A 48,244-nucleotide genomic window follows, 5' to 3' on the forward strand; every position below is an offset into this window, starting at 1 on the left:
GCCGTCGGCGCCGAAGCCGAGGCCGCCGACCATGACCGGCGTGCCCGCCGCCTGGACGGCGGTGATCGCGGCGTGCGCCAGCGGCAGGCGGGTGGGCAGCGCGGCCGACAGGCACACCGCGTCGGCCCCGGTGCGGTGGACCTGGCCGATCAGGTGCGCGGTGGGCACCTGCGCGCCGAGGTAGCCGACCTGCCAGCCGCGCAGCCGCAACGTCTCGGCGAGCAGGCGCGCGGGCAGGGCGTGCCACTCCTTGTCCACGCAGGCGACCGTGATCCGGCCGAGGAACTCGGCGGGACGGTCGGCGGGCAGCGCGGCGATGACGCGGTCGTTGATGGCGGTGGCGGCGTGCTCGTCGGCGACGCTCATGCGGTTGGCGGCCCACTCGGCGCCCACCCTGTGCTGGACGGCGCCGATCACCTCCAGCAGCACGGTCTCCGCGTCCAGCCCGGCGTCCAGGGCGTTGGTGACGACGTCGAGAGCGGAGTACTCGTCGGCCGCGCGGGCGGCCGTCCACAACTTGCCCGCCCATTCGGCGGCCCGCTCGTCGCGCTCGGGCGAGGCGAGGCGGGCGCCGACGCGGTGCGGCGCGGGAGTGGTCGTCATGCGGTGTACCTGCCCGGGGTCGTCCCGTCCACGGCGCTCAGGTGCGCGCCGCGCGGCGCGGTGATGGCCAGGGCGGCGATGTCGTCGTGGTCGCCGTCGCCGATCCACTGGTCGACGAGCATCTGCACGCGCTCGACGACGGCCTCGGCGGGCAACCCGGCGCACTCGGCGAGGGCGCGCCGCAGGCGCTGCTCCCCGAACATGGTGTCGCCCAGCGGCCCGCCCCTGGCCTCGGTGACGCCGTCGGTGTACAGCAGGCACGTCTCACCCGGCACGAGCCGCACCTCGGCGGTCCGGGACACGATCGACGGCATCACGCCGATCAGGGAGCCGCCGGTGTCGGCCTCCTCGACGGTGCCGTCCCGCCGCACGATCAGCGGCGGCGGGTGCCCGGCGGAGGTCAGCCGCAGCAGCACGTCGCGGTCGTCGCGGCGGACCGACGCCAGCACGAGCGTCACGAAGCGGGCGTGGTGGCTGTTGCACAGGGCGTTGTTCAGCAGCCGCAACATCTGGCCGTGGTCGCCGCCCATCGGCAGCAGGGCGTGCAGCGTGTTGCGGATCTTGCCGGTGAGCACCGCCGCCTCCAGGCCCTTGCCCGCCACGTCGCCCAGCACGGCCAGGGCGTCGGGGCAGTCCTCGCTCGGCGGGTGCACGTCGTAGAAGTCGCCGCCGACGCGGTCGGTGTCGACGCTGGCCCGGTACCCCCCGGCGAACTCCACCCCCTCGGTCTGCCGCAGGACGGGCGGCAGCAGGTCCCGCATGAGGGTGTCGGTCACCGCGTTCTGCTCGGCGTACAACCGGGCGGCCGACATCGCCGCCCCGGCCCGCGCGGCGAACAGCCCGGCGAACGTCTCCTCGGTCTCGCTGAACGCCGCCCGGGGCGCGCGGCGCAGCAGCACCAGCGCGCCGGCTGGCACCCCGTGGCCCGGCAGCGGCGTGATCACCAGCGAGCCGACCTCCCCGAACCCGTCGGGGATGAGCCAGCCGGGCGCGGCGGCGGGGTCGATCCAGCGCGAGGGCACCGGCGGGAACCCGCGCAGCGCCTCCGCCAGGCCCGGCACGCTCTGCACGGCGCCGGAGACGGTGCCGCGGGTCAGCCGGCCCTCGGCGTCGCAGCTGACCATCGGCGGCTTCCGCGTCGTGGTCGGCGCGATGACCAGCGCGGCGTCGGCCAGGTGCGCGGCGGCCAGCCGCGCGGTGATCTCCATGCAGCGGTCGAGGTTCAGCGACGCCAGCAGGGCGCTGGACGCCTCGGTGAGGAACCGGGTGCGCTCGCGCTCGGCCTCCAACTCCGCGACGGCCGCGCGGTGGGCGGTCTCCTCCACCAGCCACCACGCCGTTCCCCCGCCGGGCAGGACGGACGGGTGCGCCGCGAAGAAGCCCTCCCCCACGGTGCCGCGCACGGGATCGGCGTCCGGGGTGCGGGGCGCGTCGGCGAGCCAGCCGGGCGAGGACAGGGCTTCGCCGACGCGCACCTCCGGCAGGAGGGCGAGGGCCGCGTCGTTGAGTTCCATGACGTGACCGGCGGTGTCGGTGACCACCACCGGATAGGGAGCCGCGGCGACGCTCACCACGCAGGGGTCGCCGGTACGGGAGCTGTCCGGGGACGAAATCATGAATCGGGGCCCCTCCGGCGGGGCCGCTGCCTCTCTCATCAGACGAGGGAGAAGGTTGCCGGGACGCAACAATCCCCTACCGCAGAGTACGCCCGCAACCGTCCCGGCAGTAACGGCCGTCCCTCTCGCCCGCCTCGGGGCGCCCCTGGGTCGCGGCCCCGGCGCCGCTCCGTCCCTCTGACCGCGCAGGGGCCGCTGGTTACAATCGGAGCCGTGCCTAGCCCCCGCGTCACAGGTGTCCCGCTCGCATGTCGCGCCACTCCCGCACCACGGACCCTCCCGAACGCGCCTTTCCCTTTTCCGCGTCTTCGCTTTGCGGCTATCCCGCCTTCTATAGAATGGAACTCGGGAACTCGGGAACTCGGGAACTCGGGAACTCGGGAACTCGGGAACTCGGGAACTCGGGAACTCGGGAACTCGGGAACTCGGGAACTCGGGAACTCGGGATATAGGCGTTCCGGCGGGTCAAAGGCGGGGCGCCGGTGCGTGACGGCGTGACCGGGGAGCCGCTGAGGCAGCAGGCCGACGGCCGGAGCCTCGGCGAGCGGAGGCGTTGGGAGACCTTCCGTCCGCAGCGGACGGTGCTGGTCGTGGTCCGCACCTTCACCTCCACCGTCCGGGCCCTGGAAGCGCTGTCGGTGTTCCGGCTCGACGTCCGGGTCGAGATCCTTTTCGCGTTCGACGAGTCGTCGGCGTTCCACGAGGGCGTCGCGGAACTGCTGGCACGGGCGCAGGTGCGCCTGGTCCCCTGGGATCGCGTCGCGCGGCTGCCGGTCGACCTCGTCATCACCGCCAGCGAGAACATCCGGATCCCCGAGGTGTCGGCCCCCATCGTGGTGCTGCCCCACGGGATCGGCTTCCACAAGTTCGTCGCGGACTCCGACGGCGAGGGCCGGAGGTTGTCCGGCGTCGTGCCCGCCGAACGGCTTCGTGAGCACCCCATGTGGATGGTCACCGCCCACTCCGCGCAGCGGGCGCAGCTCGCCGCCGACTACCCGGAGGCGGCGACGCGGTGCGTGCTCGTCGGGGACATCGCCTTCGACCGCGTGCGGGCGGCGGCCGGTTCGCGGGGACGGTTCCGCGAGGCGCTCGGGGTGCGGGACGGGCAGCGGCTCGTCGTCGTCTCGTCGAGCTGGGGGCCGGGGTCCCTGCTGGCCGCGCACGGCCGGTTGCCCGCCCGGCTGCTCGGCGCCCTCGCCGCCGACGAGTACCGGGTCGCGCTGGTCGCCCATCCCAACGTCTGGTACTGGCACGGTCCGCACCAGGTGGGGCTCTGGCTGGCCGACGCCTTCGCCGCCGGTCTGGTCCGCTTGCCGCCCGACCGGGGCTGGCAGGCGGCACTGGTCGCCGCCGACCTGGTCGTCGGCGATCTCGGCTCGGTGTCGTTGTACGGCGCCGCCCTGGGCCGCCCCCTGCTGCTGGCCTCGACGGAGATGCCGGTGGCCCCGGGAAGCCCCGCCGCCGCCCTCGCCACCGGCATGGCCGTGCTGGACCACGACAAGGCACTGGAGCCCCAGGTGACGGCGGCCATCGACCGTGGGGGCGACGACTCGGTCGCCGATGTCCTGTTCGAGGGGGTGGGGACGGCCGACGACCGGCTGCGCGCCCTCCTCTACCGGCTGCTCGACCTGCCCCTACCGCCGGACCGGCCGCCGCTCGTCACCGTGCCGGACCCGGCGCCGCAGACCGACGAGCCGCGCTCCTTCGAGGTCCTGTCCCGGCTGGCCGGTGACACGGTCGAGGTCCGGCGGCATCCGGCGGCCGTCGCGTGCGCGGCGGAGCCGCCGCCGGGCGGGGTGCGGCACCTGAGCGTCGGGGACGACGAGCCCGACCGGCGGCTGCCCGACAACGCCTCGGTGATCGTGCGGCGGGCGGCGGCGGCCGATCCCGCCGCCGTGGCCGCCGACCTCCTGGACGGCCATCCCCAGGCGCGGTTCGCGGCCGTCGCCTCCGCGGACGGTTGCGTCGTGGCACGGCGGGACGGCCCGCCCGTCATGGTCGAGGGGACGGCGGACCCGTCGTTGCTCGCCACCGCCGTCTACACCTGCTGGCGGGCGGGCCGGCTCGACGAAGGTCCCGCGCCGCTGGCGCTACGCGTCGGGAGCCGGGTCTTCCGGATCGTCCTGCGCTAGCTTCCGAGCGATCTCGTCCGCTTCGGGGTGGTCGACCTGCCGGTAGATCTCCAGGGCCCGCGCCAGGTGCGCGCGCCTGGCCTCGCCGTCGGTTTCCAGGTCGGCCAGCCGGAGCCGGATCCGCGCTTCGTAGTGGCTGCCCGCCAGGGCGGGGATCGCCGCCTCCAGCGTGGCCCGCGCGCCGTCGACGTCTCCCGTCTCGGCCAAGGTGAGGCCCAGGCCGACCTGGGTGCGCGCCAGCATGCGCGCGTCGCCCAGCTCCTTGAACAGGACGAGTGCCGCGTCGTAGGCGGTGCGCGCTTCGGCGTGCCGGCCCAGCGCGCGCAGGCTGTCGCCGCTGAAGGCGTCGGTGAGCGCGACGCCGCGCCGTTCACCGGCGCGCGCGTTGAGGTCGCGGGCCTTCCGGTAGGCGTCGAGCGCCGCGGCGTGGTCACCGGTCCCGGCGCGGAGCCGGGCGTCGAACTCCCACACCGACGCCTGGAGCACCGCGTCACCGGCGCGTTCGGCGAGCCGGTGCGCCGTGTCGAGTTCGGCCCGTGCGAGTTCGGGTTCGCCGCGCTCGCCGAGCGCGCGGGACATGAAGCTGCGCAGCCGGGCCTCGGCCCAGGGTTCGTCGAGCGCGCGGGCCGCGTCCGCGCCGAGACGGCCGGTGTGGATCCAGGCCGTCAGGTCGCGACGGTCTGGGTAGTAGGCGGTCAGCCCGTCGGCCAGCAACATCGCGGTGCGCAGGAAACCGGCGTCGAACGCCGCCTGCACGACCGGTGCCAGGTTGGGGCGTTCGGCGTCCAGCCAGGCGAAGGCCCGCTTCACGGGCTCGTCGCCGGTGAAAGGGTCGGGCCGGTCGCGCAGCAGGTCGGCGTGGTCGGCGATGCGGGTGCGGTCGCGCCCTTTCGCCCGGTCGGCGAACGCGATCCGCACCAGGTAGTACTGGAGAACACGTTCCAGGGCCGCTTCGCGCTGCTCGGCCGGTTCCGTCTCGGCCTGCTCCCGCGCGTGCAGCCGGATCAGGTTGTTGGGGAAGGTGTACCAGCCGTTCGGATCACCGTGCAGCATGTGGGCCTCGGTGAGCGCCGCCAGCGACGCGGCCGCGCGGTCCGGTGCGGTGTCGAGGAGCTCACCGGCCGCCTCGGGGACGATGGCGACGCCGGGGAACAGGCCCAGGCGGCGGTAGGCGAAGCGCAGTTGCTCGGGCAGCGACGTGTAGACCGTCGTGAAAGCTGCGGACACGACCTGCTTCCCTCCCAGTCTGAGTTCCTCCAGCAGCCGGCGGTCGTCCTCGACCAGACGCGCGACGAGGTGCGGCTCCCTGCCCTCCAACGCCCGCGCCACGCGCTTGGCCAGCACCAGCAGCGCCAGCGGGACGCCCTCGCACAGCCGGACGAGGGCCGGCTGCCCGGGGCCACCGGCCGTCCGCTGGAACAGCAGCGTGCTGTGCTCGTCGTCCAGCCGGTCCAGCCGGTGGAAGACCGCGTCGTCCATCGCCAACTCGGACAGGTCCGTGCCCGGGGCGGCGCTGACCAGGAGCAGGCTGTCGGGCCGGTTCGTCGCGAAGGCCGTCACCTGGGCGGGCCGGGTCGCGTTCTCGACGACCACCAGCACCGGGCCGGGACGCGCGGCCAGCGCCGCCTGGTAGCGCAGCCGCAACGACCGGCGGCTGCGCGGGGCGTGCTCGGGCGCGATGCCCAGACCGCCGAGGACGTCCACGAGCATCGCTTCGACGTTCACCGCGTCCGGGTCGGCGGCCGCGCCGAACTCCGCGCAGTCCACGTGCAGCCTGCCGCCGGTGAACCGGTCGCCGTGCAGTGCGGCGAACCGGCGGACCAGCGCTTTCTTGCCGATCCCCGGCGGTCCCTCCACCACGACGATCCGTTCGGCGGCGGCCGTTTCGTCGGGAGCGGCGGCGAATCCGGCCGATTCGACGAGTGCGGCCAGTTCCCGGTGCCGGTTCTGAAAGTCGCGGCGCGACAACGGCACCTGATTCAGCGGTTCGTTTCCCGGGCCGGAATCGGCGACGTGCAGATGCACGTCACGGCCCGCCTGAATGGCGGTCCGGATCTGGTCCGACACCAGCCGGTTCCCGGTGACGCTTTGTGGACCGTCCACACCAACTCCGCTCCGCGCGACCGCCCAGCAGACCATCCCTGAGCCGACCGTACACGGAGCCGCCGCCGCGTGGTGGCGAGGACTATCGGAAAGCGCTTCGGGCGCGAGAGTATGGAGCCTTCGTCAGGATTCCACGACTCCCCGGGGGAACCATGACCGATCCCGCGATGCTCGCCATCGCCACCGCCGCCTCGGCCGCGATGGCCGGCACCTACGCCCAGAGCATGGGCGAGGCGTCCAAGCAGGCGATGGGCGCGCTGGTCACCCGCATCAAGCAGCGGTTCCAGCGCGAGCCCGGCGAGGAGGCGCTGATCGGGCGCGTCGTCGCGCACCCCGAGGACGAGGACGCCGTGCGGGCGCTGGCCGACGCCCTGAGCCGGCTGGCCCAGGCGGACCCGCGGTTCCGGGACGAGCTGGAGGAACTGGCCGAGCGGGCCGGGGTGGAGACCGCCTCGCACGCGTCGGGCTCGGTCACCATCAACGCCGGCAGCATCGGCAAGTCGATCTCGGCGGGGCGCGACCTCACCATCGGGGACATCACCATGTAGAAGCGGATCATCCCGCCGGTAGGGTTGCCCCGTCCCCCCTCTCGCCGCGGCTCGGCGGCGACGGCAGTGCGACGGCAATCGGAGCGGCATGACACAACCGTGGGCGCGGGTCCCCCTCGGCCCGGAAGCGGCCCGCTGGCGGACCGGGGGCACCGAGCGGCTGGTCCTGGCCGTCGTCCACAACGTCACCTCCCTGACCCGGCTGCTCGACACCCTCGCCGCCGTCGAGGGCGACCCGCGGGTGCAGGTGCTGTTCACCTGGACGCGCTCCTCGCCCTTCACCCATGACGTGGAACGTTTTCTGGCCGACATCGGCGCGCTGACCATTCCTTGGGAACAGGCCGTCGCCAGCGAATTCGACCTGGCTGTCAGTGGGAGTTACGGCGGCGAGTTGGAACAATTAAAAGCGCCATTGCTGACCGTTTCCCACGGTGTGGGATATAACAAAATTCTGGCCAGGAACCAGGACCCGGGAATCTTCGGCCTTTCTCCCGACTGGTTGCTGCATGAAGGCCGCCTGATCCCCACTTCGCTGATCCTTTCCCATCCGGAACAGCTCGACCGCCTGGCACGCGACTGTCCGCAAGGTCTCCCGGCGGCCGTCATTGCAGGCGATCCCTGTTTCGACCGCATGCTCGCCGGTGTCTCCCACCGGGCGCGGTACCGTCGCTCGTTCGGTGTCCTGCCCCGCCAGAAGCTGGTCTTCGTCACCTCCACCTGGGGGCCGGACTCGCTGTTCGCCCAGCACGCGGAGCTATTACCGCGACTGCTCGCCGAGCTGCCCCTCGATGACTACCGCGTCGTGGCCGCGCTCCATCCCAACGTCTGGCACGGTCACGGCCCTTGGCAGGTGCGGGCGTGGCTCGCGCCGAGCCTGCGGGCCGGGCTGACGCTGCTGCCGCCGCGCGACGGCTGGCGCGCCGCCCTGGTGGCCACGGATCTGGTCATCGGCGACCACGGCTCGGTCACCTTCTACGGGGCCGCGCTCGACCGCCCCGTCCTGATGCCGGGCTTCCCGCACCACGCCGTCGATCCCTCCTCCCCCGTCGGGCTGCTGGGCGCGGCGGCTCCCGCGCTGGCCGCCGACCGTCCGCTGCTCCCCCAGGTCAGGCGGGCGCTGGCTGACCACCGGGCCGGGCGGTACAGCGAGATCACCCGTTCCGTCACCGCAGCGCCCGGCAAGGCCACCGCGCTGCTCAGGGCGGAGATGTACCGGTTGATGAAGCTGCCCGAGACCGGACCGCCGCCCGCCGTCCACCGGGTGCCGCTTCCCGGCCCCGAGGCGCAGGCGGAGACGGTCACGACGGTCCTGGTCGCGGCGCGCCGGGAGGGCGACGTGCTGACCGTCGAACGTTTCCCGGCCGCGCTCGGCCTGAACCGGCCGGGCTTCGCCGACGGCCGCCACGTCTGCGCCGACGAGTCAGAGCCCGAGCAGCGCCTGCTGGAACTCGCCGACATCATCCACGGCCCCGCCGCCACCGACCATGCTGCGGCCGTCCGCTGGCTCGACGACACCATGGCGAACTATCCGGGCTGCTTCGTCGCGGCGGTCCCGACCGGACCGCACGAATGCCTGGTCCAGGCTCGCGGCGGCCGTGCCGTACGTTGCGTGACCGACCAGCCCGCGCTGGCGGCGTCGCTGGTCTACGACTGGCTGGCGCAGGAACGCGGGCTGGAGACGCTTCCGGCGGACCAGACCGTGGTCGCCGGTCCCACGCGGCACCGGTTGCGGTTCGTCACGGGGAGTTGAGCGCCGCGAGCCGGTCGCGCACCCGGGCCGCGCCGGCGTCGTTCCGTGCCTCCAGGAGCGCCAGCGCCTGTTCCAGGTAGGTGACGGCCGCTCGGGAGTCGCCAGCGTGTTCGGTCACCACGCCCAAGGTCTCCAGGGCGACGATCCGCTCCTTCTCGTCGCTCTCGGTGGACAGCAGCGCCACCGCCTGGTCGAGAACGTCCCACGCCTGCTCGTAGTCCCCCGCGCGATACAGCACCTGGCCCAGGTTGATGAGCGACTTGCCCCCGTTGTAGCCGTCGTCCAACGCGGCGAACATGCGCCGGGCGCGCCGCAGCGGCCGCTCGGCCTCGGCGTGCCGCTCGACCGCGCTCAGGGCGCGTCCCAGATGCCGCCAGGCCAGCGCGCTCGCCCGGTCGTCGTCCTCCGCCGCCGACAGGTTCAGCCGCAGGTTCTCGTTGAGGAACTCGACGGCCTTCGCGGCGGCCTCGGGATCGGTCGCCGCCAGTTCCGGCAGGCGCTCCGCGCCGGACGCCTCCAGCATCAACAATCCGAGGGACTCCACGGCGGTGGCCTCGCCGCGGTGATGCCCGATCGCGCGGTCCGCGCGCAAGGCCGCCTCGAACTGCTCCACCGCCTCGGCGGTCCGCTCCATCGCGAGGTATCCGAACCCGAGCTGGCAGTGCATCCGGCCGACGAACCGGGGATCGGTCGCCTGCGGTGCGGCCGCGACGCCCGCCTGATGGATCTCGATCCAGTGGTCGTAGGCGCGGCCTTTCAGGCACCAGGCCCACTGCGCCTCGACGAGCTGGACCACCAGGTCGTTCCAGGAGCGCTCGGCCGCGAGGCGCACCGCCGCGCGCAGCGCCGCGTGGTCGTCCTCCAGGCGGCGGAACGCGGCGTCCTGCTCCAGCGCCGGATCGCCGTCCGCGAAGTCGTCGTAGACCGGGCCGAGCCGCCAACGTTTCGGCAGCAGCGCGTGATCGGCCTCGGCGGCCCTGCGCAGGTACCAGACGACGGCCTCGTGCTGGGCCGCCCGCAGTTCCTCGGCCGAGGCCAGTTCACGGACGTGCTCCAGCACCAGGTCGTGGAGGCGGTGGCGGCCGTCGGGGAGGCGTTCGAGCAGGCCGGCCGAGACGAGTTCGTCCAGCGCGTCCGCAGGTTCCCGGCCGTACAGCGCTTCGGCGAGTCCGGCGGGGACGACCTGGCCGAACAGGGCGCCGAAGCTCCGGTAGAGGGCGGCGGCGGACGGGGACAGCGTGCGATAGCCGGCATTCAGGGCAGCGAACACGTGGGAGGGGCTTCCCGGTTGGGCGGCGGGCAACCCCATCGCCTCCTGGCTCATCAGGTCCGTGGTCCGGGCGAGGCCGTCCCGGCGGGTGATCCGCCGGGCGGCCGAGCAGAGCGCCAGCGGCGAGCCCCCGGCCAGCCGCACGAGGGTCTCCAGCTCCGGCGGCGGCACCGGCGCGACCCGGTCACCGGCCATCCGCCGGACGAGCAGGCCCGCGTGCGCGTCGTCCAGCGGCTCGACCATGAGCTCGACGGCGTTGTACAGGTTCGCCGGGCAGGTCCGCGCGGTGACGAGCAGGACGCTGCCCGCGCCGCCCGGGACCAGCGGCCGCACCTGCGCGGCGACCGTGACGTTGTCGAGCAGGACGATGGCGGGCGACGCGCTGGTGAGCGTCCGGAACAGGCCGCTCAGCTCGCCGGTCCCGGCGGGCAGGGCGGCGGGGTCCTCCCCGAGCGCCCGCAGGAACCCGCCCAGCACGTCGACGGCGGTGCGCGGGCCCCCTTCGGCCATGTCGGCGTACAGGTGCGGGCCCGGGACCTCGTCGGCGACCGAGTGCACCCAGCGGGCCATCAGCTCGCTCTTGCCGATGCCGCCGGGCCCGGTGCACACCACCACCAGCGGCAGCCCGGCGTCGCGCGCGAGCCGCCACGCGTCGGTCAGGTCCCGCAGGTGGTGCTCGCGGTTCAGGAAGTAGACGCTGGGGGCGGGGACCTGCCGGGGGACCGGCCTGTCCGGGCGCGCGGCGTGCTGGTGGACGCCGCCGTTGATCGTGATGTTCTGGCCGACCAGCGCCATGTCGATCCGGTCCGCGTTCACCTCGCTGGACCGTCCACCTTCAGGAAGCCCCATCGGTCCCCCTCCGGGCCGGCACCGGCCGAGCGAACACGTCCGGAAACCATAGCGCGAGCGCCCGTGCGGGCGAAGCTCCCGAAGGCCCGCGGGGCACCGGACGAGGTTCCGGAGCACTGGCGCGGAGCGTGCCAGATCGACCATTGCGGCGGGGGATCTTTTGGGTGATCATGGACGCGTTGTCGCGGCCCACCGGTTCCCGCACGTTCGGGGAGAGGACGCATTGTCGTGATATTCGCTGTTGCGGGGCTGGTCCTGGTCGGTGTCGTCGGGGTGCTGAACCTCGCGCTCCTGCTGGTCGTGCTCCGCCGGTGGCGGCAGCTGGAGGCCGCCGGCGGCCCCGCCACCACCGGCGTCCGGATGATCGACCGGATCCCGGAGTTCTCGGCCCGCGCCCTGGACGGCAGCACCGTGACGGAGCGGACCCTGCTCGGGAAGGAGACCCTGGTCGGCTTCTTCTCCCTCACGTGCAGCGCCTGCGTGGACGCCGTGCCCATCTTCGCCGGGCACGCCGCGCACCTGCGGGCCGCCGGGGGCACCTCCCTGGCGATCGTGCACGGGGACGACGCCGCCGCCAGCGAGCTGGCCGCGATGCTCGGCGACGCGATGGACATCGTGATCGCCGAGGACGCCAAGGCCGAGCTGTCGCGGCGGTACGGCGCCAAGCACTACCCGACCTACGCCTGGTACGGCCCCGACGGCCTGGTCACCTCGGCGGGCGTGGGCGTCGCCGCCCTGCGCACCGAGCTGGCCGTCCCCTGACACCCTCCCCACCCCCCTAGGCCCCGTACGGCCCGGCCGCCGAGTTCGACCCCTTTCTCGGCGGCGCTCGGACCGTGCGCGGAAACAGTTCACCCCCCACAAGGAGAGACCATGCTCCAGAGCGTGACCCGGCGCGTCACCCGCGCCGTCGAAGTGCTGCTGCCCAAGGCCACCGCCGACGCGGGCTGCCCGCCGGACTCGTACATGCAGTACAAGATCATCAGCGGGTACTGCTTCGGCCGCACCTGTTCCACCAACGGCGCCTGCAAGACCTACTGCGGCCCCTGGTACAGCTACAACAACAACTACTGCTGATGAGCCGAGTGGCCGCCCTCGACGAGGGCGGCCACGCCCCGCCCGGCGCTCCCGGACGCGCGCCCGCCCCACCACGGCGGCCGCGCGTTCACGCACCACTCCCCCTGGAGCTCCCGTGCTGTACGTGTCGTTCGCCTGCCGCCTCACCCTGGCGGCGGTGATGGTGCTGGCGGCGGTGGCCAAGCTGCGCTCACCGGGCGCCTTCGCCGCCTCCCTGAAGGACTTCGACTTCATCCCGGCGCGCCTGCGCCGCCCTCTGGCCGTGCTGGTCTCGGCCGTCGAGCTGGTCGTCGCGCTGCTGCTGGCCGTGCCCGCCACCGTCACCGCCGGTTTCCTCGTCGCCGCGCTGTTCTGCTGCGCCTTGACGGCCGTCCCGGTCCTCGTCGTGGCCCGGGGGCAGCAGGTGACGTGCGCCTGCTTCGGCGCGAGTGAGACGCCCATGGGCGGCTGGCATATCGCCCGCAACGCGACGCTGCTGGCGGCGGCGGTCCTGGGCTCGGCCGTGGCGCTGACCGTCGGCGACGGCGTTCCCGGCGAGATGGCCGGGATCGTGCTGGCCGTCGTCTCGGCGGGCGTGCTCACCGCTCTGACCGTCTTCGTCGACGACATCGCCGCGCTCTTCCGGTCCCCGGTCGCCGGGGACCTCGGCCGCTGAGACGCCGGAGCCGGAAAGGACATCCGTGGAATTCCTCGTCGCCGGGCTCGTCCTGGTCGCGGCGCTCACCGCGCTGAACCTCGTGCTGACCCTGGCGGTGACGCGCCGCTGGCGCGCCCGTGTCAGCGCCCCGCCCGCCGACCACCTGCACGGGCCCGGTGCCGAACCGGACCTCGGCATCGCGCCCGGCCACCGGATGCCCGAGTTCACCGCGACCGCCGCCGACGGCGCGATCGTCACCAGGGACGACCTGGCCGGACGGCCCGCGCTCGTCGGCTTCCTGTCGCTGGACTGCTCGGCCTGCGACGCCAGCGTGCCGGAGTTCGCCGAGCACGCGCGCCGGGTGCGGGACGGCGGCGGCCGGGTGCTGGCCACCGTCGTCGGCATCGACGCCGCCGACAGCGAACTGGTCGCCCGGCTCGCCGACGTCGCGGACCACGTGGTGCCCGAGTTCCTCGACGCGCCCGTCAGCAACGCCTTCGGAGCCCTCCTCTACCCCGGGTTCGCCCACTACGGCCCCGACGGCGTCGCCACCGCCGCAGGCGTCGGCCCGCAGGGGCTGGGCGAGACCGCACGGCCTGCGGTGCCGTGAGCGGCGACGACGTGACGGAGCCCAAGGTCTCCGTCGTCCGCGGCATGAAGGCCGCCTACGCCCTCGCCTGGCGCGCCTGCCCCGGCATGGTGCTGCTCCAGGTCGGCATGGCGGTGGTCGGCGGCGTCGCGCCGGTCGCCACCGCCTGGCTGACCAAGATCGCGATCGACGAGCTGACCACCGCGCGTCCGCACACCGGGACGCTGGTGTGGGTCGCCGCCGGGATCGGCGCGCTGGGCATCGCGATGGCCGCCTCGGGGGCCGTCACCACCTACGCGCAGGGACGCGCCCGGCGCGCCCTCGGCCTGCTGTCCCAGGACCGGCTGTTCACGGCCGTCAACCGGATGAAGGGCCTGGCGCGGCTGGAGGAGCCGCGCTTCCACGACCGGCTGCGGCTGGCCCAGCAGTCCGCCGAGCAGGCCCCGGACCAGCTCGTCCAGATGGGCCTGTCCACCTTGCAGGGCGCGCTCGGCGTCGTCGGGTTCCTGGCCGCGCTGATCGCGATCAACCCGGTCATGGCGGCCGCCGCGCTGGCCGCCGCCACCCCTGCGATGGTCGCCCACCTGGCGCTCAGCAAGCGGCGGGCCGGGCTGATGTGGCGGGTCAGCCCGGGGATGCGGCGCAAGCTCTTCTACCAGATGTTGCTGACCGACCTCCAGGCCGCCAAGGAGGTCCGCCTGTTCGGCCTGGGCGGCTTCCTGCACGGCCGGATGCTCACCGAGCTGCGCGCGGCCAACGACGCCGAGGACCGGCTGGAGCGCAGCGTCGTGCGCGTCCAGGTGCTGCTCGCCGTGCTCGGGGCGTTGCTGGCGGCCGGGGGGTTGTTGTGGGCGGTGCACGCCGCCGCCGACAAGACGATCAGCATCGGCGACGTGTCGGTGTTCATCGGCGCGCTGGCCGGGCTCCAGTCCGGGCTCGGCGCGCTGGTGCTCGGCATCGCGATGGGGCATCAGTCGTCGCTGGTCTTCCACCACTACCTGACGGTGGTCGGGGCCGACGACGACCTCGCCGCGCCCCCGCAGCCCCGGGAACTCGCCCCGCTCGCCCACGCCATCGAGCTGCGCGACGTCTGGTTCCGCTACAGCGAGGACGCGCCGTGGGTGCTGCGCGGGCTGGACCTCACCATCCCGCACGGCACCAGCCTGGCCGTGGTCGGGCTCAACGGCGCGGGCAAGAGCACGCTCGTCAAGCTGCTGTGCCGCTTCTACGACCCGGAGCGCGGCGCGGTGTTGTGGGACGGGGTGGACATCCGCGACATTCCCGTGGAGGAGCTGCGCCAGCGGATCGGCGCGGTGTTCCAGGACTACATGGACTACGACCTCACCGCCGCCGAGAACATCGGGCTCGGGGATCTGGACGCGATCGGCGACCAGGACCGCATCCGGGCCGCCGCCGAGCGCGCCGGGGTGCACGAGACCGTCGAGCGGCTGCCCGCCGGTTACCGGACGATGCTGAGCAGGCTGTTCCACGCCGGGGACGAGGAGGACGGCGACGAGGAGGCCGCGCAGGCCAACGGCGTCCACCTGTCCGGCGGGCAGTGGCAGCGCCTGGCGCTGGCGCGCGGGCTGATGCGCCAGGGCCGCGACCTGATGATCCTGGACGAGCCCAGCTCCGGCCTCGACGCCGAGGCCGAGGCGGCGGTGCACGACCGGCTGCGGGAGTTGCGCGCGGGCTCCACCAGCGTGCTGGTCTCCCACCGGCTCAGCGCCGTCCGCCACGCCGACCGGATCGTCGTCGTGCAGGACGGCCGGATCCTGGAAAGCGGCGACCACGCCTCGCTGCTCGCGGCCCCGGACGGCGTCTACGCGCGGCTCTTCCGCAGCCAGGCGGAGGGATACCAGGAGGAATCGGCGGGTGAGACGGTGACCGCCGGATGAGCCAGGCGCTGGGCTGGGCCGTCGCGGCGGCGCTGCCGGTCGGTGCCGCGCTGGCGGCCCGGCTGCTGCTGTCCACCGTCACCGTGCGGGGCGGCAGCATGACCCCGACGCTGGACCACGGCGACGTGCTGCTGGTGCTGCGCCACCGCCGCCGGGTCCGGCCCGGCCGGATCGTGGTCGTCCAGCGGCCCGACCCGCAGGCGGGCTGGGACGGGCCCGTCGATCTCTCCGGGGCCGCCGGGTGGTACGTCAAACGAGTCGTCGCGAGGGCCGGAGACCCCATGCCGGACTGGGTGACCGGAGACCAGCCCGACCGCGTGCCGCCGGGCATGCTGGTGCTGCGCGGCGACCACCCCCGCTCGGAGGACTCCAAGCAGTGGGGCCCGTGCCCGGCGGACCGGATGTACGGGGTGGTGCTGCGGCGGCTGAGCGCCGCAGGCGAGCAGGCCGTCTCCGCGGTCGGCTGAGAACGTGACGATGGGGGCCTGCGGGATCCGCAGGCCCCCATCACCTTCCGGTCAGGTCCAGTTGCACTTGTGGGTCACCACGGCGACCGGGTTCATGGCGTAGTCCCAGGACCGGTGGGAGCGCCACGATTCGAGGTCCCAGGTGTCGCCGCCGACGTGGCCGCCCGGCTTCTTGTAGGAGTACCGGGCGTGGCAGGCGAGCTGGTCGTACAACGACCCGCCCTGGTCGGCGGTCAGGCCCTTGACGTAGGGGACGGCGCTCCAGGCCTGGTTCCACAGGTCGTTGTAGTCGGTGTCGGCGTCGTTGAACCCGGCGTCGGTCGGCGTCACCTCGACGGAGACGTTGCCGTTGCCCACGTTCCGGTAGACCTTGGTCTTCTTGACCCACCGGGCCGACGACGACGCCTGGTAGCTCACGCACTCCGAGCCGCAAGGCAGGCCGGAGCCGCCAGGGCTCCAGGTCAGGATCGTCCGGCCGCCGTTGAAGTACTGGCGGACGCCGCCCTCGTCGGGGGCGCGCTGCTCGTCGGTGACCGGGTAGCCGAACTGGCCGCCCTCCCAGCCGTACTGGCCCCACAGCTCACCGATCCGTCCCCAGATCGGATGCGCGCCGCTGGACTGGGTGGGGTGCCAGTAGACGGTGCCGCCCTCGAACTGCTGGCGCTTGCCCTGCCCGTCGGAGTTGGTCAGCTCGTCGCCGACGGGAAAGCCGAGCTGGCCTTCCTCCCAGCGCAGCGAGCCCCACTTGTCGCGGATCACGCCCCAGACGGGGTGCGCGCCGCGCGCCTCGGTCCAGTAGATCGCGCCGCCCTCGAAGGTGGTGAACTTGCCACGGCCGTTCGGCGTGGTCAGCTCCTCGGAGGTCGGGCAGCGCAGCGGCGAGTTCTGCCGCCCCATGTTGTTGTACTTGTCCAGGATCTGGCCGCGGACCCAGTGGCCGCAGATCAGCTCGTCGGCCGACGCGGGGACCGCCTGGACGGTCAGCCCGGCCAGCACGGCGGCGAGCACGGCCGCGCCTCTGGCCAGAACGGCGCTGCGGCGTCTTGCTCGGTTCGGCGTTGACACGTTCACATCCCTCTTCCTCGTGGCGGGTTGGCCGAAGGGAAACGTTCGTCAAGATCAGCCGTTGGTGAGGCTAGGTCAGAGGAACAGGAACGTCTATGTGACGATGCTCTTACCGGCGACCCGGGTAGGAGCGCCCGAGATCGGGCATGGCCGCCCCCTTGCCCTCGTCCGGACGAGGGGGCACCCGGACGCTTACGCCAGAAGGGATGACAGCCGCCGGGCCCGCGCCTGCTGGAACCCGTAGATCTTCCAGACGACCACGGCCGCCAGCACCACGGGGAAGGCGCCGGTGGCGGCGACGAACACCCTGTTCTCCGCGTAGTCGCGGAGGGCGGCGAGGCTTTGCCCGGCGTCGGCGGCGTCCATGAACCGCGCCACCAGGACGTACAGCAGCCAGCTGATCCACCAGAGGCCGACCAGCAGCGACTTGCCGGTCCGGTCGCGTCCGGGTTTGCCCGCCAGCCAGACGTCCTCGACCACCTGCTTGGGCACCCACAGGTTCAGGACCGGGACGAGCCAGCCGAGGACCAGCCAGGGCCTGCCCCACCGCTGCTCGTGGTCGTCGGCCGCGATGGTGTGCACCCGGAACAGCCAGGCGACCATGGCGACCCACACCAGGACGGTCAGCCCGATTTCCAGCCGGTCCAGGAGCCCCAGGGTGTCGTAGAGGCGCAGGGCCTTCGCAATGTCCGTCCGGTCGGGGGCGGCCTCCGTACCGAGCGCGCCGCCCAGGAGCCACGCCGTCACCCCCTCCGCCAGCACGACCAGGGACCAGGCCGCCAGGGCGACCGAGACGATGACGCTCGGGACCAGCGCCGACCTCACCGGCCGCGGGATCGGGGCCGCCGGGATGGGATCGCCTGCCGGGGCGTCCGGGAACGTCGCGGTCACGTGCTCGCCTCTCGAATTCGTGAAGGCCCTTCCGCAAAGGCTTTTGCAAAGGGTTTTCTGTAAAGAACCTTCGGAAGTGTAGGGCAGATCGCGCACCGTTTCGGGCGGGGGTCGGCTTACCTTCGGGACGCCGTACCGTGCCGGGTGGGGCGGGGGGCGAAGTGTGGCGAACGCCCTTTCTGCGGCGGGGGCGGGCGTCGAGAGTGGTGCGCCGCGCCATCGCCGTCATCGCCCAGGACCACACGCACTGGCCGATGACCGCCGCCGACAACATCGCGATGGGCGACGAACACTCTCGAAGTCGTCGGGCTTCCGCTGAGTCCTTCTATGAAGGGCCTTCCACAACGCCCTTTGCGAAGGCTCTTTGCAAAGGGCGTTATGCAATGAGCTTTCGGAAGTATGTAGCAGATCGCGCATCGCTTCGGGCGTCACTCACCGCCTCGCCAGCGTCCGGCACGCCGACCGCACCGAGTTGTACGCGCTTCAGGCGTCGGCCTACCACGGTGCCGCGGAGGCGCCGGAAGAAGTCTCGAACCAGACGTAAACCTTCTTCACCTACGTTCGTCTCTGAACGTGACGTACCACCAGACAGCAGAGGTCTTCGCCGTGCCGCTCGCTGGTTCCGACGACGGCGCGTACGAGGAACTGTTCACCGCCCACTTCTGGGGCCTGGTCCGGCTCGCCGCGCTCCTCGGCGCCGACGACGCCGAGGACGTGGTCCAAGAGGCGTTCGTCCGGCTGCACCGCAGGCGGCGGACGTTGCGCGACCAGAACGCCGCGCTCGCCTACCTGCGGTCCAGCGTCTGCAACGCCTGCCGCAGCAGGGTGCGGCACCTGCGCATGGCGCGGCGCAGGCACGCCCAGCTCGCGCCGCCGGGCGAGGTCGGCTCCGCCGAGCAGCACGTCGTGCTGGACGAGGACGTCCGCGCCCTGCTGGCGGCGGTCGCGGGGCTTCCCCGCAGGCAGCGCGAGGTGCTCGTGCTGCGCTACTGGCTCGACCTCAGCGAGCGCGACACCGCCGCGACGCTCGGCATCGCCCTCGGCACCGTCAAGGCCCACGCCGCCCGCGCCATCGCCGCCCTCGGCACGCGGCTGAAGGAGGACACCGAATGAACGGCATCGAGGAACGGCTCAAGGCGGCCTTCGACGCGCGGTCGGAGGCGGTCCGGCCGCGTCCCGGCGTCCGCGCCGACAACGCCCGCAGGCTCCGGCGCGCGAAGGCCAGGCGCGCGATGGTCGTCCCCGCCGTCGCGGTGGCCGCCGCGGCGGCCGTCGCCCTCCCCTTCACGCTGCTGAAGACCGGGGACGCTCCGCGCGGGACGCTGTCCACCCGGAGCGAACCGCCTCTGGTGTACGAGTCGCTCGCTTCCCCGCTGGGCCCGGTGGACAGGGCGTCGGTCGTCTCGATCCCGGAGCGCCTGCCCGGCGGGACCGCCTTCCGGCCCGAGGCGCTCGGCCCGGACGGCACGGTGCTCGGCCGCTCCCCCGACGCGCGGGTCTGGCAGGTCGGGCCGCGCGGCGGGACGCCCCGGTCGCTCGGCGTGCGCGCGGACGGCGGCCTCACCGCCGGCCCCGGCTTCGTCACCTGGATCCGGCAGGGCGGCTGGGACCTCACCTGCCGCAGCGCCGACGGCCGCACGCAGATCGTCAGTCCCCAGGGCGCCACGGCCGCCCTCCCCGTCCTCACCGACGGCGGGACGATCGTCGCCGGCGACCCCATGGAGCAGCCGTTCGCCGCCCGGGGCTGCGCCACGGGCAGGCTCCTCTCCGGGCACGGCAAGCCGGCGTTCGGCACGGCCAAGGCGTTCGCCCACCCGACCGCGTTCGTGGTCGAACCGTCCAACGACCGCGTCCTGCGCGAGGTGGACGTCACCACCGACGGCATCGTCCGCGAGCACCCGCTGCCCGCCGGGGTCCGGGTCCAGACGATGGGCCGGCCGGCGCAGAAGTGGGTGGCGGCCGCCAACGACCGGTACTTCGCCTGGGCCGTCGGCGGCGTCCTGCGGCTCGCCGACCGCACCGACTGGAAGCGGGTGGTCGCGCCGTTCGGCGAGCGGCCCTTCAAGCCCGTCCGGGACGACGCCGTGCGGCTCACCATGGGCGACCACCTGATCATCCTCGCCACGACCACCGGCGACCGCGCCTCCCTGATCTACGACACGCGCTCCGGGAGCGCCAACGTCTGGCAGGGCGAGGCCCTCGCGGCCGGGAACCGGGTGCTGTGGCGCGTGAAGGACCACTACCTGACGGCCCGGGTTCGATGAGCACGACGGAGGGAAGGCCCGTGAGCGGCCCCTACCAGCACCAGGACGACGCCTTCACCGAGGTCCGCGACATCTACGCCGGGTGGTCCAAGCGCGGCGTCCTGCGGGCGCGGACCTACGACCTGCTCCGGCGGGCCTGTGCCGACCACGGCGTCGAGCTGGGCGACTACGACCGGCACGTGCTGCGCTGGCTGGCCCGCCAGCCGCCCGAGACCGCGCAGGTCGTCGCCGGTCTCGTCGCCCGCGCCGCCGCCGCGTCCGCCGGTCAGGCCGTCAGTTCCGCCACGCCCGGGAGCGGCAGGCCCACGTAGTTCTCCGCCAGCGACGCCGCCGCCGCCTCGGAGCGGGCCGTGTAGTGGAGCTGCGCCAGTTGCAGCTTCAGCTCGAACGGATCCTGCTCCGGGGCGACGTGCAGCATCGACGTCATGAAGTACGAGAACTGCTCGGCGCGCCATACCCGGTTCAGGGCGTCGGCGGAGTAGCCGTCGAGGCCGGTCTCGTCGCCGTCGCGGTACCAGCGCAGCAGGGCCGAGGCCAGCAGCGTCACGTCGGCCGCCGCCAGGTTCAGGCCCTTGGCGCCGGTCGGCGGGACGATGTGCGCGGCGTCGCCCGCCAGGAACAGGCGGCCGTGCCGCATCGGCTCGGTGACGAAGCTGCGCATCGGGGTGACGCCGCGGTCGGTGATCGGGCCGGTGTCCAGCTTCCAGCCGCCGTCGATCGCGAAGCGGGTGGCCAGCTCGTCCCAGATGCGGGCGTCCGACCAGTTCGCCAGGTCCTCGTCCGGCGGGACCTGGAGGTAGAGGCGGCTGATCTCGGGGGTGCGCATGCTGTGCAGCGCGAAGCCGTTGGGGTGGTGGGCGTAGATCAGCTCGTCGCAGGAGGGCGCGACGTCGGCCAGGATGCCCAGCCACGAGTACGGGTAGACGCGCTCGAAGGTGCGCGCGTTCGGCAGGGCGCGGCGGCCGATGCCGTGGAAGCCGTCGCACGCCGCCACGACGTCGCAGGTCAGCACGTGCTCGCGGCCTCCGTGCCGGTAGCGGACCTGCGGCGCGTCGGTGTCGATGCCGGTGACGTCCAGCGCCTCGGCCTCGAACACCAGGGGCGCGCCGGTCTCCAGCCGCAGGGCGATCAGGTCCTTGACGACCTCGGTCTGCGCGTAGACGGTCACCGAGCGGCCGCCGGTCAGCGACGGGAAGTCGATGCGGTGGCCCTCGCCGTCGAAGCGCAGCTCGATGCCGTCGTGGCGCAACCCCCGCCGGTCCAGGCGCTCGCCCGCGCCGCTGGCCCGCAGCACGTCCACGGTGCCCTGCTCCAGGATGCCCGCGCGCTGGCGGCGCTCGACGTAGGCGCGGCCGCGGCTCTCCAACACGACGGTGTCGATGCCGCGCCGCTGGAGCAGGTGGCCGAGCAGCAGCCCGGCGGGCCCGGCTCCGATGATCGCGACCTGGGTGCGGTGGGGGGTGGCCATGGGGTTCCTCACTCCTGTTCGGACAGGACGCGCTGGGCGATGGCGAAGGCGGTGTTGGCCGCGGGGACGCCGCAGTACACGGCGGTCTGGAGGAGCACTTCCTTGATCTCCTCGACGGTCAGGCCGTTGTTGCGGGCGGCGCGCACGTGCATGGCCAGCTCGTCGTGGTGGCCGTGCGCGACCAGCGCGGTCAGGGTGATACAGCTCCGGGTGCGGCGGTCCAGGCCGGGGCGGGTCCAGATCTCGCCCCAGGCGTAGCGGGTGATGAAGTCCTGGAAGTCGGCGGTGAAGTCGGTGGCGCGGGCGGTGGCCCGGTCCACGTGCTCGTCGCCCAGGACCGCGCGCCGCACCTTCATTCCGGCGGAGGCGGTCTCGCCCAGGTGGTCGGCCAGCGCGGCGGTGACGGCCTCGGGCCGGTCGATCGGCGCGAGGTGCCCGGCGCGCGGGATCTCGACGAGGGTCGCGTCGGCGATGCCGTCGGCCAGCTCGCGGGCGTGCGGGGGCGGGGTCGCCGGGTCGGCGCGGCCCGCGATCACCAGCGTGGGGGCGGTGATCCGGTCGAGGTAGGGGCGCAGGTCGTAGGCGGCCAGCGCCTCGCAGCACGCGGCGTAGGAGGCGGGGTCGACGGTGGCCAGGCCGTCCACCAGCTCCTTGTCGGCCGGGCCCGCGAACCAGCGGGCGGGCGACGACTCCACCAGCGGCCCCATGCCCCGCTCGCGCACCAGCGCGGCCCGCTCGGTCCAGCCCTCGGGCGGGCCGAACCTCGCCGACGTGCACACCAGCGCGAGCGACGCCACGCGGCCGGGGTGCTCGGCGGCCAGGGTCGCGCCGATCGCGCCGCCGATGGAGACCCCGGCGTAGTGGAAGGCGTCCCAGCCCTGCGCGTCGGCGAGGGCGAGGACCTGCTCGCCCAACGAGCCGATCGTCATGCCTTCGGCGGGGGTTGAGCCGCCGTGGCCGGGCAGGTCGAAGCGCAGGACGCGGTAGCGGCGGGCCAGCACCTTCATCTGGTGCTTCCAGACCTCGGTGGAGGTGCCGAGGGACGGTCCGAGGATCAGCGGCGTGCCGTGCGTGGGACCGTCGAGACGGTAGTGCAGGGTCATGGGCGGCTTTCGCGGTCGAGGGCGGCGTCGGTCAGCGCGGGCGCGACGCCCAGATAGGTGGCCGGGTCGGTGTCCACACCGGGTTCGTCGAGGGCGTCGGCGAGCGGGACGCCTGCGGCGGTGGCGCGGCGGGCGGCGTCGTCCAGCGTGCGGCGGGCCTCGGCGCGGCCGAGCCGGGCGGACAGCTCGATCCCGGCGCGCTCGGAGACGATCAGGCCGCCGGTCAGGTCGAGGTTGGCGCGCATCCGTTCGGGACGCACCACCAGGTCGGCGGCCAGGGACGCGGCGGCGTCGGCCGCGCCGCCGGTAAGGCGCAACGCCTCGCGCAGCGGCTGCCATTCGGCGTGCCACGCGCCGGGCGGCCGCTCGTCCTCGGCGGCCAGCGCCGCCAGCAGGACCGAGGCCAGCGCGGGGAGCTGCCGCGCGGCGGACGCGATCAGCGTCGCGCGGGCGGGGTTGCTCTTGTGCGGCATGGCCGACGAGCCGCCGCCGGATCCCTCCGCGACTTCGCCGATCTCGGTGCGCGAGAGCACCAGCACGTCGGCGGCGATCTTGCCGAGCGCGCCGGTGGCGATGGCGAGGGCCGCGCCGAGGTCGGCGACGGGCGTGCGCAGCACGTGCCAGGGCAGGAGCGGCGCGGCGAGGCCGGTCTCCTCGGCGAACGTGCTGACCAGGCGCGGCAGCGTCTCGTCCGGGTCGAGGCCGTCCTGAGCGGCGTAGGCCCCGAACGCCGCGAGCGTCCCGGCCGCGCCGCCGAGTTGGGCGGGCAGGGCCAGGGCGTGCAGGCGGTCGTGGCCGTCCAGCACCAGCGAGCGCCAGCCCGCCGCCTTGAGCCCGAATGTCGTGGGCACCGCCTGCTGGGTCAGCGTGCGGCCCGGCATCGGGGTGGCGCGGTGCTCGGCGGCCAGTTCAGCGAGGGTGGCGGCCGTGCGGTCCAGGTCGGTGATGATGCGGGCGGTCGCGGTGCGGGCGACCAGCATCAGCGCGGTGTCCAGGATGTCCTGGCTGGTCGCGCCCCGGTGCACGTACGGGCGGTGCTCGGCGGCGACGCGCTCGGTCAGGTCCGCGACCAACGGGATGACGGGGTTGCCGCCCGAGCGGGCCCGTTCGGCGAGCCCGCGCAGGTCGAAGTCCCCGGCCGCCGCCTCGGCGACGGCCTCGGCCGCCGCCTCCGGGGCCAGCCCGACCCGGGCCTGCGCCCGCGTCAGGGCCGCCTCGGCGTCGAGCATCGCCCGCAGGAACGCCGCGTCGCCGGTCGCGGCCTCCACGGCGGTCCCGGCGCGGACCGGGGACAGCAGCCCCAGGTCCGCGCCCGGGACGTCACGCGAAGTCAAGGAACACCGTCTCTTCCCCCGCACCGCCCTGAAGTCGCACGTCGAAGCGGTAGACGCCGGGGCGCTCCTCCCCCGCCAGCAGCGTCGCGCGGCGCTCGTCGGGCAGCGCGCCCAGCACCGGGTCGGCGGCCAGCGCGGCGGTCTGGTCGGGCAGGTAGATGCGGGTGAACAGGTGGTGCATCATGCCGCGCGCGAACACGCAGACCGCGAAGCACGGCGTCACGCCGTCGCGGTGCGCGCCGGGCCGCACCGTCCGCACCGACCAGTGCCCGTCGGCGTCGGTGGCGGCGCGCGCGAAGCCGGTGAAGTCCAGCCCGGTGCGGCCGATGACCGCGCCGGTCACCGGGTCGCGGCGCAACGAGCCGGGCGCGCCGCGCACCGAGCCGTCCGGCGCGGCCTGCCAGACCTCCAGCAGCGCGTCGGGGACGGGCGCGCCCGCGCCGTCCAGGACGGTGCCGCGCAGCACGATCGCGCCGGGCTCGCCGGGCGGCACGATCTCCCCGCCGCCGGGGAACGGCAGCGCGTACCCGTAGAACGGGCCGACGGTCTGCGACGGCGTGGGCTCCGGCGTCGGGCGCTCGGTCAACGTCCCTCCTCCATCCAGGTCGCGGCGGGGCCGTCCAGCACGATGTCCCACCGGTAGCCCAGCGACCACTCCGGCACCGACAGGTCGTGATCGTAGGTCGCCACGAGCCGGTCGCGCGCGGGTTGCTCGGTGACGGCCTGGAGGATCGGGTCGTAGGGGAACAGCGGGTCGCCGGGGAAGTACATCTGGGTGACCAGCCGCTGCGTGAAAGCCTGCCCGAACAGCGAGAAGTGGATGTGCGCGGGCCGCCAGGCGTTGGTGTGGTTGCGCCACGGGTACGGGCCGGGCTTGATCGTGGTGAAGGCGTAACGGCCGTCGGCGTCGGTCAGGCAGCGGCCCGCGCCGGTGAAGTTGGGGTCCAGCGGCGCGGGGTGGTCGTCGCGCTGGTGGGCGTACCGGCCTGAGGCGTTGGCCTGCCAGATCTCCACGAGCTGCCCGGCGACGGGGCGGCCGTCCGCGTCCAGCACGCGGCCGGTGACGGTGATGCGCTCACCGAGGGGTTCGCCCGGGTGCTGGCGGGTCAGGTCGTGGTCCAGCGCGGTGACGTCGGTGACGCCGAAGACCGGGCCGCTCAGCTCGACCGCGTCGGGGTCCTTCACCGTGACCAGCGGCTGCGTGGGGTGGCGCAGCACGCTGGAGCGGTAGGGGGCGTAGTCGCGCGCGGGGTGCGACGCGCCGGGCCGCGAGCCCTGCAACCGCGCGATCTCCGCGTCGATGTCGGCCTGGACCGGCGGGCGGGGGGTGCTCATCTCGGGGGTTCCTTTCTCACCGGTCCAGGACCAGGGCGAGGCCCTGGCCGACGCCGATGCACAGTGACGCGACGCCCGCGCCGCCGCCGGAGGCCGCCAGGCGGTGCGCGAGCGTGCCCGCCAGGCGCGCGCCGGACGCGCCCAGCGGGTGGCCGATGGCGATCGCGCCGCCGGCGGGGTTGACCAGGGCGGGGTCGAGGTCGGGCAGGGCGGCCAGGCAGCCGAGGGTCTGCGCGGCGAACGCCTCGTTGATCTCGACGCTCGTCAGGTCGCCGAGGCCGAGCCCGGCGCGGCCCAGCGCGCGGCCGATCGCCTCGACGGGGCCAAGGCCGAACATCTGCGGCTCCAGCGCGGTGACGGCGCTGGCGCGAACGCGGGCGAGCGGCTCGCAGCCGAGTGCGGCGAGGCCGTCCTCGTCGGCGAGCAGCAGCGCGGCCGCGCCGTCGTTGAGGGGCGAAGAGTTGCCCGCGGTGACGGTGCCGTCGCGGCGGAACACCGGCTTGAGCCTGCCGAGGGCCTCCAGCGTGGAGGACGGCCGGATCGTCTCGTCGCTTTGGAGGTCGGTGCCGGGGACGCGCTCGACCTCGGCGGCGAAGACGCCGTCGTTCCAGGCGCGGTCGGCCTTGCGGTGGCTTTCGAGGGCGTAGGCGTCCTGGGCGTCGCGGCCGATGCCGTACCTGTCGGCGATCAGTTCGGCGCCCTCGCCGAGCGCGACCGTCCACGCGGGGTCCATGGCGGGGTTGACCAGCCGCCAGCCGAGCGTGGTGGACACCAGCTCCTGGTTCCCGGCGGGGAAGGCGCGCTCGGGCTTGGGCAGCACCCACGGGGCGCGGCTCATCGACTCCACGCCGCCCGCGACGACGATCGAGGCGTCCCCGACGGCGACGGCGCGGGACGCCTGGATCACCGCCTCCATGCCCGAGCCGCACAGCCGGTTGACGGTCGCGCCGGGGACGGTGACCGGCAGCCCGGCCAGCAGGACGGCCATGCGCGCGACGTCGCGGTTGTCCTCGCCCGCGCCGTTGGCGTTGCCGAAGATCACGTCGTCGATGCGGGCGGGGTCCAGCTCCGGGTTGCGGCCGACCAGGACGCGCAGCACGTGCGCGGCGAGGTCGTCGGGCCGCACGCCCGCGAGCGCGCCGCCGTACTTGCCGACCGGGGTGCGGACGGCGTCGGCGATGTAGACGTCCTTCATCGGCCCTCCTGCGTGACGAGCTTCGCGCCGGTCTTGGCGGCGACCTCGGCCCCGGTGACGCCGGGCGCGGTCTCCACCAGCGCGAGGCCGTCGGGGGTCACGTCCAGGACGGCGAGGTCGGTGATGACGCGGTGCACGCAGGCGCGGCCGGTCAGCGGCAGGTCGCACTCCTCGACGATCTTGGGGGTGCCGTCCTTGGCGGTGTGCGTGGTCAGCACGATCACCCGGCGCGCGCCGTGCACCAGGTCCATCGCGCCGCCCATGCCCTTGATCATCTTGCCGGGCACCGACCAGTTGGCGAGGTCGCCGCGGGCCGACACCTGCATGGCGCCGAGGATCGCGGTGTCGATGTGGCCGCCGCGGATCATCCCGAACGACAGCGCGGAGTCGAAGTAGGCGGCGCCGGGCAGGACGGTGACGGTCTCCTTGCCCGCGTTGATCAGGTCGGGGTCCACCTCGTCCTCGCGCGGGTAGGGGCCCACGCCGAGCACGCCGTTCTCCGAGTGCAGCACGACGTGCACGCCGTCGGGGACGTGGCCGGGGACCAGGGTCGGGAGGCCGATGCCGAGGTTGACGTAGTCGCCGTCGCGCAGTTCGGCCGCCGCGCGGGCGGCCATCTCGTCACGGGTCCAGGGCATCAGGCGCGCACCGTCCCCCGTGTCGGAGACGCGGAAATCATGCGCCGCTCTACGCCCTTCGCGGCGGCTTGCTCGGGCGTCAGGGCGACGACCCGCTGCACGAACACGCCCGGGAGGTGCACTTCCTGCGGGTCCAGGAAGTCCACCAGCTCCTCGACCTCGGCGATGGTGACGCGGCCCGCCATCGCCGCGAGCGGGTTGAAGTTGCGGGAGGACTTGGCGAACACGAGGTTCCCGTACCGGTCGCCGCGCTGCGCCCGCACCAGGGCGAAGTCGGTGGTGATGCCGCGTTCCATCACGTACGACTGGCCGTCGAACTCGCGGACCTCCTTGGCGGGCGAGGCCACCGCCACCGAGCCGTCCGGGGCGTAGCGCCAGGGCAGGCCGCCTTCGGCGACCGCCGTGCCGACCCCGGCCGGGGTGAAGAAGGCGGGGATGCCGCAGCCGCCCGCGCGCAGCCGCTCGGCGAGCGTGCCCTGCGGGATCAGCTCGACCTCGACCTCGCCGCCCAGATACTTGCGGGCGAACGTCCTGTTCTCGCCGATGTAGGAGCCGGTGACGCGGACGATCTGCCCGGCCTCCAGCAGCAGGCCGAGGCCGCCGCCGTCCACCCCGCAGTTGTTGGAGACCACGCTCAGGCCGCCGGGACCGGCCGCGTGCAGGGCGTCGATCAGCACGTTGGGCACGCCGCTCAGGCCGAAGCCGCCGACGGCGAGCGAGGCGCCGTCCCCGACGTCGGCCACGGCGCGCGCCGCGGTCGCCACCACCTTGTCCATCAGCACCTCAGATGTTCGCCTGGTGAACTTTAGTTCATAATGTGGGGATCAGTGTGTGCCGACGTCCCCGCGATGTCAACCGCCCGGCCGGTGCCCGCGCCGGTACGGTGAGCGCGCCACCGGAGGGAGGACCCATGCGGCAGACCGCGCCGCGCACATCCGTCGAACCCGTCGCCGAGCCCGCCGTCGGCCCGCTGGAGCGCGGGCTCCAGGTCGTCCGGGCCCTGTGCGACGGCCCGCAGCGCCCGGCCGACCTGGTGCGCGGCACCGGGCTGGTGCGCTCGACCGTGGACCGGGTCGTCAGCACGCTCGCGCAGATGGGCTACGTGCGCTGGCAGGGCCGCGAGGTCGCCCCCGCGCCCCGGCTGATGGAGCTGGGCAACGCCTACCTGACGGCGGGCGGCCTCCCGGCGGCGCTCGCCGCGCCCGCGCTGGAGCTGTCGGAGGCGCTGGACGAGTCGGTCTCGCTCGCCGTCGCCGACCGGGACGGCGTGCGGTTCGTCCTCCAGTCGCCGCGCCGCCGCGCCATGTCGGTGTCGTTCCGCGTCGGCGACCTGCTGCCCGCCGAGCTGTGCGCGCCCGGCGCGATCTTCGCCGCCGATTGGGACACCACCGCCTGGCACGCCTGGGAGCGGCGGGTGGCGGGCGCGCACGACGACGTCCCGCGCTTCTCGGTCCCCGCCGAGGGCCGCGCGGACGCCGCCGCGCGCCTGCGCCGCCGCACCGCCGACTTCGAGCGCACCGGCTGGGCCGAGGACGACCAGCTCATAGAGCCCGGCCTCATCGCGATCGCCGTGCCCGCCCGCACGCCGGACGGCGCGGTCGCGTGCGCGGTCAGCGTGGTCAGCCACACCAGCCGCCACACCGTCGCCTCGCTGCGCGAGCACGCGTTGCCGGAGCTGCGCGCGTCGGTGCGCCGTATGGAGGCCGCGCTCGCCGCGCCGCCCGCCGCTCCCCCGGCCCGCCGCACCGGCGTGGACCGCAGCCGCGAGGCCAAGGAGGAGCTGGGCCCGGACTTCCTCCAGTCGTTGCAGCGCGGGCTGGCGGTCATGGTCGCGCTCGACGTCCCCGGCGGCGCGACCATCGCCGAGGCCGCCGCCGCGACCGGCCTGCCCCGCGCGACGGCGCGGCGCGCGCTGGCCTCGCTGTGCGCGCTCGGGTACGCGGCCGAGTCCGGCGGCCGGTTCGCGCTGCTGCCGCGCGTCCTGGACCTCGGGTACGCGGGGCTGAGCGGGCTGACGCTGGAGGAGATCGCCGCGCCGCACCTGCGCCGCCTGGTGGAGGAGGTGGGCGACTCGGCGTCGTTGTCGGTGCTGGAGGGCGCCGACGTCCGCTACGTCGCGCGCGCCCCCGCCGGGCGGATCATGAGCGTGGCGATCAGCGTCGGGACGCGCTTCCCCGCCTACGCCACCTCCATGGGCCGGGTCCTGCTGGCCGGGCTCGACGAAGCCACCGCCCGCGACCTGCTCGAACGCTCCGACCGCCGCGCTCTCACCGCCCGCACCCGCACCGGCGTCGCCGACCTGGCGCGGGAGGTGGCGCGGGTGCGCGCGGACGGCCACGCCCTGGTGGACCAGGAGCTGGAGGAGGGCCTGCGGTCGCTGGCGGTGCCGGTCCGCGACCGCGCGGGCCGGGTCGTCGCGGCCGCCAACCTCGCCGCCCACGCGGGCCCCGAACCGCCCGAACGCACGCGGGAACGGCTGCTGCCCGCTCTAGCGGCCGCCGCGCGGGCGATCGAGACCGACCTGGCGGTGGTCACCGAACACCGCCCGCGCTGAGCGGCCCTCAGTCCTCCGGCGGCCCGCTAGCCGGGCGTCACCTCTCGGGCCGGTCGAAGGCCTGGTCAGGGGCCTGCTCGGGGGTCTGGTCGGGCGCGCCGGTCCAGTCCAGGCAGACGATCACGGCGTCGTCGGCGAGGCGGGCGTCCAGGGTGTGGGCGAGCAGCTCGTGCATCAGCGTGCGCACGACCTCCGGCGGGCTCTGCAACCGTGTCCGGCTCAGCACGCGCGGCAGCGTGAAGGTGCCGTAGACCTGCCCGTCGGCCGCCAGCGAGTTGTGCGCGCCGTCGCTGACGACGATCAGCCGGTCCCCCGCGCGCACGGTGAACTCCTGCTCCTCGTACTCGGTGTCGTTGAACATCCCGAGCGGGAGTTGCGGGTCCAGCTCGATCGGGGTCACCGCGCCGTCGCGCAGCCGGTAGAGCTGGGGCGAGCCCGCGTCGATCGCCGCCACCCGGCCGGTGCGCAGGTCGAAGCGCAGCAGCAGGGTGCCGACGTGCCGGTCGCCGCGGTGCTGGGTGTAGATCGCCTCGTTGGCGAGGGCGGCCTGCTCGGGCAGGTCGGCGTCGGAGCGGCGGGCGTTGCGCAGCGCGCCGATGGTGAGCTGGGTGAGCAGGGCCGCGTCGATGCCCTGGCCCATGCCGTTGGTGACCGACACGATCAGGTGGTCGGGGGACGCCGCCCAGTCGAAGTTGTCGCCCCACACCGCGTAGGCGGGCTCCAGCTGCCCGGCCAGCCAGAAGTGGTCGGTCCGGCAGGAGCGGCCGGGCAGCAGCTCCCACTGGATCTCGGCGGCCAGCGTGAGGCGGACCCGCCGCCGCGCGCGCCGGAACACGTCGGTGCGGGTGTCGGCGACCGCCAGCGCCCGCGCCACGATCGTCGCGGCGGCCGCCAGCTCCTCGGCCGTGGCGGCGTCCGGCGGCCCGTCGCAGATGGCGGTCAGCACGCCGAGCCGGTCGCCGTAGACCGTCAGCGGCAGGTGCAGCCGGTGTTCCCCGCCCTCCTGCTCGGGGACCGGCCGCTGCGCGGCGAACGCCCGTCCGGCGAGGCTCGACTCGATGCGCAGCGGCCGGGCGGCGGCGCAGACCGGCACCAGGTAGTCGATCTGGTAGTCCGCCAGCCACAGCTCGACGTCGCGCGCGCCGAAGGCGGAGGTGAGGGCCTGGCGGGCGGCGTCGGCGACCTGGTGCGGGCCGGTCCGCCACAACGCCCGCTCGATGCTGGGGAGCCGGTCACTGGTCATCGTGTCGCCTTCGGTTCGGGGCCGCCGTGGACGAGCCGTGGCGAACGGTGATGCCGGGGGTGGTCGCCCGCCGACAAGGAGGGAGAGGTGTGTAACAGTGGGGTCATGGCCGCATCACGAGGAACCCGCCCGCCGTCGGAGGACGTGGAGGAGCTGGCGGCCGCGCTCGACGGGCCCGTGGGGACGCTGACGGCGGTCTGGGCCACGCGCCACCTGCACGCTCCCGTGCCGGTGACGCAGCTGCGCGTGCTGTTCGTCGTGGAGCGCCACGGCCGGGTCAACGTTACCGGCATAGCGGAGGAACTGGACGCGCTGTTGTCGTCGGCCAGCAGGCTCTGCGGCCGGCTGGAGGCGACCGGGATGCTGGAGCGCGCCCCCGCCCCCGACCGGCGCGCGATCATGTGGCGGCTCACCCCGCAGGGCGCCGGGCTGCTGGCGCGGCTGCGGCAGGAGCGGTTGCGCGACCTGGCCGAGGTGCTGGAGACCATGTCCGCCACCGACCGCGCCGCGCTGCTGACGGTGCTGCGCCGCTTCGACGAGGCGGCGGCCGGGCGCGAGGACGGCCGCACGACGCCGTTCTCGATGCCCGCCTGACGACAACACGCACCCGTCAGGCCACCGTCCGTATATATTTGCCGCGTGGCAAGCAGGTGGGGAGTCTGCGGTCCTCCCTTGGAACGCGGATACGATGCCGCACCCCATGGCGGACGGCCCCGCGCGTCCACCACGGGACGGCCCTTCCTGCGCCACGATGCCGGTCACGGCGCGGGCGCCGTGCCGTCGGGCGTGCGCCCCGCCGGACGGCACGGCGCCTCTTCCGCCGCCTCGCCCGCGGCACGGCCCGCGGTACGGGCCGCCGGGGCGGCCGGCTCCGGAACGGGCGCGCCCCGCTGTGCCGGGACGGGCGGCAGGTGGGCCAGGAGCAGGCACGTGTCGTCCTCGCGGGCGCTGTCGGTCAGCATGTCCCCCAGCACCCGGTCGGCGGCCTGCTGGAGGTCGTCGCCCGCCGCCGAGAACACGCGCGCCAGCCTCCGCAGGCCCGCCCGCAGGCTGGAGTCGCGGCGCTCGATCAGGCCGTCGGTGAACAGCAGCAGCGTGTCGCCCGGTTCCAGCCTCGTGCTCCGCACGCGGTGCTCGATCCCGTCGGCGGGCGCGCCCAGCAGCGGGTCGGTGCCGTCGAGGGTCCGCACGCGGCCGTCGGCGGCGCGCAGCAGCGGCGGCGGGTGCCCGGCGTTGGCCCAGCGGAGCCGTCCCTGGGGCGTGACCTGCATGACCAGGGCGGTGGCCAGCGCGTCGGGTTCCAGGTGGACCAGCAGCCGGTGCATCCGGTCCAGGACGTCGCCGGGCGTGGCCGCCTCCAGCGCGTAGGCGCGCAGCGCGGTGCGCAGGCGGCCCATGAGGGTGGCGGCGCGCAGGCCGTGCCCGGCGACGTCGCCGATGGCGGCGAAGGTGTGGGCGTCGGGGCGCTCGAACGCGTCGTACCAGTCGCCGCCGACGTTCAGCCCGGTCTCGGCGGGCAGGTAGCGGGCGGCGTACTCCAGGCGTCCGCCGGTGGGCAGCTCGGTGTGCATCGCCTTCTGGAGGCGCTGGGCGACGTCGTGCTCGTACCGGTAGCGCATCGCGTTGTCCAGGGCGACGGCGCAGAGCCGGGTCAGCTCGATGTAGGCGGCCACGTCGTCGGCGGTCAGCGGCACGTCGCTCGGGGTGTAGGTCACCACGCCGAGCACGCGTTCTCGCGAGGCCAGCGGCACCGCCAGCATCTCGTCGGGAGCGGCGACGGACGTCAGCGCCGCGACCTCCAGCGGCGGACGGGGCCCGGCGTGGTGCGGCTGCCCCGTCTGGAACGCCCGCTGCGCCAGCGGCGGGGGCGTCAGGGGGCGCAGCGGCGCGGGCACGACGGTCAGGGGCGGCGCGTAGGCGGTCAGCACCCGCCCTTCCCCGGCCAACCAGAAGCCCGGCTCGACCAGGCGTTGGGCGCGGACGAGGGCGTGCAGGCGACCGAGAATCCGCTCCTGGTCCAGCGACGCCGACAGGACGGTCCCGGCGTGCGCCAGGAACGACAGCCGCGACCGGGCGCTCTCGGCGGCGGCGCGGTCCCGGCGCGCGGTCTCCAGCAGGCCGTCGCGCGTCCGGTCGGCCTCGCGCAGCCGGTCGTACTGGTCGGCCAGCAGGTCGAGCAGGGCGGCGGCGTCGGCGGGCGGCGCGCCGGGCAGGTCGGGGCCGGGGGCGGGGACGGCCATCACCGGGTCGCCGGGCGCGGCGCCCGGCTCGTCGAGGAAGGCGCGCAGGCGGCGGGCCCGGCCGTCGCCGGTCAGGACCAGGCGCGGCGTCGCCGCCGGGCGCCGCTCCAGCGCCAGGCGCAGCGCGAGCGCCAGCGGGACCTGGTCGGCGGGGTCGACGCCGTGCCGCCGCGCGGTGGTGAGGGCGGCGAGCGCCGCGTCGGCGGGGTTCACGGCGCGGACGTCCGTTGCCGCGGTGCATCAATCCGTCCGGGCAGGGCAGAGAGGCGAGAAACGCGACCATCGATGACCGAGGGTGAGGACAGCCGATGACCCAGTCCACCCAACAGGCCGAACAGCGGTTCGACCCGCGCACGCTGGAGGAGGCGGGCCGCGCCTTCGTCAGCACCTGGTGCCGTTCGCAGCAGGAGGTGGCCGGGCACGTGCCGCCCTCCCAGCTGCACGCCCTGGAGACGATCAGCGCCCGGCCCGACATCAGCGTGCGCGACCTGGCCGCCGAGCTGCACGCCATCCCGTCCTCGGCCAGCCGGCTGTGCGACCGCCTGGTGGCGGCGGGCCTGCTGGAGCGGCTGCCCAACGACGCCGACCGGCGGCTGGTGGCGCTGCGGCTCACCGTCGCGGGCGAGGAACTGATGCGCGACGTCGCCCGGCAGCGCCGCCGGGACCTGGCGGCGGTGCTGGACCGGCTGTCGGCCGAGCAGCGCGCCCGGCTCGTCGACGGCCTGACCGCCTTCGCCGACCACGTCGGCCAAGCCCGCCACTGACCTCACCTGCCACCCGCCGCCGGCACGGCGGCCGGCGCGACCGCCCGCGCCGAATAGTTGTCGAGCGACAATCTTGTCATGCGGCAATAGTAGGGCCGCGTTCCCGCGCCGCGCCATCCGGGGGCCGCGCGCCCGGCACGGAACCACCGCACTATGCCAGCCGTCCGGGAATGCGGCCGGGCCGGGGCGGGTTGCCGCCGGTACGGTCCCGTCCCCTCGTAGATTGGCTCCCATGTCCGATCTGTTCTCGGTTCCCGTCACCGTCCGCGGCTACGAACTCGACACCCAGGGCCACCTGAACCAGGCCGTCTACCTCCAGTACGCCGAGCACGCCCGCTGGGAGTGCCTGAAGGCGGCCGGGATCGCCACCGACGACCTGCTCGGGACCGGGATCGGCCCGGTGACGCTGGAGACGACCGTAAAGTACCGGCGCGAGCTGCGCGGCGGCGACGAGGTCGAGGTGACGTGCCGCTTCGTGTTCGGCGAGGGCAAGACCTTCACGATCGAGCAGCGGGTGCGCAGGGCCGACGGGACGGTGGCGGCGGAGGTGTCCAGCGTGTGCGGGCTGCTGCACCTGACCGAGCGACGCCTGATCGCCGACCCCGGCGGGCACCTGCGCGCGCTGGCGTCCGACCCCGCCGCGCTCGGCGCCTGATCGTGCGCACGGCCGACGGCGGGCCCCGTATGAACGTAGGCTGAAGGCCATGTCCGACGGACGCCAACCCTGCCACTGCGTGCTCGACCACGACTACGGCGACCGCGACCGTCTGGACAACTTCCTGCTCCGCACGATCGTGCACATCACCCAGTACGGCTGGAGCGTGGTGCTGGTCCAGCCGGAGGAGGACGTGCCGGGCTGGGCCTACACCCTCGGCCTGTGGCACAGCCACCGCGCCCCCGAACTCGCGATGTTCGGGGGCGACGTGTACGAGATGGAGGAGAGCCTCAACGCGCTCGGCCGCCAGGCCGCCGCGGGCACTCCCCCGGCCGACGGCGAGCGCCGCGCCGACGCCGCCCGGGGCGAGCCCGCCGCCTTCCGCCTGGTGGACACGCGCTGGTACGAGCCGATGTTCCCGGGCGCGGTGGAGTTCTACCGGCGGCCCCCGCTGCCGATGCTCCAGGTGGTGTGGCCCGACGACCAGGGCCTGTTCCTGTGGCAGCCGGGCACCGCGCTCCCCTACCGCCGCTCCCAGCCCTGGTTGTGGCTCAGCCCGACGCAGCACCCGCGCGGGATCTGGACGCGCCGCCTGTAAGGCGTAGGGTCTACCGGGTGTTCGGACCCATCGCGGAGCCCCTGCGGACCTCCCGCCTCCTGCTGGAGCCGCTGGCCGTCCACCATGCCGAGGAGATGGCCGGGGTCCTGGACGACGCCCGCCTGCACGAGTACATCGGCGGCGAACCCCTGACGCCCGAGGAGCTGCGCGCCCGCTACGAGCACCTGGTGGCGGGCCCCGCGCCGTTCCACCAGGAGTACTGGCTGAACTGGACGGTCTTCCGCCGCCGCGACGGCAGGGCGGTGGGCTACGTGCAGGCGACGGTGACCCCGGCGGCGGAGGGCCTGCGCGCGTCGGTGGCGTGGGTGGTCGGGATGAACCACCAGGGCTTCGGCTTCGCGACGGAGGCGGCGGCGGCGATGCTGGCGTGGTTGCGGGCGCACGGGATCACCGACGTCCGGGCGTCGATCCACCCGGACAACCTCGCGTCGGCGGCCGTGGCGCGCAAGCTGGGCCTGCATCCGACCACCGAGCGGGACGAGGACGAGACCGTCTGGCGACATGTCCCGCAGACCGGGGCATAACATCCTGATCTCGCGCTGCGGCATACGGGCCGTGAACGGGTAGGCGACAATCGACAAGGTCGCACACCCCCTGTAGCCGAGGAGTCGAGGAGTGGGAACGATGCCGGAGGTCTGGCCCGGCGAGCCGTATCCGCTGGGCGCCACCTGGGACGGCACGGGCACCAACTTCGCGCTGTTCTCCGAGGTGGCGCACCGCGTCGAGTTGTGCCTGTTCGAGCCCGGCGGGCGCGAGACCCGCGTCGACCTCCAGGAGGTCGACGGGTTCGTCTGGCACGGCTACCTTCCCGGGATCGGTCCCGGCCAGCGGTACGGGTACCGCGTCCACGGACCGTTCCGGCCGGCGGACGGGCACCGCTGCAACCCCGCCAAGCTCCTCCTGGACCCCTACGGCAAGGCCGTCGAGGGCGAGGTCCGCTGGCACGAGTCGTTGTTCTCCTACCGGTTCGCCGACCCCGACGCGCTCAACGCCGACGACAGCGCCCCCTACATGCCGAAGAACGTCGTCATCAACCCCTTCTTCAACTGGGGCGACGACCGCTCGCCGCGCACCCCCTACCACCGGACCGTCATCTACGAGACGCACGTCAAGGGCCTCACCCGGCTGCATCCCGGCGTCCCCGAGGAGCAGCGCGGCACCTACGCCGGGCTCGCGCACCCGGTGATGATCGAGCACTTCCAGAACCTCGGCGTCACCGCCGTCGAGCTGATGCCGGTCCACCAGTCGGTGCCCGAGCACGCCATGGTCGCGCGCGGCCTCACCAACTACTGGGGCTACAACACCATCGGCTTCCTGGCCCCGCACAACGCCTACAGCGCCTCCGGGCAGCGCGGCGAGCAGGTGCTGGAGTTCAAGGCCATGGTGCGGGCCCTGCACGCGGCGGGCATCGAGGTGATCCTCGACGTCGTCTACAACCACACCGCCGAGGGCGACCACCTGGGCCCCACCCTGTCGTTCCGGGGCATCGACAACGCCGCCTACTACCGGCTGCGCGACGACGACAGGCGCTACCACCTCGACTACACCGGCTGCGGCAACTCGCTGAACGTCCGCAGCCCGCACGCGCTCCAGCTCATCATGGACTCGCTGCGGTACTGGATCCTCGAAATGCACGTGGACGGGTTCCGCTTCGACCTCGCCTCGGCGCTGGCCCGCGAGCTGCACGACGTCGACCGGCTCGCCGCCTTCTTCGACCTGGTCCAGCAGGACCCGGTCGTGTCGCAGGTCAAGCTGATCGCCGAGCCGTGGGACGTCGGCGAGGGCGGCTACCAGGTCGGCAACTTCCCGCCGCAGTGGACCGAGTGGAACGGCAAGTACCGCGACACCGTCCGCGACTTCTGGCGCGGCTCGTACGCGACGATGCCCGAGTTCGCCTCCCGCCTCACCGGCTCCTCCGACCTGTACGAGCACAGCTCGCGCCGCCCGTTCGCCTCCATCAACTTCGTGACCTGCCACGACGGCTTCACCCTCACCGACCTGGTCTCCTACGACCGCAAGCACAACGACGCCAACGGCGAGGCCGGCCGCGACGGCACCGACGACAACCGCTCGTGGAACTGCGGGCACGAGGGCCCCACCGACGACCCGGTGATCCTGGCCCGCCGGGCGCGGCAGCGCCGCAACTTCCTGGCCACGCTGTTCCTGTCGCAGGGCGTCCCGATGCTCTCCCACGGCGACGAGCTGTGCCGCACCCAGGGCGGCAACAACAACGCCTACTGCCAGGACAACGAGGTCGCCTGGGTGCACTGGGACGACGCCGAGGACGACCTGGAGTTCGTGCGCGTGTTGTCGCGGCTGCGCCAGGAGCACCCCGTCTTCCGCCGCCGCCGGTTCTTCAAGGGCGTGAGCCCCGGCGCCGAGCCGCTCGCCGACCTGGTGTGGCTCACCCCGGCCGGGGGCCCGATGACCGACCACGACTGGACCGCCGGGTACGCCAAGTCGCTGGGCGTCTTCCTCAACGGCGAGGCGATCACCGAGCCCGACCCGCGCGGCCGCCCGGTCCGCGACGACTCGTTCCTGCTGCTGATCAACGCGGGCGCGGAGCCGATGGCGTTCACGCTGCCGGGCGGCGAGTACGGCGACCGCTGGGAGTACGCGCTCGACACCGACACCGCCCGCACGCGCGACACCGCGCGGGGCCTCAAACCGGGCGACCGGGTCGAGCTGATCGACCGCTCCCTCGTACTACTGCGCCGCCTCCCCTGACGCTCACTGCCCGCCCGCGCGCAGCGCCGTCAAGAACACCAGCACGAACGTGACCAGCGCGACCACGCCGTGCACCAGCACCGCCGGGCCCGGCAGCGCCTGTCCGGTGCCGCGCGCGTGCCGCCCGCCGCCGCCCACCAGCCAGCGGGTGAACAGCAGCAGCCCCTGGAAGATCACCAGGACCAGCGTGCCGAACGCCGCCCACGCGAACCCGGCCGCCCCCGTCACCAGGTAGGCGACCCACAACGCGAGGCCCGCCACCGCCGACAGCGGATGCCCGACCAGCACCGCCGCCGGGTACCGCGTCACCTTGGCGGGCTGGGCGCGCAGCCCGCCGCCCGCCAGCCATTGCAGCAGCAGGCGGGCTCCCGCCGCAGCGGTCACCAACCACACCACCAGCGCGGCGAACCTCACATTCGCTCCTTTCGGCGCGGTCGGCCTCCCAGGGCCCAAGTGTCCCCCGGACCGCCCCGTACCACCCCGGATTCGCGCACTCGGCGGAGGAAAACCCTTAACCTGCGATCCATGGAGCGATTCCCCGACGACCCAGCGGCCCTGCGCGACGCCTACGCCTACCCCGGCGACGGCGTGTGGTTGCGCGCCAACATGGTGGCCAGCGCCGACGGGGCCGCCGTCCACGAGGGCCGCGCGGGCGGGCTCGGCAACCCCAACGACCAGCGGGTGCTGCAACTGCTGCGCGGCCTGGCCGACGTCGTGATCGCCGGGGCGGGCACCGTGCGCGCCGAGGGGTACGGCCCGGTCCGGCCCGGCCCCGACTGGCACGAGTGGCGCGGCGACCGGCCGCTCGCCCCGCCGCTCGCGATCGTGTCGGGCGCGCTCAACCTGGATCTCGACGCGCCGGTGTTCACCGAGGCGGCCACGCCCACCATCGTGCTGACCACCGAGGCCGCCGGTGAGGCGCGCATCGCGGCGGCCCGCAAGCGCGCCGACGTCGTGGTGGCGGGCGGCGACCGGCTGGACTGGGCCGCCGCGCTCGGGGCGCTGGCCGAACGCGGGCTGCGCCGGATGTTGTGCGAGGGCGGCCCGCGCGTGCTGGACCAGCTCGTGACGGCCGGGCTGCTGGACGAGTTGTGCCTGACGGTCAGCCCGATGCTGGTGGGCGGCGACGCGTTCCGCATCCTGAACGGCCCGCCCGCCGCCGACCCGCTGCGGCTGCGCCTCACCCGCCTGCTGCGCGACGAGGACGACTTCCTGTTCCTGCGCTACGCCAACCGCAACGAGTAGCGCAGGAACAGCACGCCGTCGTCGTGGTAGACGGCGGTGGGCTCCACCGGCACCTCGGCGGGCAACTCCCGCAGCAGCCGCGTGTGGCGGGCACTGCCGTGCAGGGTGGGCGCGATGTTCAGGCACACCTCGTCGACCAGCCCGTCGCGGACCAGCGCGGTGGTCAGCACCGGCCCGCCCTCGCACAGCAGCCGCCGGTGCCCCATCTCCTCGCGCAGGACGCGCAGGGCCTCGGACAGGTCCACCTCGTCGTCGCCCGCCGCGACCACCGGCACCGTCCTCGGCACCAGCGAGTGGTGGTTCGCCGCGCGCGAGGTGACCACGACCGTCGGCGTCTCGGCCACCGTGAACAGCGGCAACGTCCAGTCCAGGTCGAGCGAGCGGCTCACCACCACGATCGGGGCGGGCGGGCCGCCGCGCCGGTCGCGCAGCTCGGGCCGCAGCCGGGCGGGGCCGAGCCGCCCGGTGCGGACGGTGGCCGCGCCGACCAGGATCGCGTCCGACAGGGCGCGCAGCGTGCGGAACACCCGCATGTCGGCCGCGCCGCCGAGGCCGTCGGTCCAGCCGTCGGCGTCGGTGACGGTGCCGTCGGCGCTCATCACCATGCCGACGCGCAGCGCGGGCGCGTCGCCGTAGGCGTCCCACGGATCGACGTCGGTGGCGGGCTCGGGCAACAAACGGCGCATGACCTGCAACCTTAGCGAAAGTGATCAGGCCCCGGCCGCCCGCGTTGTCGGAGGCTCCCGTCAAGATGGGGGCATGGACCTGCCGATCAGCCTGCCGTTCGCGCCCATGCTGGCCAAGGCCGTCAAGACCATGCCGCAGGGCGAGGTGCTGTACGAGCCCAAGTGGGACGGGTTCCGCTGCGTCGTCTTCCGCGACGGCGACGAGGTGGAGCTGTCCAGCCGCGGCGAGAAGCCGCTGACCCGCTACTTCCCCGAGCTGGTGGAGGCGGTGCGAAGGGAGCTGCCGGAGCGGTGCGTGCTGGACGGGGAGATCGTGCTGCGCAAGGGGCCGCGCCTGGACTTCGACGGCCTCCAGCAGCGCATCCACCCGGCCGCGTCCCGGATCAAGCTGCTGTCGAAGCAGACGCCCGCGTCGTTCGTGGCCTTCGACCTGCTGGCGCTCGGCGACGCGTCGCTGCTGGACCTGCCGCTGGCGCAACGGCGGCAGCGGCTGGTCGACACCCTCGCCGGGGTGAAGCCGCCGATCCACCTGACCCCGGCCTCCGACTCCTACGACACCGCGCTGCGCTGGTTCGACGAGTTCGAGGGCGCCGGGCTGGACGGTGTGATCGCCAAGCCGCTCGACCGGCCCTACGAGCAGGACAAGCGCGTGCAGTGGAAGGTCAAGCACGAGCGCACCGCCGACTGCGTGGTGGCGGGGTTCCGCTGGCACAAGTCCGGGCCGGTCGTGGGGTCGCTGCTGCTCGGCCTGTACGACGACGCGGGCAGGCTCCAGCACGTGGGCGTGTCGGCGTCGTTCACGATGAAGCGCCGCGCCGAGCTGGTGGACGAGCTGGCGCCCTACCGGATGGACGGCTTCGCCGACCACCCGTGGGCGGGCTGGGCCGAGCAGACCGAGGACACCGCCGACCGGATGCCGGGCGCGCTGTCGCGGTGGAGCGGCAAGCGGAACCTGGAGTGGGTGCCGCTGCGGCCCGAGCTGGTGGTCGAGGTCGCCTACGACGGGATGGAGGGCGACCGTATCCGCCACACCGCCCGCTTCCGCCGCTGGCGGCCCGACCGCACGCCCGAGTCGTGCGACTACGAGCAGCTGGAGGTGCCGGTGGCCTACGACCTGGACGACATCCTGGGCACAACCGACTCCTGAGGCCACCGCGCCCGCCCGCCGCCAGGGCGATGGCGACGGGCGGGAGGCGGTACTACGGACGCCGGATTTCGTTGTCGATGGTCTCCTGAAGGAGGTCGCGGTCGGAGCGGGCGGCCTGGCGGGCGCTGTAGGGGCGCAGGTAGGTCTGCTCCAGGCCGGGCTCGCGGTCCTCCACCACGAAGGTCGCCTTGGTGGTGGCCTCCGCGCCGGGGGTGCGCACGGTCGGCACGGTCTTGAAGTCGGCGGTCATCGCCCGCTTGTCGATCCGGGTGATCACGTAGCCGCGCTGGTTGTTGTAGAACTTCAGATGCGGGTTGATCTTCAGGAACGGCTGGGTCGCCGGGTCGGAGTCGCCGCCGTCGCCGCCGCTGGTGATGGACGAGCAGACGAGCTCGGCCCCCACCGCCGGCGAGTCGGGGTCGTCGTAGTTCTCCTTGATCTCGCTGGCCCAGTGCGCGTGCACGTCGCCGGTCAGCACGACGGGGTTGCGCACGCCCGCGTCCACCCAGCCCTTGGTGATGCGGTCGCGGGAGGCGGTGTAGCCGTCCCAGCCGTCCATGCTGGTGACCTTGAGCGGCCCGGCGTTGTTGTCGCGCTGGGCGAAGAACACCTGCTGGCCGAGGATGTCCCAGCGGGCGGTGGAGCGGCGGAAGCCGTCCAGCAGCCACTGCTCCTGGCGGTCGCCGGTGATGGAGCGTGCGGGGTCGGAGGCGGCGGCGCAGTTCTTGTAGCCGTCGCCGCACGCCTGGTCGTCGCGGAACTGGCGGGTGTCGAGCATGTGGAAGTTGGCGAGCTTGCCCCACTGGACGCGCCGGTAGAGCTGCATGTCCGGGCCGTTCGGGATCGAGCCGCGGCGCAGCGGCATGTTCTCGTAGTACGCCTGGAACGCGGCGGCGCGGCGCTTGCGGAACTCGGCCGGGTCGGGGGTGTCGGAGCTGGCCTCGGGCACGTCGCCCGCCCAGTTGTTCTCGACCTCGTGGTCGTCGAACACGATCAGCCAGGGCGCGACGGCGTGCGCGGCCTGGAGGTCGGGGTCGGCCTTGTACTGGGCGTGCCGCTGCCGGTAGTTGGCGAGCGTGACGGTCTCGGGGCCCTCGTGGTCGCGGACGTTGCCGCCGGGGACGGTGTAGACGCCCTTCCGGTACTCGTACTGGTAGTCGCCGAGGTGCAGCACCAGGTCGGGGTGCTCCTCCGCCAGTCGCCCGTACGCTGTGAACAGGCCGTGCTCGTACTGCGAGCACGAGACGAACGCCATCGCCAGCGCGGGCCCGAACGAGTCGCGGCGCGGCGCGGTGCGGGTGAGGCCGACCGGCGAGAGGTGGCCGCCGACGCGGAACCGGTACCAGTAGTCGCGGCCGGGACGCAGGCCGCCCAGCTCCACGTGCACGCTGTGCGCGGTCTCGGCGCGCGCGACGGCCGTGCCCTTGCGGTCGACGCGGCGGAAACGCTCGTCGGAGGAGACCTCCCACTCCACCGGGATGTCGGTCGCGGGCATCGCGCCGAGGCCGTCCTCGGCGAGGGGGTTGAGGGCGAGGCGCGTCCAGAGCACGAACCCGCCGGGGTCGGGGTCGCCGGAGGCGACGCCGAGGGTGAAGGGGTCGGTCGGCAGGGAGGCGCCGCCACGGCGCAGCGGCGCGGCCTGCGCAGATCCAGCGGGCACCGCGACAGCCGCAGCTCCGGCGGCCAGGCCGGTGGTGACCAGGAACGTCCGGCGGTCGAGCGGGCGGGGGGCAGCGGCCATCGGGGAGACCTTTCGGCGTGTCCGGCAGTGGTCGCCGGTCAGCCTCATCGCCTCTGGTGGCCGCCGTGTGCCGTACGGGTGTCCATGGTCCCAACAATGAAGATCATCGAGGCGGCGGCGCGCGGCCGTGTCGCAGAAGTCCGAGCCTGGAACGGGAAAAGAAGGGGAATCGCCCCTGGAGAAAGCACGAAGTGGGTGCTAAGCTCGTGACTTACGCGTTTTGCGCGCACAGAGCCCACCCTATGTCTAGGAGAGTACAAGACACATGGGAGTTCGTCAAGTCAAGCCGGTGCCGGCCCCGGACGCCACGGACGGTGCCGCCGCCGTCCCGAACGACGCCCGCGAAGCCGCGCTGCGCACCGAACAGGAGCGCGTCACGCGGATCTACGCGCGGCTGGACGCCGAGCGCGCGGCGGCCGAGACCGCGCTGCGCTCCGGTCCGGCCAAGGGCGGGGGCGGCGGGTTCCAGGCCACGTTCGAGCGCGAGGTGAACACCGACGAGGCGGCCCGCAGGCTGGCGCACCTGTCGGGCGTCGAGCGGGCGTTGTGCTTCGGCCGCATCGACCACCGGGGCGGCGACACCTTCTACGTCGGCCGCATCGGGCTGCGCGACGAGCACCGCGAGCCGCTGCTCATCGACTGGCGGGCCACGGCCGCGCGCCCGTTCTACACCGCCACGCCCAGCTCCCCCGGCACCCTGGCGCGCCGCCGCCACCTGCACCTGCGCGACCGCGCGGTGGCGCGGATCGACGACGAGGTGTTCGACCTGGAGGGCCTGTCGGCCGACGACCGGTCCACCATCGTCGGCGAGGCCGCGCTGCTGGCCACGCTGCGGCGCGGCCGCACCGGCCGGATGGGCGACGTGGTCGCGACCATCCAGGAGGAGCAGGACCAGGTCATCCGCTCGGCGCTGCAGGGCGTGCTGGTGGTGCAGGGCGGGCCGGGCACCGGCAAGACCGTCGCGGCGCTGCACCGCGCGGCGTTCCTGCTGTACACCCACCGCGAGGTGCTGGAGCGGCGCGGCGTGCTGGTGGTCGGACCGAACGCGACGTTCATGCGCTACATCGAGCAGGTGCTGCCGGGCCTCGGCGAGACCGACGTGGCGCTGGCGACGGTGGGCGAGCTGTTCCCGGGCGTGCGCGCGACCGCCGTCGAGACGCCGGAGGCCGCGGTGGTCAAGGGCGGCCTGCGGATGGCGGGCCTGGTGGAGTCGGCGGTGCTGGACCGCCAGCGCGTGCCCGACGGCGATCTGGAGGTCGAGGCCGACGGGCTGACGCTGCGCGTGGAGCACGCCGCGTGCGCGAAGATCCGCGACCGGGCGCGGGCGCTGCGCGCGCCGCACAACCTCCAGCGCCGCGTGTTCGTGCACGAGCTGCTGGAGGCCCTGGCCACCGACCGCGCCGAGCAGTACGAGCGGATCTCCGACGAGCCGCTGGAGCAGATGGCGCGCGAGGGCGGCATCCCGTCCTGGTTGCGCGAGCTGATGGAGGAGTCGGCCGGCGATCCGCTGATGGACGAGACCGACCTGCGGCTGGCCAAGCAGGAGTTGTGGCAGGACCCGCGCGTGCGCGCCGAGATCGACGCGCTGTGGCCGGAGCTGACGCCGCAACAACTGCTGGCGGAGCTGTTCGACGACCCCGACACGCTGCGCCGCGTCGGCTCGCTGTTCACGCCCGAGGAACTGGGCCTGCTGTACCGCCCGGCGGGGTCGCCGTGGACGGTGTCGGACGTGCCGCTGCTGGACGAGGCCGCCGAGCTGCTGGGCGCGCCGGAGAACTCCGCCGAGCGGGCCCACCGGCGGGCCGTCGAGCGGGAGCGGGCGGCCGAGGAGCTGTACGCGCGCGAGGTCATCGAGACGTCCGGGATCGAGCAGGTCGGCCTCTCCGAGATCGACCGCGTGAACGCCCGCGAGCTGGCCGAACGGCACGTGGAGGACGCGCTGGACCTGGCCGAGCGCCAGCACGACGACGGCCTGCGGCTCACCACCGCGCAGCGCGCCGCGTCCGACCGCGAGTGGGCGTACGGGCACGTCATCGTGGACGAGGCACAGGAGTTGTCGGAGATGGCCTGGCGGGCGGTGATGCGCCGGGTGCCGACGCGTTCCCTCACCGTGGTGGGCGACATCGCGCAGACGGGCAGCGCGGCGGGCGCGCGGTCGTGGGGCCAGATGCTCGACCGGTACGTGCCGGGCCGCTGGCGGGAGCAGCGACTCATGGTCAACTACCGGACGCCCGCCGCCATCATGAAGGTCGCGGCCGACGTGCTGGCGGTGGTCGCGCCGGACCAGACGCCGCCGGAGCCGGTGCGCGACGACGGCCCGCCGCCGCTGGCGGTGCGCGTCGCGCCGGACGACCTGGCGACGCGGCTGCCGGAGCTGGTGGCGGCCGAGTCCGCCGAGATCGGGGACGGGTCCGGCGCGGGCCGGGTCGCGGTGATCGCGTCCGGCGCCCGGCACGGCGCGGTGCTCGCGGCGCTGCCGGGCACGGAGGCGGGGGCCACCCCCGAGGCGCTGGACGCGCCCGTCGTGGTGCTGACCGCCGAGGAGGCGAAGGGCCTGGAGTTCGACGCGGTGCTGGTCGTGGACCCGGCGGGGATCGTGACGGAGTCGCCGCGCGGCGGCCAGGACCTGTACGTGGCCGTGACAAGAGCGACGCGGCGGCTGACGGTCATCCACGACAACGACCTGCCGGACCTACTGTCAACACTGCGCTAACCCACAGGGGACCACCCCACCAACGGGGTGGTCCCCCTACCTCAGCTATAGGGCAGCAGATCCTTGTTGATCGCTTCCCAGCGGCCGCTCAACTCCTTGAGGACCTCGGGATGGCGGCGGGCCAGGTTGGCCTGCTCTCGCGGGTCGGCCCTGAGGTCGAACAGCCCGTCGCCGTCGCCGTTGCGCAGGTACTTCCAGCGCCCCTGGCGGAGCGCGCGCTCCTGCTTGGTGCGCCAGAACAGGTCGTGCTGCGGGGCCCGCGCGCCCTTGAGCAGGTAGGGGGCGAGGCTGACGCCGTCGAGGGGCTGCGCGGGCCGGACGCCGACGATCTCCAGGATGGTGGCGGTCCAGTCCTGGGTGATGACCGGGACGTCGCTGACCTGGCGGGGCCGGATGCGCGCGGGCCAGCGCAGGATGTTGGGGACGCGGATGCCGCCCTCGTTCAGGCTCGCCTTCGCGCCGGTGAGCGGCCACTGGTAGGACCAGCGCTCGCCACCGTTGTCGCTGGAGAACAGCACGAGGGTGTCGTTCTCCTGGCCGGTCTCCTTGAGCGCGCGCAGCACCCGGCCGATCGCGGCGTCCATGGCCTCGACCATGCGGCGGTAGGTGTCCAGCGAGCCGCCGTCGTCGTGCCAGAGCGCGCGGCCGTCGCCGGCCTTGACCCGCGCGGTGATCTCCGCGCTGACCTTGCGGTCGCCCGGGGCCTCCCACGGCCAGTGCGGCGCGGTGAAGTTGAGGTTCAGCAACCAGGGCCGGTCGCGGTCGCGGCGGACGTACTCGGCGGCGCGGTCGGCGATGGTGTCGGTGTAGTAGCCGAGGTCCTCGGTGCGGACCTCGCCCTCGTAGAGGTCGACGCCCCCGTCGGTGATCTTGGAGTAGTAGTCCACCGCGCCCGACAGGTTGCCGAAGAAGGTGTCCCAGCCGGACTTGACGGGGCTGAACCACGGCAGGAAGCCGCAGTGCCACTTGCCGAACATCGCGGTGTCGTACCCGGCGGCCTTGAGCTGCGAGCCGAGCGTCGGGTGGTCGGCGGGGATGCCGAACAGCCGGTCGGGACGGGCGATGGGCTCCTCCAGGCCGCCGCGCAGCCGCCCGGGGTAGCGGCCGGTGTAGAGGCCGAACCGGGTCGGGGAGCACACGGCCGCCGCCGAGTAGGCGTCGGTGAACCGCACGCCCTGCCGGGCGAGCCGGTCCAGGTGCGGGGTGCGGATGTGGGGCGACCCGTAGCAGCCGAGGTCGGCCCAGCCCAGGTCGTCACCCAGGATGACCAGCACGTTGGGCCGCCGCACACCCTTGCCCCGGACGTCGGCGCGGAACCGGCGCTCGATCGTGGCGGCCTCGGCCGTCCCGCCGCCGCCCAGCACGGCCCCGGCCGCCGCGACCGCGCCGACCGCCGCCACCGCGCCCCGGCGGCTCACCTCTGTCTCGGCCACAAAAACCTACTTTCCCGACCAATCACCTAATCTAAACCGGAATAGTAGGAAATAAGAAGGATCTTCCGCAACCCCCGCCTTCCCCCGAGCCAGCAAACAAGCGTACGCTTGGTCCCCGTACGGACGGCGGGCGAAGGGATGACCGAGGTGCGCGACTACTCCAACCTGATCGGCGGCGAGCTCCGCCCGGCGGCGGGCGGCGGCACGCTCGACTCGATCGACCCGTCCACCGGCCGGGTGTGGGCGCGCGTCCCGCGCAGCACCGCCGAGGACGCCGAAGCCGCCGTGGCCGCCGCACGGGCGGCGTTCCCGAAGTGGTCGAACCTGCCGGCCGCCGCGCGCGCCCACTACCTGCGGAAAGTCGCAGGGGTGTTCGCCAAGCACGCCCAGGAGCTGGCCGAGCTGGAGACGCGCGACAACGGCCGCACGATCAACGAGACGGCCAAGCGCGACCTGCCGGGCATGACGTACCTGTGGAACAACGCCGCCGCCGAGTGCGCGTCGGCCGTCGAGGGCCGGAGCGTGGACTTCGGGGCGACGAGCCTGGGCGTGACGCGGCGCGAACCGTACGGCGTGACCCTCGGGATCATCCCGTGGAACTCCCCGATCTCGACGCTGTCGGCAAAGGCGGCGTTCGCGCTGGCGGCGGGCAACACCGTGATCATCAAACCCGCCGAACAGGCGACGGTCTCCTCGCTGCGGGTGGCCGAACTGCTGAAGGACGTGTTGCCGCCGGGCGCGCTGAACGTGGTGTCGGGCCTGGGCGAAGAAGTGGGCGACCCGCTGGTGCGGCACCGCGGCGTCAACAAGATCAGCCTGACCGGCTCGGTCGACACCGCCAGGATCATCACCCGAGCCTCGGCCGACTCGCTGAAGCCGCTGGCCCTGGAGTTGGGCGGCAAGTCACCGAACATCGTGTTCGCCGACGCGGACCTGGACAAGGCGGCCGTGGGCGTGACAACCCAAGCGATCTTCACCGCCAACGCGGGCCAGATCTGCTACGGCGGCTCCCGCGTACTGATCCAGCGCCCCGTCTACGACGAGATGCTGCACCGGATGAAGGAGATCGCAGCGGGGATCAAACTGGGCGACCCGTCCTCCCCGGAGACGACGATGGGCCCGATCGTGTCCCGCGCGCAGTACGAGCGGGTGACGTCCTACCTGGAGATCGGGGCGAAGGAGGGCGCCGAGCTGGTGTTCGGAGGCCGCTTCGGCGCAGAGGTAGTAGCGGACCCGACCTTGACGGAGGGCTACTGGGTGGAGCCGACGCTGTTCGCGACGACGGACAACTCGCTGCGGATCTGCCAGGAGGAGATCTTCGGCCCGGTCGCGGTGGTGCTGCCGTTCGACACGGAAGAAGAGGCCGTGACCCTGGCGAACGACTCGGTGTACGGCCTGGCGGCGGGGGTGTGGACGCGGGACCTGGGTACGGCGCAGCGGATGTTCCGGAACCTGGAGACGGGAACGGTGTGGGTGAACACTTTCCGGAAGGTGATGTTCCCGCTGGAGGGCGTGAAGGACAGCGGCTACGGCCACGATTCGGTACTGGCGTACACACGAGAAAAGGCGGGCCTGTTCGAGTTCTAAGGCCCAACAACCCCAGCCCTACGCCCGAACATGCCCACCAACCCCCCGGCCACCGGGG

The 48,244-nt window shown here is 73.8% G+C and carries 43 protein-coding genes (1 of these 43 cut by a window edge); 23 read left to right on the forward strand and 20 right to left on the reverse strand.

Translation table 11 applies throughout. The annotated features are described in order from the left end of the window. On the reverse strand, positions 1–603 hold the 5' portion of the coding sequence (locus tag AH6_RS25450; protein WP_067484329.1) for a cobalamin B12-binding domain-containing protein. 495 nt of this gene lie to the left of the window's left edge; the window shows 603 of its 1,098 coding nt (coding positions 1–603); its start codon is at positions 601–603; its stop codon lies off the left edge, out of view. Beyond that, positions 600–2,219 (reverse strand): PP2C family protein-serine/threonine phosphatase, encoded by a 1,620-nt coding sequence (locus tag AH6_RS25455; RefSeq protein ID WP_067484332.1) that lies wholly within the window; start codon positions 2,217–2,219, stop codon positions 600–602. Before AH6_RS25455 ends, AH6_RS25450 begins: the two co-directional genes overlap by 4 nt. A 482-nt stretch (positions 2,220–2,701) precedes the next feature. On the opposite strand from AH6_RS25455, the gene AH6_RS25460 reads away from it, so the two are divergent. After that, complete coding sequence (locus tag AH6_RS25460) at positions 2,702–4,351, forward strand: hypothetical protein (RefSeq protein WP_083983443.1); 1,650 nt, start codon at positions 2,702–2,704, stop codon at positions 4,349–4,351. Here the strand turns inward: AH6_RS25460 and AH6_RS25465 are convergent. After that, positions 4,310–6,454 (reverse strand): tetratricopeptide repeat protein, encoded by a 2,145-nt coding sequence (locus tag AH6_RS25465; protein WP_067484335.1) that lies wholly within the window; start codon positions 6,452–6,454, stop codon positions 4,310–4,312. The genes AH6_RS25460 and AH6_RS25465 overlap by 42 nt on opposite strands. Before the next feature lie 152 nt (positions 6,455–6,606). Between AH6_RS25465 and AH6_RS25470 the strand changes: the two genes are divergently transcribed. Together AH6_RS25470 and AH6_RS25475 are read left to right on the forward strand one after the other, a co-directional pair. Continuing rightward, positions 6,607–7,002 (forward strand): hypothetical protein, encoded by a 396-nt coding sequence (locus AH6_RS25470; RefSeq protein ID WP_067484338.1) that lies wholly within the window; start codon positions 6,607–6,609, stop codon positions 7,000–7,002. An 88-nt stretch (positions 7,003–7,090) separates the two neighbouring features. Beyond that, positions 7,091–8,752, forward strand: coding sequence for a hypothetical protein (locus AH6_RS25475; protein ID WP_067484341.1), 1,662 nt, complete (start codon positions 7,091–7,093; stop codon positions 8,750–8,752). Here the strand turns inward: AH6_RS25475 and AH6_RS25480 are convergent. After that, entirely contained in the window at positions 8,739–10,871 is a 2,133-nt protein-coding gene (locus tag AH6_RS25480) for a tetratricopeptide repeat protein (RefSeq protein WP_157431714.1), read from the reverse strand. The two genes, AH6_RS25475 and AH6_RS25480, sit on opposite strands and share 14 nt — an antisense overlap. Before the next feature lie 228 nt (positions 10,872–11,099). Here AH6_RS25480 and AH6_RS25485 point away from each other — a divergent pair, with 228 nt between their 5' ends. From AH6_RS25485 to AH6_RS25510, 6 genes are all read left to right on the forward strand, one after another. Continuing rightward, positions 11,100–11,633, forward strand: coding sequence for a TlpA family protein disulfide reductase (locus AH6_RS25485; protein WP_067484347.1), 534 nt, complete (start codon positions 11,100–11,102; stop codon positions 11,631–11,633). Positions 11,634–11,744: 111 nt separating this feature from the next. Further along, complete coding sequence (locus AH6_RS25490; protein ID WP_067484356.1) at positions 11,745–11,948, forward strand: hypothetical protein; 204 nt, start codon at positions 11,745–11,747, stop codon at positions 11,946–11,948. A 115-nt stretch (positions 11,949–12,063) separates the two neighbouring features. After that, positions 12,064–12,603, forward strand: a complete 540-nt coding sequence (locus AH6_RS25495) for a MauE/DoxX family redox-associated membrane protein (protein ID WP_083983445.1) — start codon at positions 12,064–12,066, stop codon at positions 12,601–12,603. 25 nt (positions 12,604–12,628) lie between these two features. Next, the gene (locus tag AH6_RS25500; protein WP_067484359.1) at positions 12,629–13,195 is read left to right on the forward strand and encodes a redoxin domain-containing protein; all 567 of its coding nucleotides are present in this window, start codon (positions 12,629–12,631) and stop codon (positions 13,193–13,195) included. Continuing rightward, positions 13,192–15,072, forward strand: a complete 1,881-nt coding sequence (locus tag AH6_RS25505; RefSeq protein ID WP_067484362.1) for an ABC transporter ATP-binding protein — start codon at positions 13,192–13,194, stop codon at positions 15,070–15,072. The genes AH6_RS25500 and AH6_RS25505 overlap by 4 nt, the downstream gene beginning before the upstream one ends. Continuing rightward, a complete protein-coding gene (locus AH6_RS25510; RefSeq protein WP_067484371.1) occupies positions 15,069–15,539 on the forward strand; it encodes a S26 family signal peptidase in 471 nt (156 codons plus the stop codon). Before AH6_RS25505 ends, AH6_RS25510 begins: the two co-directional genes overlap by 4 nt. Positions 15,540–15,590: 51 nt before the next feature. Here the strand turns inward: AH6_RS25510 and AH6_RS25515 are convergent, their stop codons facing one another. Next, positions 15,591–16,547, reverse strand: a complete 957-nt coding sequence (locus AH6_RS25515; protein ID WP_067484374.1) for a DUF2599 domain-containing protein — start codon at positions 16,545–16,547, stop codon at positions 15,591–15,593. Between the two features lie 249 nt (positions 16,548–16,796). Next, positions 16,797–17,495, reverse strand: coding sequence for a DUF4328 domain-containing protein (locus AH6_RS25520; RefSeq protein WP_067484377.1), 699 nt, complete (start codon positions 17,493–17,495; stop codon positions 16,797–16,799). A 573-nt stretch (positions 17,496–18,068) separates the two neighbouring features. Here AH6_RS25520 and AH6_RS25525 point away from each other — a divergent pair. Genes AH6_RS25525 through AH6_RS25535 form a run of 3 tightly spaced genes read left to right on the forward strand, consistent with a single transcriptional unit; the run spans position 18,069 to position 20,070 of the window. Next, positions 18,069–18,608, forward strand: coding sequence for a sigma-70 family RNA polymerase sigma factor (locus AH6_RS25525; RefSeq protein ID WP_083983447.1), 540 nt, complete (start codon positions 18,069–18,071; stop codon positions 18,606–18,608). Continuing rightward, the gene (locus tag AH6_RS25530; RefSeq protein WP_067484384.1) at positions 18,605–19,759 is read left to right on the forward strand and encodes a hypothetical protein; all 1,155 of its coding nucleotides are present in this window, start codon (positions 18,605–18,607) and stop codon (positions 19,757–19,759) included. The genes AH6_RS25525 and AH6_RS25530 overlap by 4 nt, the downstream gene beginning before the upstream one ends. A gap of 20 nt (positions 19,760–19,779) precedes the next feature. Next, positions 19,780–20,070 (forward strand): hypothetical protein, encoded by a 291-nt coding sequence (locus AH6_RS25535; RefSeq protein WP_067484388.1) that lies wholly within the window; start codon positions 19,780–19,782, stop codon positions 20,068–20,070. On the opposite strand, the gene AH6_RS25540 is transcribed toward AH6_RS25535, so the two are convergent. The 8 genes from AH6_RS25540 to AH6_RS25575 are packed head-to-tail and all read right to left on the reverse strand — an operon-like array spanning position 20,025 to position 27,608. Continuing rightward, a complete protein-coding gene (locus tag AH6_RS25540) occupies positions 20,025–21,227 on the reverse strand; it encodes a 4-hydroxybenzoate 3-monooxygenase (RefSeq protein ID WP_067484391.1) in 1,203 nt (400 codons plus the stop codon). The two genes, AH6_RS25535 and AH6_RS25540, sit on opposite strands and share 46 nt — an antisense overlap. A gap of 8 nt (positions 21,228–21,235) precedes the next feature. Further along, positions 21,236–22,330 carry a bifunctional 3-oxoadipate enol-lactonase/4-carboxymuconolactone decarboxylase PcaDC gene (pcaDC, locus tag AH6_RS25545; RefSeq protein WP_067484394.1) on the reverse strand — a complete coding sequence of 365 codons (1,095 nt, stop codon included), beginning with the start codon at positions 22,328–22,330 and terminating at the stop codon, positions 21,236–21,238. Further along, entirely contained in the window at positions 22,327–23,664 is a 1,338-nt protein-coding gene (pcaB, locus tag AH6_RS25550) for a 3-carboxy-cis,cis-muconate cycloisomerase (RefSeq protein ID WP_067484396.1), read from the reverse strand. The genes pcaDC and pcaB overlap by 4 nt, the downstream gene beginning before the upstream one ends. After that, positions 23,651–24,250, reverse strand: a complete 600-nt coding sequence (gene pcaG / locus AH6_RS25555) for a protocatechuate 3,4-dioxygenase subunit alpha (protein WP_067484399.1) — start codon at positions 24,248–24,250, stop codon at positions 23,651–23,653. The genes pcaB and pcaG overlap by 14 nt, the downstream gene beginning before the upstream one ends. Further along, positions 24,247–24,999, reverse strand: a complete 753-nt coding sequence (gene pcaH, locus AH6_RS25560) for a protocatechuate 3,4-dioxygenase subunit beta (protein WP_067484410.1) — start codon at positions 24,997–24,999, stop codon at positions 24,247–24,249. Before pcaH ends, pcaG begins: the two co-directional genes overlap by 4 nt. A 16-nt stretch (positions 25,000–25,015) precedes the next feature. Then, the gene (locus AH6_RS25565) at positions 25,016–26,194 is read right to left on the reverse strand and encodes a thiolase family protein (protein WP_067484413.1); all 1,179 of its coding nucleotides are present in this window, start codon (positions 26,192–26,194) and stop codon (positions 25,016–25,018) included. Then, positions 26,191–26,832, reverse strand: coding sequence for a CoA transferase subunit B (locus AH6_RS25570; protein WP_067484416.1), 642 nt, complete (start codon positions 26,830–26,832; stop codon positions 26,191–26,193). The genes AH6_RS25565 and AH6_RS25570 overlap by 4 nt, the downstream gene beginning before the upstream one ends. Next, positions 26,832–27,608, reverse strand: coding sequence for a CoA transferase subunit A (locus AH6_RS25575; RefSeq protein ID WP_067484482.1), 777 nt, complete (start codon positions 27,606–27,608; stop codon positions 26,832–26,834). Before AH6_RS25575 ends, AH6_RS25570 begins: the two co-directional genes overlap by 1 nt. Positions 27,609–27,742: 134 nt before the next feature. Between AH6_RS25575 and AH6_RS46075 the strand changes: the two genes are divergently transcribed. Continuing rightward, positions 27,743–29,386: an IclR family transcriptional regulator domain-containing protein gene (locus AH6_RS46075; RefSeq protein ID WP_067484419.1), complete on the forward strand. Its 1,644-nt coding sequence runs from the start codon at positions 27,743–27,745 to the stop codon at positions 29,384–29,386. 37 nt (positions 29,387–29,423) lie between these two features. Here the strand turns inward: AH6_RS46075 and AH6_RS25585 are convergent, their stop codons facing one another. Beyond that, positions 29,424–30,629, reverse strand: coding sequence for a PP2C family protein-serine/threonine phosphatase (locus AH6_RS25585; protein WP_067484421.1), 1,206 nt, complete (start codon positions 30,627–30,629; stop codon positions 29,424–29,426). 105 nt (positions 30,630–30,734) lie between these two features. Here AH6_RS25585 and AH6_RS25590 point away from each other — a divergent pair, with 105 nt between their 5' ends. Beyond that, complete coding sequence (locus tag AH6_RS25590) at positions 30,735–31,223, forward strand: MarR family winged helix-turn-helix transcriptional regulator (protein ID WP_067484425.1); 489 nt, start codon at positions 30,735–30,737, stop codon at positions 31,221–31,223. A gap of 164 nt (positions 31,224–31,387) precedes the next feature. Here the strand turns inward: AH6_RS25590 and AH6_RS25595 are convergent, their stop codons facing one another. Next, entirely contained in the window at positions 31,388–33,082 is a 1,695-nt protein-coding gene (locus AH6_RS25595) for a PP2C family protein-serine/threonine phosphatase (protein WP_067484429.1), read from the reverse strand. Between the two features lie 95 nt (positions 33,083–33,177). Between AH6_RS25595 and AH6_RS25600 the strand changes: the two genes are divergently transcribed. The 5 genes from AH6_RS25600 (at position 33,178) to glgX (ending at position 37,634) form a co-directional block, all read left to right on the forward strand. Further along, positions 33,178–33,633, forward strand: coding sequence for a MarR family winged helix-turn-helix transcriptional regulator (locus tag AH6_RS25600; protein ID WP_067484433.1), 456 nt, complete (start codon positions 33,178–33,180; stop codon positions 33,631–33,633). 232 nt (positions 33,634–33,865) lie between these two features. Next, complete coding sequence (locus AH6_RS25605) at positions 33,866–34,288, forward strand: acyl-CoA thioesterase (RefSeq protein ID WP_067484436.1); 423 nt, start codon at positions 33,866–33,868, stop codon at positions 34,286–34,288. Between the two features lie 49 nt (positions 34,289–34,337). Beyond that, positions 34,338–34,886, forward strand: a complete 549-nt coding sequence (locus AH6_RS25610; protein ID WP_067484439.1) for a DUF4262 domain-containing protein — start codon at positions 34,338–34,340, stop codon at positions 34,884–34,886. A gap of 17 nt (positions 34,887–34,903) precedes the next feature. After that, on the forward strand, positions 34,904–35,431 hold the full coding sequence (locus AH6_RS25615; RefSeq protein WP_067484441.1) for a GNAT family N-acetyltransferase: 528 nt from the start codon (positions 34,904–34,906) through the stop codon (positions 35,429–35,431). Between the two features lie 100 nt (positions 35,432–35,531). Continuing rightward, positions 35,532–37,634: a glycogen debranching protein GlgX gene (glgX, locus tag AH6_RS25620; protein ID WP_067484446.1), complete on the forward strand. Its 2,103-nt coding sequence runs from the start codon at positions 35,532–35,534 to the stop codon at positions 37,632–37,634. A gap of 3 nt (positions 37,635–37,637) precedes the next feature. Here the strand turns inward: glgX and AH6_RS25625 are convergent, their stop codons facing one another. After that, complete coding sequence (locus AH6_RS25625; protein ID WP_067484448.1) at positions 37,638–38,048, reverse strand: hypothetical protein; 411 nt, start codon at positions 38,046–38,048, stop codon at positions 37,638–37,640. A 111-nt stretch (positions 38,049–38,159) separates the two neighbouring features. Between AH6_RS25625 and AH6_RS25630 the strand changes: the two genes are divergently transcribed. Next, positions 38,160–38,879 (forward strand): pyrimidine reductase family protein, encoded by a 720-nt coding sequence (locus tag AH6_RS25630; RefSeq protein WP_067484451.1) that lies wholly within the window; start codon positions 38,160–38,162, stop codon positions 38,877–38,879. Here the strand turns inward: AH6_RS25630 and AH6_RS25635 are convergent. Then, on the reverse strand, positions 38,858–39,565 hold the full coding sequence (locus AH6_RS25635; protein WP_067484455.1) for a dihydrofolate reductase family protein: 708 nt from the start codon (positions 39,563–39,565) through the stop codon (positions 38,858–38,860). The genes AH6_RS25630 and AH6_RS25635 overlap by 22 nt on opposite strands. A 73-nt stretch (positions 39,566–39,638) precedes the next feature. On the opposite strand from AH6_RS25635, the gene AH6_RS25640 reads away from it, so the two are divergent. Continuing rightward, the gene (locus AH6_RS25640; RefSeq protein WP_067484457.1) at positions 39,639–40,712 is read left to right on the forward strand and encodes an ATP-dependent DNA ligase; all 1,074 of its coding nucleotides are present in this window, start codon (positions 39,639–39,641) and stop codon (positions 40,710–40,712) included. Between the two features lie 52 nt (positions 40,713–40,764). Here the strand turns inward: AH6_RS25640 and AH6_RS25645 are convergent, their stop codons facing one another. Then, complete coding sequence (locus AH6_RS25645) at positions 40,765–42,453, reverse strand: alkaline phosphatase D family protein (RefSeq protein WP_067484459.1); 1,689 nt, start codon at positions 42,451–42,453, stop codon at positions 40,765–40,767. A gap of 265 nt (positions 42,454–42,718) precedes the next feature. On the opposite strand from AH6_RS25645, the gene AH6_RS25650 reads away from it, so the two are divergent. After that, the gene (locus AH6_RS25650) at positions 42,719–45,166 is read left to right on the forward strand and encodes a HelD family protein (RefSeq protein WP_083983449.1); all 2,448 of its coding nucleotides are present in this window, start codon (positions 42,719–42,721) and stop codon (positions 45,164–45,166) included. Between the two features lie 41 nt (positions 45,167–45,207). On the opposite strand, the gene AH6_RS25655 is transcribed toward AH6_RS25650, so the two are convergent. Continuing rightward, positions 45,208–46,599, reverse strand: a complete 1,392-nt coding sequence (locus AH6_RS25655) for a sulfatase family protein (RefSeq protein ID WP_067484463.1) — start codon at positions 46,597–46,599, stop codon at positions 45,208–45,210. Positions 46,600–46,737: 138 nt separating this feature from the next. On the opposite strand from AH6_RS25655, the gene AH6_RS25660 reads away from it, so the two are divergent. Further along, positions 46,738–48,186: an aldehyde dehydrogenase family protein gene (locus AH6_RS25660; RefSeq protein ID WP_067484465.1), complete on the forward strand. Its 1,449-nt coding sequence runs from the start codon at positions 46,738–46,740 to the stop codon at positions 48,184–48,186. Positions 48,187–48,244: the final 58 nt, after the last annotated feature.

It is taken from the genome of Actinomadura hibisca NBRC 15177 (assembly GCF_001552635.1).
Classification (GTDB): domain Bacteria; phylum Actinomycetota; class Actinomycetes; order Streptosporangiales; family Streptosporangiaceae; genus Spirillospora; species Spirillospora hibisca.

What these genes read in the sequence shown, in the direction of transcription:
- AH6_RS25455 (WP_067484332.1), bottom strand. Translation starts at nt 2,219, where the DNA reads ATGATTTCGTCCCCGGACAGCTCCCGTACCGGCGACCCCTGCGTGGTG.
- AH6_RS25470 (WP_067484338.1), top strand. Translation starts at nt 6,607, where the DNA reads ATGACCGATCCCGCGATGCTCGCCATCGCCACCGCCGCCTCGGCCGCG.
- AH6_RS25475 (WP_067484341.1), top strand. Translation starts at nt 7,091, where the DNA reads ATGACACAACCGTGGGCGCGGGTCCCCCTCGGCCCGGAAGCGGCCCGC.
- AH6_RS25480 (WP_157431714.1), bottom strand. Translation starts at nt 10,871, where the DNA reads ATGGGGCTTCCTGAAGGTGGACGGTCCAGCGAGGTGAACGCGGACCGG.
- AH6_RS25490 (WP_067484356.1), top strand. Translation starts at nt 11,745, where the DNA reads ATGCTCCAGAGCGTGACCCGGCGCGTCACCCGCGCCGTCGAAGTGCTG.
- AH6_RS25510 (WP_067484371.1), top strand. Translation starts at nt 15,069, where the DNA reads ATGAGCCAGGCGCTGGGCTGGGCCGTCGCGGCGGCGCTGCCGGTCGGT.
- AH6_RS25530 (WP_067484384.1), top strand. Translation starts at nt 18,605, where the DNA reads ATGAACGGCATCGAGGAACGGCTCAAGGCGGCCTTCGACGCGCGGTCG.
- AH6_RS25540 (WP_067484391.1), bottom strand. Translation starts at nt 21,227, where the DNA reads ATGGCCACCCCCCACCGCACCCAGGTCGCGATCATCGGAGCCGGGCCC.
- pcaDC (WP_067484394.1), bottom strand. Translation starts at nt 22,330, where the DNA reads ATGACCCTGCACTACCGTCTCGACGGTCCCACGCACGGCACGCCGCTG.
- pcaH (WP_067484410.1), bottom strand. Translation starts at nt 24,999, where the DNA reads ATGAGCACCCCCCGCCCGCCGGTCCAGGCCGACATCGACGCGGAGATC.
- AH6_RS25565 (WP_067484413.1), bottom strand. Translation starts at nt 26,194, where the DNA reads ATGAAGGACGTCTACATCGCCGACGCCGTCCGCACCCCGGTCGGCAAG.
- AH6_RS25570 (WP_067484416.1), bottom strand. Translation starts at nt 26,832, where the DNA reads ATGCCCTGGACCCGTGACGAGATGGCCGCCCGCGCGGCGGCCGAACTG.
- AH6_RS25575 (WP_067484482.1), bottom strand. Translation starts at nt 27,608, where the DNA reads ATGGACAAGGTGGTGGCGACCGCGGCGCGCGCCGTGGCCGACGTCGGG.
- AH6_RS46075 (WP_067484419.1), top strand. Translation starts at nt 27,743, where the DNA reads ATGCGGCAGACCGCGCCGCGCACATCCGTCGAACCCGTCGCCGAGCCC.
- AH6_RS25585 (WP_067484421.1), bottom strand. Translation starts at nt 30,629, where the DNA reads ATGACCAGTGACCGGCTCCCCAGCATCGAGCGGGCGTTGTGGCGGACC.
- AH6_RS25590 (WP_067484425.1), top strand. Translation starts at nt 30,735, where the DNA reads ATGGCCGCATCACGAGGAACCCGCCCGCCGTCGGAGGACGTGGAGGAG.
- AH6_RS25600 (WP_067484433.1), top strand. Translation starts at nt 33,178, where the DNA reads ATGACCCAGTCCACCCAACAGGCCGAACAGCGGTTCGACCCGCGCACG.
- AH6_RS25605 (WP_067484436.1), top strand. Translation starts at nt 33,866, where the DNA reads ATGTCCGATCTGTTCTCGGTTCCCGTCACCGTCCGCGGCTACGAACTC.
- AH6_RS25610 (WP_067484439.1), top strand. Translation starts at nt 34,338, where the DNA reads ATGTCCGACGGACGCCAACCCTGCCACTGCGTGCTCGACCACGACTAC.
- glgX (WP_067484446.1), top strand. Translation starts at nt 35,532, where the DNA reads ATGCCGGAGGTCTGGCCCGGCGAGCCGTATCCGCTGGGCGCCACCTGG.
- AH6_RS25630 (WP_067484451.1), top strand. Translation starts at nt 38,160, where the DNA reads ATGGAGCGATTCCCCGACGACCCAGCGGCCCTGCGCGACGCCTACGCC.
- AH6_RS25635 (WP_067484455.1), bottom strand. Translation starts at nt 39,565, where the DNA reads ATGCGCCGTTTGTTGCCCGAGCCCGCCACCGACGTCGATCCGTGGGAC.
- AH6_RS25640 (WP_067484457.1), top strand. Translation starts at nt 39,639, where the DNA reads ATGGACCTGCCGATCAGCCTGCCGTTCGCGCCCATGCTGGCCAAGGCC.
- AH6_RS25645 (WP_067484459.1), bottom strand. Translation starts at nt 42,453, where the DNA reads ATGGCCGCTGCCCCCCGCCCGCTCGACCGCCGGACGTTCCTGGTCACC.
- AH6_RS25650 (WP_083983449.1), top strand. Translation starts at nt 42,719, where the DNA reads ATGGGAGTTCGTCAAGTCAAGCCGGTGCCGGCCCCGGACGCCACGGAC.
- AH6_RS25660 (WP_067484465.1), top strand. Translation starts at nt 46,738, where the DNA reads ATGACCGAGGTGCGCGACTACTCCAACCTGATCGGCGGCGAGCTCCGC.